A 57,013-nucleotide genomic window follows, 5' to 3' on the forward strand; every position below is an offset into this window, starting at 1 on the left:
CGGCCACGGCCTCGATGTACTCAAGGTCGGTGTGCTTGCCGAAACCGTAGTTGAAGCTCGAGCCCTGCAGGCCGTCGCCATGGGCGACTTCGATCGAATCCACCCGGGCCTGGTCCAGCGCGCGGGCAATGTCCTGTACGTTCTCCAGTGAGTACTGGTGGCGAATGGCGTGGCTGCCGTCACGCAGGGTGACGTCGGAGATGTAGATTTTCTTACCGTTCATGGGCGAGCTCCTCAGCCGTTGAGCATCGACAGTGCCATGCGCTCGGCGGTGGCCAAGGCAGCGGAGGTCATGATGTCGAGGTTGCCGGCATAGGCTGGCAGGTAGTGGGCGGCGCCTTCGACCTCAAGGAACACCGAAGTCTTCAGGCCGCAGAAGCGCCCGTGGCCGGGAATGTTCAGCGGTGCGTCTTCGGGGATCACGTCGAACTGCACCTTTTGCTTGAGGCGATAGCCCGGCACATAGGCCTGCACGGCGGCGGCCATCTCCTCGATGGAGGCTTCGACCTTGGCCTGATCGGCGGCTTCAGAGAGGACAAATACCGTGTCACGCATCATCAGCGGCGGCTCGGCCGGGTTCATGACGATGATCGCCTTGCCTTTGGCCGCACCACCGATCACCTCGATGGCCTTGCTGGTGGTTTCGGTGAACTCGTCGATGTTGGCGCGGGTGCCGGGGCCGGCCGATTTGCTCGCGATCGAGGCAATGATCTCGGCGTAATGCACCTTGGCCACGCGCGATACCGCGGCGACCATGGGGATGGTCGCCTGGCCGCCGCAGGTGACCATGTTGACGTTGAGCTGGGCGAGGTTCTGCTCCAGGTTGACCACCGGCACGCAGTACGGGCCGATGGCTGCCGGGGTCAGGTCGATCAAACGGATACCCGGTTTGATCGAACGCAGGAACGCATCGTTTTTAACGTGGGCGCCGGCGCTGGTGGCATCGAAGACGAAGTCGATGTCGGCAAACGCTGGCAGACGGGTCAGGCCTTCTACGCCTTCGTGGGTCGTGGCCACGCCCATCCGTGCAGCGCGTGCCAGGCCATCGGACGCCGGGTCGATACCCACCATCGCCGACATTTCCAGGTGCTGCGCGTTACGCAGGATCTTGATCATCAGGTCGGTGCCGATGTTGCCGGAACCGATGATGGCAACCTTGAGTTTCTTGCTCATGGGGGCTCCTGTTAATCGCGGTTGGCAAAGGCGGCGCTGACGCTGCCCAGGCCCTGGATGTGGGCGGTGAAATGATCACCCGGATTAGCCGCAACCATCGGGCCGAGCGCCCCGGTGAGCACGATGTCGCCGGCGCGCAGCGGCTCGCCGAGGCGGGCCATGGTATCGGCGAGCCAGACGGCAGCGTTCAACGGGTTGCCCAGGCAAGCCGCACCGGCGCCAACCGACACCGGCTCTCCACGCAGGGACATGCTCATGCCGCAGTTCACGAGGTCCAGCTGATCCAGCTTCACTGGGCGGGTGCCAAGCACGAAAAGGCCGGACGACGCGTTGTCGGCAATGGTGTCGACCAGGCGGATGTCCCAGTTGGCGATGCGGCTGCCGACCACCTCGATCGCTGGCAGGGCGAAGGCGGTGGCGCGGAGCAGGTCGGCCACCGTGTGGCGCTCGTGGGGCAGGTCATGCTCCAGCACCAGAGCGATCTCTGCCTCGACCTTGGGCTGGGCGCAGTCTGCCCAGGCGATCGGCTGCCCATCGCCGCGGGCCATGTCGGCAAGCAGCAGGCCGAAATCCGGTTGGTCGACACCCAGCTGGGCTTGCACCGCCGGACTGGTAAGGCCGATCTTGCGGCCCACCGGGCGGCGCCCGGCAGCCACTGCGAGCTGGTTGTTGTGGCGCTGCACGGCGTAGGCCAGGGCCATCGCCTGGGCATTCGGCTCGTCGGCCTGGGCGGCGGCGATCAGATCACGCACCGGTGGGCAGGGTTGGCCGCTCAGCTGCGCCTGGTGCAGGCGTTCAGCGGCTGTGAGGAGGGCAGCATGCATGGAAGTACTCCTGCTTAGGCGTTGACGCAGACAGTGGTGGATTCCGAGTAGAAGTCCAGGGAATGGCGGCCACCCTCGCGGCCCATACCGGAGAGCCGTGCGCCGCCGAAGGGCGTGCGCAGATCACGCAGGAACCAGGTGTTGACCCAGACCATGCCGACGCGCAGTTGGCGCGACGTCTTGTGAGCGCGCTTCAGGTTGGTGGTCCAGATGGCAGCGGCCAGGCCGTAGGCAGAGTCGTTGACGCGGCGAATCACTTCATCGTCGCGGTCGAACGGGGCGACATGGCAGACCGGACCGAAGACTTCCTCACGCACGCAGCGGGCATCATCGGACAGCCCGGTCCAGATGGTCGGCTGCACGAAGGCGCCATTGTCGCGGGCGTCGCCGAACGTCGGCACACCACCGCCGCTGACCACGGTGGCACCCTCGCGGCGGGCCAGCTCGAAGTATCCGAGGACCTTGTCGCGGTGTTTGTGGGAGATCAGCGAGCCCATATTCACGCCGTCTTCATCCGGGTAGCCGATCTTCAGTTTCTCGGCACCTGCCTTGAGTGCGGCAACGAAGCGATCGTAGATCGGCCGCTCGACGTAGACCCGCTCCGAGCACAGGCACACCTGGCCGGAGTTGGTGAAGCTCGAGCGCAGCACACCAGCCACCGCTGCGTCGAAGTCACAGTCGGCGAACACCACGGCGGCGTTTTTGCCACCCAGCTCGAAGGACACTTCGCGCACGCCTTCGGCGGCCGCCTTCATGATGGTGGCGCCGGTGCGCGACTCGCCGGTGAAGGTGATGGCATCCACGTCCGGATGGCGGGTAAGGAATTCGCCGGCCGAGTTCGGCCCGAAGCCATGTACCAGGTTGAATACGCCTGCGGGCACGCCGGCTTCCAGCATCACCTCGGCCAGCAGGGTGGCGGAGGACGGCGAGTCTTCCGAGGGCTTGACCACCACCGAGTTGCCGCAGGCCAGGGCGGGTGCAACCTTCCAGGTGAGCAGCAACATCGGCAGGTTCCACGGCGAGATGATCGCCACCACGCCGTGGGGCTTGCGCACCGTGTAGCTGAACACGTCGCTGCCATCGCCGGTGCGCATCTCATAGTACTCGCCGCCGGCCTGGCGGATCTGCTCGGCAAAGGTGCGGAAGTTGTGCACGCCGCGGGCAATGTCCAGGGTCCGCGCCTGCTGTACCGGGCGGCCGGTATCGGCTACCTCGGCGGCGACGAAGTCTTCGAAGCGCTGCTCGATGCAATCTGCGATGCGCACCAGCACGTCGGCACGCTGGCTGGCGCTGTAGCTGGCCCAAGGGCCCTCCTGGGCCGCCTTGGCAGCGGCCACCGCGCGATCCACCAGTGCCGCGTCGGCCTCGCAGACCTGGCCCAGAATGCGGCCGTCGATGGGGGACACATTGTCAAAGGTCTTGGGGGTGGTAACGAACTCGCCATTTACGAAATGGCGCAGCAGGGACAGGGGGGCGGACACGGCAACCTCCGATTCTTGGATTTCGGAGGAGTCTATGTGTTCTACCTATAAGCGAGTAATCAAAGGTTTGCCATCCTCTATTAGCACCTGGAATAGCTGTGATCAGGCCGTCAGGTCGCCATGTTGCTCTTGGCTGGCTTGTTCCAGGCACTCGCGGAACAGCCGCGCCGCGGGTCCCAGTTCACGATTGCCTGCGTGGAAGTAACCGATGTCGCCGAACTGCAGGTGGCTGCCCAGATCCAGGGTGCGCAGCAGCCCGGCACCAATGAACTGGCGAGCCGCTTCCAGGGGCATTACCGCGACGGTCTGCTGGTCCTGCATCAGGCTCAAGTTGGTGAGGATCGATAGCGACTCGACCACGTTGCTCGGCGCCTCCAGTCCGGCTTCGTCGAACAGCCGGTCGACGGTGCGACGCAGCAGTGAGTCGCGGGTCGGCAAGACCCAGGGGTAATCGAGCAGTGCAGCCAGGCTGACCGGGACCTGGCCGGTCAGGGGATGCTGTGCACCGGTGACCACCGCCAGCTCCTCGCCGTAGAGCACCACCGCCTCAAGCTGCGACGATTCGTGGTGCCAGCGCCAGTCGTCCGGCACCCGGCCGACGACCAGATCGACCTCGCCCACCGCCAGGGCCGGGAACAACTGGTCCATCTGCCCGACCCGCAGTGACACCAGCACTTTCGGAGCACGCTGCTTGAGCAGTTGCAGGGCATGCGGCAGCAGCGAGCTGGATGCCGAGATCAGGGTACCCACCAGGACATGCCCCGAGGTGCCTTCCTGGTAGGCATTGACCTCGTCGGTCAGGGAGCGCAACTCGGCCAGCAGCGATTTGCTGCGGCGCGCCATCAGCGCACCCAAAGGGGTGGCGCTGACGCCCCGGTTGCCGCGAACCAGCAGCGGCGCGCCGAAGTACGACTCCAGCTCGTGGATGATCTTGGTCACCGCAGGCTGGGTCAGTCCCAGTGCCTGGGCCGCGCGCAGCAGCGAGCCACTCTGCAGCACCTGATCGAAGACTACCAGTTGGTAGAACTTGAGTTTGCGGGCGACAGATAGATGAGTGAACTGCATGAGTGACCTTCGGGTGACTGGCCTATTGCCAGGAGTATCGCACAACTGCATTGCACGGATTGCAGCGCTGGCGGCGATCGGTCCCTACCCGGAGAAGGCGCGCCTGACCATGTCGTCCTCTGTGCAGGAGTTTCTGCCTGGAACTTGAGATCTAGCGCAGCTGCTTTGGTAGCAAGCATGAAAAAGCCGCGCAGTGCGCGGCTTTGGAGTTGGTGGGCCCACACGGACTTGAACCGTGGACCAAAGGATTATGAGTCCTCTGCTCTAACCAACTGAGCTATAGGCCCCAGTGGTCGCGGATTATAACGAGGGTTTCCGGGCTGTGCTATCCGAAAGATCTGAAACTGCTATACGAAGAAACGTTGCAGCGAATTCTTCGGCGGGCAGTGGCAGGCTGACGATGTAGCCCTGGATCTGCTCGCAGCCCTCGGCGGCCAGGAACCGTTGCTGGGCCTGGTTCTCCACGCCTTCGGCAATGATCGTCAACTGCATGCTGCGCCCCAGGGCAATGATCGCACGGGCAATAGCGGCATCGTGGGGGTCGTCCGGCAGGCCGCGGATGAACGACTGATCGATCTTGAGGATATCCAGCGGCAGGCGTTTGAGGTAACTCAGTGAGGAGTAGCCTGTGCCGAAGTCATCGATGGCCAGTTGCACGCCCAGGTGTTTGAGCTGGTGGAGGATGGCCAGTGCTTCTTCGGCCTGGCTCATGATGAAGTTCTCGGTGATTTCCAGTTGCAGGTCGCCGGCCCTGAGCTGATGGGTCTTGAGCAACTGCTCGATGCGTTTGATCAGGCTGGGCTGGCGCAGTTGGGCTCCCGCCAGGTTGACCGACAGCGGCCCGAACGCCAGGTAGTCCCTTTTCCAGCTCTGCATCTGGCGGCAGGCCTGCTCCAGCACCCAGTCACCCAGTTGCAGGATCATGCCGTTTTCTTCAGCCAACGAGATGAAGTGCTCTGGTGGCACCTCGCCAAGCACCGGGTGCGTCCAGCGGATAAGCGCTTCGGCGCCGACCAGGCTTTGAGTTTTCAGGCTGAACTTGGGCTGGTAGCTCAGGCTCAGTTCGTTGCGTTCTATGGCCCGGCGCAGTTCATGTTCCAGCGCAATGCGCTCGCTGGCCTGGGCGGTGAGGTCGCGGGTGTAGCATTCGACGCGGTTACGGCCTTTGGCCTTGGATCGGTACATCGCCGCGTCGGCATTACGGATCAGCGAGGCGACATCGGTGCCGTCCTGTGGATAAAGGCTGGTGCCTATACTGGCGCTGGTGAAGAACTCGTGTTCGCCTGCCTGGAACGGCGCACTGAAGCAGGCCAGCAGTTTGTTGGCGATATGGCTGGCATCGCTGGGTTGGTGCAGGCCGGGCAAGAGGATGATGAACTCGTCACCGCCCAGGCGTGCCACGGTATCGATGTCGCGCACCTGCTCCTTCAGGCGCTGGGCGATGCCTTTGAGCAACAGGTCGCCGACCGGATGACCGAGGCTGTCGTTGATGTGTTTGAAACGGTCCAGGTCCAGGAACAGCACAGCGCCTTGCCGTTTTGAGGTCTGAGCGCAGTTAAGCGCGGCTTGCAGGCGATTTTCAAACAGTGTGCGGTTGGGCAGGCCGGTGAGCGGGTCGTGGTGCGCCTGATAATCGAGTTTTGCCTGTGCGTGCTTGAGGCTGGAAATATCGGCGAACACCGCGACAAAGTGGGTGACAACCCGCTCACTGTTGCGCACGGCGCTGATGGTGAGCCAGCTGGGGTAGAGCTCGCCGTTCTTGCGCCTGTTCTGAATTTCGCCCTGCCAGTGTCCCTCGGCAGTCAGCTGGTGCCACATGGCCGCGTAGAACGCGCTGTCGTGCTGACCCGAGGCCAGTAAACGCGGCGTCTGCCTCAGGGCTTCGAATTCGCTGTAGCCGGTGATTTCGCTGAAGGCCCGGTTGACCGCGCTGATGCGTTGCTCGGTGTCGGTGATCAGCACGCCTTCCGCAGTGTTCTCGAACACAGTGGCGGCCAGTTGCAACTTCTCCTGCATCAAGTGGCGTTCGGTGATGTCGCGAGCGATGGTCAGCATGCAGCCGACACCGGCAATCGGCAGCGGCCTGGCAGACAATTCGCACAGACGAATCTGACCGTCTCGGCGACGGATATGGCAGGTGAAGTCTTTGACAAAGCCGTCTCTTTGCAGAATTTCAAGCAGCCGACGGCGTTCGTTCAGGTCCACCCACATACCCAGGTCCAGGGAGGTATGGTCCAGGGAGGTGTGGCTGTCGAAGCCGGTCAGGCGGCAGAAGCCTTCGTTGACTTCCAGCAGCAAGCCGTCGCTCTGGCGCGACAGCAGCAGGCCGTCGGGTGAGGCGTGGAAGGCTTTGGCAAACTTTTCTTCCGACGTTTGCAGTTGTTCCTGGGTCTGCTTCAGCTGGGTGATGTCGCGCACGGCAACAACCAGCGCCGGTGTGCTGTCGAGCTCGAATGTCTCGGCCGAGATCAAGCCGGTGAACTGTTGGCCATTACTGCGCCGGAACAGGGTTTCCATGTTGCGGATGCTGCCGGACTGCAGGCGCCGCAACAGCTCTGGATCAGCGCCTTCGATTCCCCAGATATTCAGTTCGGTCGCGGTGCGCCCGACCACCTGCTCCGAGCTCAGGCCGATCTGTTCTTCGAAGGCCTCGTTGACCTCCAGCAGGCAACCGTCGCTAAGACGGGCGATGAAGAGAATGTCGGGGCATTGCTGGAACACCGAGGCAAACTTTTGTTCCGAGAGCCGCAGGGCATCTTCGGCATTCTTGGTTTCGCTGATATCGATCATCAACCCGCGCATTACCGGCTTGTGCCCTTGCTCGATCAGGCTGACGATGTCGCGCACCCACAGGCAGCGGCCATCCGCGCAGATTACCCGGTACTCAAGGCTGTGGTCGCGCCCGGCAGCAGTTTCGCTGTCACAGAACGCGTGGGCCCAGAGTGCATCGTCGGGGTGAATGATGCTGCGCCAGAAGCCCGGCCGCAGCCACTGGCTCAAGGGATAGCCGAGGAGGTCTTCGGCATGCGGCGACACATAGCTGTAGGTGAAGTCGTTGGCGTCGGCTTCCCAGGCGATTGCCGAAAGGCTCTCGACCAGGCCGCGGTAATGGTATTCGCTGCTGCGCAGTTCTTGTTCGAGGGCGATGCGTCGGGAGATCTCTGAACTCAAGCGCCTGTTGATGCGGATTACCGCTGCCAGTATCGCCACCAGCAGCAGAATGCCGGGCAGGCCATAGAGCAACAGGTCATGCCAGAGGTTGCGATGATCCAGAACCTTGCCGACCCAACGCTCCTGAATGTCGTTGACCTCGCTGGGGCTCATGTCGGTCATGACCTTGTCGATGATGCCGGCAAGGATCTTCTGGTCCCGTGGCACCGCCATGGCCAACTGATAGCGGTAGGACGTCTCACCGCTGACATACAAGCCTTCCAGCTTGAGCTGGCGCAGGCTCCAGACACTCGACGCCAGGTCACCGACTACTGCGTCGACCTCATCGGTGGCCAGTGCCTGCAGTGCTGAGCTGACATTTGGCAGGGCGACCAGGTTCAGGTCCGGGTGGTGCGTGCGCAGCAGTTCATGGGGCGCATAGTTTTCGACCACGGCGATCTTCAGGCCATAGAGGTCCTTGAGGGTGCGCGGTTGTGCGCCGCCTTCATGGGCCAGAATGACAATCGGGAAGTCCAGGTACGGGCGCGTAAAGGCCAGGTAGGCCTGGCGCTCCGGTGTCGACATGATGCCGGGAAGCAGATCCAGTTTGTTTTCCTGGGCCTGCGCCAGCACGGCAGTCCAGCTGGATGGCTCGACCGGCTTGAACGCCACTCCCAGTCGTTCCTGAAGAAGGGCAATGTAGTCGGCAGCCAATCCCTGGTAGCGGCCATCCGGATCACGGTATTCAAACGGTGGCCAGGACGCATCAACGCCCAGGCGCAGCTGCGGATGAGCGCTGAGCCAGGCTTGTTCTTCGTTGGTCAGGGTCAAGGCGCCGGCCGTTGCACTCCAGAACAGCTGAAGCAGCAACAGAAGGGCCGGCATTTTGGGCATAACGGCCTCGTCACACAGGTAAACTGATTCGAGTGTAGACGGGCATTTCGGCGGCGGGGAGGAGTGTTAGGTCTTAAAGTGTCTGATCGCACAAAAGAAAAACCCCGGCCTGGGCCGGGGTTTGTCATCACTCGTCGAGGAAGGAACGCAGGTGCTCGCTTCGCGTCGGGTGGCGCAGCTTGCGCAGCGCCTTGGCTTCAATCTGACGGATCCGCTCACGGGTCACGTCGAACTGTTTGCCGACCTCTTCGAGGGTGTGATCGGTGTTCATGTCGATACCGAAACGCATGCGCAGCACTTTGGCTTCGCGAGCGGTCAGACCGGAGAGCACGTCACGGGTCGCTTCCTTGAGGCTTTCAACCGTGGCGACATCGATTGGCGACTGCATGGTCGAGTCTTCGATGAAGTCACCCAGGTGCGAGTCTTCGTCGTCACCGATCGGGGTTTCCATGGAGATCGGCTCTTTGGCGATCTTCAATACCTTGCGGATCTTGTCCTCAGGCATTTCCATGCGTTCACCCAGCTCTTCCGGGGTCGGTTCGCGACCCATTTCCTGCAACATCTGCCGGGAAATACGGTTGAGCTTGTTGATCGTCTCGATCATGTGCACCGGAATACGGATGGTGCGAGCCTGGTCGGCGATCGAACGGGTGATCGCCTGACGAATCCACCAGGTGGCATAGGTCGAGAACTTGTAACCACGACGGTATTCGAACTTGTCCACCGCCTTCATCAGGCCGATGTTGCCTTCCTGGATCAGGTCGAGGAACTGCAGGCCGCGGTTGGTGTACTTTTTGGCGATGGAGATCACGAGACGCAGGTTGGCCTCGACCATCTCTTTCTTCGCCCGACGAGCCTTGGCTTCACCGATCGACATGCGACGGTTGATGTCCTTGATCTCGGCGATGGTCAGACCGGTTTCGGTCTCCAGGTCGATCAGCTTTTGCTGGCAAGCGACGATGGCGTCGTTTTTCTCGCCCAGTGCTGCGGCCCACTTGGTGCTGCGCTTGGAAAGATCGCCGCTCCAGGTCTGGTCGGTCTCGTTGCTCGGGAACAGGCGCAGGAAGTCGGCACGTGGCATGCGTGCGTCACGGACACACAGTTGCATGATCGCGCGTTCTTGCTGACGCAGACGGTCCAGGGCACCACGAACGCGTTCGACCAGCACTTCGAACTGCTTGGGCACCAGCTTGATCGGCATGAACAGCTCGGCCAGCTCAAGCATCGCCTTGAGGCTGTCCTTGTGCTGACGACCGTTCTTCTTCAGTACCTTGAGGGTAGCGTTCAGTTGTTCCTGAACGGCACCGAAGCGCTGACGGGCAACTTCAGGATCGGGACCGCTTTCGGTCTCTTCCTCTTCCTCGTCACCTTCCTTCTCTTCGTCCTCGTCCTCATCCTCGGCCTTGGCCGGGGCTTTCGGGTCGATGGGCGGCGGTACTTCTGCCGGCGGGGCAATGCCGTCGTCCGGGTCGATGTAACCGCTGAGAACGTCCGACAGGCGGCCGCCTTCGGCGGTTACACGATCGTATTCGCTGAGGATGTAGTCGACAGTACCCGGGAAGTGGGCAATAGCACCCATGACTTCGCGAATACCTTCTTCGATACGCTTGGCGATTTCGATTTCGCCTTCACGGGTCAGCAGTTCGACGGTACCCATTTCACGCATGTACATGCGCACCGGGTCTGTCGTGCGACCAATATCGGTTTCCACAGCCGCCAACGCAGCAGCGGCTTCTTCAGCTGCTGCTTCGTCGGTGTCGGCTTCGGCCAACAAAAGGGCATCCGCATCCGGAGCACTCTCGAATACGTTGATCCCCATGTCGTTGATCATGCGGATGATGTCTTCCACCTGCTCCGGATCTGAAATATCCTCTGGCAGGTGGTCGTTGACCTCCGCGTAAGTCAGGTAGCCCTGCTCACGACCGCGGGTGATCAACTCTTTGATGCGAGACTGCTGTTGCGCTTTTCCGGACATAACACCCTATCCACTGAAGGTCTTGGCGGGCAAAAAACAAGCCGAGGATTATACCCGAGCTAGGACCTCACGCGCCAGTTGAGGTCGGGGTTTGTGCGGGAACATTACGGCTCAGCAGGTCGCGCAGCTGGTTTTTTTCCTCTGCGCTCAACTCACTTTGACGTGCTTTTCTGAGCAAATGTTCCAGGGTTCGCTCGCGTTGGCGGGCGGACAAGCTAGTTATGGTGTCGAAAAACTGTTGTTCAAGGTTATCGGCATCGATCAGCCATTCCTTTTCTGCCAATGCACGCAATAGGCGACCTTGTTCGGTACCGTGCCAGCGTGCAATCAGTTGTAGTGAGCGTAGCTCAGGATTCTTTTGCAGGGCCTCGAGCAGCGCCACCAGCAACTGGGCGTAGACGTGTTCTTCGGCGGCAAAGTGCCCGGCATCCTCGACTTTTTTCGCCAGTTGCGGGTGGTGCAGCAGGGTGCGCAGAGCGCTCAAGGTCGGGGGTTCGACCGAAGTCGGTACCCGCGGCGGTGGGTCCTGCTGCTGACCGTTGCGGCTCCAGGGTTTGCCCTTCTTGTCCCAGGGTTTGCCTTCCCATTTCTTCTTGCCGCCCTTGTTCGGCGTCCACGCTTGCTGCGCCGGTGCGAAGTCGGGTTGCTGGAAGTCGCCGTAGTCCGGCGTGTAGTCGGGGATGGCGTCGTAATCGATCCCGGGGTCATAGCTGGGCGGTGCTTCGACAGGCGCGCTGTGGCTCAGTTGTTCGACTTGCTGGTTGTCGAGCCCGGTAATTTCTTTGAGGCGATTGCGCATCAGGGCGCGCAAGTTGGCGCCCGGCACTTTTTCGATCAACGGTGCTGCCAGGGTGGCCATGTGGGCCTTGCCCTCGAGCGAGCGCGGGTCGGCTTCTTCGGTCAGCTGCTGGAAAAAGTAGTCGGCCAGAGGCTGGGCATGCTGGTTAATGCGGGCGCGGAAGGCGTCAGTGCCTTCGGCGCGGATCAAGGTATCCGGGTCTTCGCCTTCGGGCAAAAACAGAAAGCGTGCCTTGCGCCCGTCCTGCAGGCTCGACAGGGCGGCCTCCAGTGCGCGCCAGGCGGCGTTGCGGCCGGCCTGGTCGCCGTCGAAGCAGAACAGCACGCTGGGTACGACGCGAAACAGTCGTTTGAGGTGCTCTTCGCTGGTGGCCGTGCCCAGGGTTGCTACCGCATTGCGCAGGCCTTGCTGGGCCAGGGCGATGACGTCCATGTAGCCTTCAACCACGATGATTTCATCGAGGTTGCGGTTGAATTTGCGTGCCTCGTACAGCCCGTACAACTCCTGGCCCTTGTGGAAAACCGGGGTTTCCGGGGAGTTCAGGTACTTGGGTTTGTCGTCGCCCAGCACGCGACCGCCGAAGGCAATCACCCGTCCGCGGCTGTCGCGGATCGGAAACATGACCCGGTCACGGAAGCGGTCGTAGCGCTTGCCCGACTCGGCGTTCTCGATCAGCAGGCCGGCGTCGATCATGGCTTTTTGCTGCAGGGTATCGCTGCTCAGGTGTTTGAACAGGTTGTCCCAGCCAGGCGGGGCATAGCCCAGGCCGAAATCGCGAGCGATCTCCCCGGACAGGCCGCGACCTTTGAGGTACTCAACGGCGGAGCGACGTGTCGGGTGGCTCTTGAGGGCCTGGCGGTAAAATTCGGCTGCCGCCTCGAGCAGCGGGTACAGCGGCGAGTCAGTGGGTTGTCGGGGCTTGTGCCCGCGTCCACTCTCCTCGCGGGGTATTTCCATGCCAGCGGCTTTGGCCAGTTCTTCGACGGCCTGGGGAAAATCCAGGTTGTCGTGGTCCATGATGAAGCCGAGGGCGTTGCCCCCTGCGCCACAGCCAAAGCAGTAGTAAAACTGCTTGTCGGGGCTGACGCTGAAGGAAGGCGTTTTTTCCTTGTGGAACGGGCAGCAGGCCGTCAGGTTCTTGCCAGCCTTTTTCAGCTGCACGCGCGAACTCACCACATCGACGATGTCGGTACGGTTGAGGAGGTCGTCAATGAAGCTTTGGGGAATCAGCCCGGCCATGGCACTCTCATCATCAGGCGACAATCAAGTGTAATCGCTAATGCTGCGGGAACGGCTTCGCGTTCGAGCGATGTCGAATGGCGTAACACAAAATTCGGAAAGACGTGCTCGTCTGTAGCCGGTGAGGGCTCGTCAGTAATGACGTGCACAGCTGGCGTTGAGGCCAGTTCTGACGTTTCAGGCAGGTTGTTCGCATTGCAAGGCAATGGAACGCCTCGGGCACAAAGGCCTGAGGATCAAGCAACGACTGCCGGCAGCCCGGCTTTGGGCCGGGCGAGGCAGAAGCTTGCGACGAACGTCTGTATTAGTACAGGCGAACGGCGCGGCGCTGTTCGCGCTGAACTTTCTTGGCGTGACGTTTAACAGCGGCTGCTGCTTTGCGCTTACGCTCAGAAGTCGGCTTCTCGTAAAATTCGCGGCTACGAACTTCAGCCAGAACACCGGCTTTTTCGCAGGAGCGCTTGAAACGACGCAGAGCTACGTCGAAGGGTTCATTCTCTTTAACTTTGACGGCTGGCATCCAGAGCTACCTTCATTCATTACCGGGGGTCAACGAACTCGTGGCAAAACTGTGCACTGGAGAACGTCGGTTTTTAAGGGTTGCGGATGTTAACCCTTAGCCAGCCGGAATGCAAAGCCTCTGATCGAAAACCGCTGGTCGGCACCCGGAGTGGGGACTATCATGCGCGCCTTCGAATTCAGCCTCAACAAGGCGCAGACCCATGCTAGTACTGGGATTGGAAACATCCTGCGACGAAACCGGCGTCGCATTATACGACAGTGAACGCGGCCTTTTGGCCGATGCATTGTTCAGTCAGATCGACCTGCACCGGGCCTATGGCGGCGTGGTGCCGGAGCTTGCGTCGCGTGATCACGTCAAGCGCATGCTGCCGTTGATCCGTCAGGTGCTGGCTGAAGCCGGCTGCGTGGCCACCGAAATTGACGCCATTGCCTATACCGCAGGCCCAGGCCTGGTCGGGGCATTGCTGGTGGGGGCCTCGTGCGCCCAGGCCCTGGCATTTGCCTGGGGCATCCCGGCGTTGGGTGTGCACCATATGGAAGGTCATTTGCTCGCGCCGATGCTCGAAGAGCAGCCGCCCGAGTTCCCGTTCGTCGCCTTGCTGGTGTCCGGCGGCCATACCCAGCTGGTGCGGGTAGACGGTATCGGCCAGTACGAACTGCTGGGCGAGACGCTCGATGATGCCGCTGGCGAAGCGTTCGACAAGACCGCCAAGCTGATGGGGCTGAATTATCCGGGCGGCCCGGAAATCGCCCGCCTTGCCACGCAGGGTGTGCCTGGGCGTTTCGTTTTCCCGCGGCCGATGACTGATCGTCCTGGCCTGGATTTCAGCTTCAGTGGCCTGAAAACCTTTGCCCTCAATACCTGGCAGCAGTGCCAGCAAGCTGGGGACGACGGCGAGCAAACCCGTTGCGACGTGTCGCTGGCCTTCCAGCAGGCGGTGGTGGAAACTCTGACCATCAAGTGCAAGCGCGCCTTGAAGCAAACGGGCCTCAAGCGCCTGGTGATCGCCGGAGGTGTCAGTGCCAACAAGGCGCTGCGCACGTCACTGGAAGACATGCTGGCGAGCATCAAGGGCAATGTCTATTACGCCCGGCCACAGTTCTGCACGGACAATGGCGCAATGATCGCCTATGCCGGTTGCCAGCGCCTTGCCGCCGGGCAGCAGGAAAGCTTGGCAATCAGTGTTCAGGCGCGTTGGCCGATGGAGCAATTGGCGCCGCTGTAATGAGCGCAGTTCACGTTCAGGATTCAGAAATGCCGTTCGCGGCCGGCAAAAAGGTCGCGTAGATTGCCGCGGTGGCGCCAGACGATCAGCACGGTCAGTACGCTGATCGGCAACAGCGCTTCCGGCTCGCGCCAGGCCAGTAATGGCAGGGTCAAGGGCGTGGCAATCAGTGCCGCCAGTGAGCTGGTGCGCGTGAGGTAGAAGGTCAGCAGCCAGGCGCTGATGGCCAGGAGTGCTGCAGGGGGGTAAAGCCCCAGCAGGATGCCGGCAGCGGTGGCGACACCCTTGCCGCCACGAAAACGGAAGTACAGCGGGAACAAGTGGCCAACAACTGCACACACGCCGATCCAGGCCTGTTGTTGCAGGTCGAGGCCGGCAAGATTGGCGATCAGTACGGGCAACACGCCTTTGCACAGGTCGCCAAGCAGGGTCAGGACCGCAAGTTTGCGGCCGGCCAGGCGCAGCATGTTGGTTGCACCGGCATTGCCAGAACCGCTCATGCGCGGGTCCGGGCGACCGTTGAGTCGGCTCAGGACGATGGCAAAGGACAGCGAGCCAAGCAGGTAGGCGAGCAGCGCCAGTAACCAAAACATGCTAACTATTCCGGGCGAGGACGCCCTGATTCTAACGGCGCCCGTCGCCCTTGTCGTGCAGTGGAGAGAAGTGCTTGGACAGAGTGTTCATCGAAGGCCTGGAAGTCGATACCGTTATCGGTGCCTATGACTGGGAGCGTGGAATTCGCCAGTGCCTGCGTCTGGACCTGCGTTTTGCCTGGGACAACCGTCCTGCCGCGGCGGGTGACGATCTTACCCTGGCGCTGGACTACGCCAGCGTGACGGCGCGTATCCAGGCGTTTGCCGAGCAAACCGAGTTCCAACTGGTGGAAACCTTTGCCGAGCGCTTGGCGGCGGTGTTGATGAGTGAATTCCAGATCCCCTGGCTGCACCTGAAGCTGACCAAGCCGGGTGCGATTCCTGCCGCCAGTGGGGTAGGCGTGGAGATCGAGCGCGGATGTCTCTGAACAGGGTATACCTCGGGCTGGGTAGCAATATCGATCGTGAGCGGCACCTGGCGGCAGGGCTCGATGCTTTGGCCGAGGTGCTGCAGGACATGCGCTGTTCGGCGGTGTTCGAAAGCCAGGCTGTGGGCATCAAGAGCGGACCGTTCTTCAACCTGGTGGTCACTGGCCTGACCGCGTTGCCGCTGATGGAGCTGGATCGCCGGCTCAAGTTCATCGAGGCCGACAACGGCCGCTATGCCCCTGAGCGCAAGGGCTTGCCACTGGACATCGATGTGCTGATGTACAACGACCTGCATGGCAGTTTTGACGGGTTGGTATTGCCTCGGGCAGAAATTCTCAAGAACGCGTTTGTGTTGTGGCCGTTGGCGTTGATCGCGCCGGATCTGCAGCATCCGGGCGCTGGCAAGAGCATGGGGCAATTGTGGGCTGAGGCGCAGATCGGGCAGGTGCTGGCACCCGTACCGTTCGAATGGCACGGGCGGCAGCTGACTGTACTGTGACGCCATCGCTGGCTTGCCAGCGATGAGGTTTACGACGCGGCGCTGTCCTTGTAAGCCTTCAACGCCTTCAGACGCTCGCCTTTGAGCGCCTCACCCAGCGCCTGGCCGGTCAGACCTTGCTGCACCAGGGGCTGCACCTGCACTGCCCGCGCCGCTGCAGCCGCGCCACGCAAATACTCGGCCTGTGGGTAATCGCGCTGCTCCAGGCCCTTGCGGCCCCGGGCGTCCATCTCGCATGCAGCAATAAATTCCTCGAAGCGCTGGGGGCGACGGTACACATCGAAGCTTTGCAGCAATTCCAGTAAGGTCGATGCCCGCAGCTCCAGTGCCCGGTGGCAGTGGGTGTGGTATTCACCCACCAGCAGGGCCAGTTCCTGACAGTCGCGGGGTGCCTTGAAGCGTTGGTTGACCGTTTTGATCAGCTTGAGTCCACGCTGTTCGTGAGCAATGTGCCGCGGCCAGTCTTCCTCGGGCGTAAGGCCCTTGCCCAAGTCGTGCAGCAGGCAGGCCCAGCGCACACTCAGCGGTTGTTGGTGCAGGGCGGCCTGTTCGAGCACGGCGAGTGTATGCAGGCCGCTGTCGATTTCCGGGTGATGGGCTGCAGGCTGAGGCACGCCGAACAGTGCGTCCAGTTCAGGCAGCAGCTCCTTGAGGGCGCCGCAGTCGCGCAGCACCTGGATAAACACCTGGGGGTAATCCTCCATGAGCGCCCGGGCGATTTCTTTCCAGCTGCGTTCGGCGGTGAGGGCCTGCAGCTCGCCAGACTCACTCAGTTGGCGCATCAGCTCGATGGTTTGTGGAGCGACTGAGAAGCCCAGCCCTGCATAGCGGGCGGCAAAGCGGGCGACACGCAGCACGCGCAAGGGATCTTCGGCGAACGCCGGAGATACATGGCGTAAAATGCGGTCTTTGAGGTCTTTCTGTCCTTGGTAGGGATCGCTGACGTTGCCCTGATCATCCTCGGCCATGGCATTGATGGTCAGGTCGCGCCGGATCAGGTCTTCTTCAAGGGTAACCTCGGGGCTGGCGTGAAAAGTGAAGCCGCCATAGCCACGCCCGCTCTTGCGTTCGGTGCGCGCCAGCGCATACTCCTCGCCACTTTTGGGGTGGAGGAATACCGGAAAGTCGCTGCCCACCGGTCGGTAGCCCAATGCCAGCATTTGCTCTGCCGTGGCGCCGACCACGACCCAGTCGATATCGCTGACCGGCTGACCGAGCAGGCGATCACGTACGGCGCCGCCGACTTTGTAGATCTGCATGTAAACCCTCCATTGATGCCCACAGGATACCCTGTCTGGCAGCAACGGAGGATCGGCTTACAGGTGCACGACGGCCAGGTCCAGGCGTCCGTACTCGGCGTCCCCGTGCTCGCCCTTGGGCGGTACATGGTGGGTTTTCATGATTTGCTCGCCTTGTACGGTTTCCAGGTGGATATCGAAGCCCCAGAGGCGGTGCAGGTGCTTGAGAACCTCCTCGGTAGAGTCGCCCAAGGGTTTGCGGTCATGTTGCTGGTGGCGCAGGGTCAGCGAGCGGTCGCCACGGCGATCAATGCTCCAGATCTGCACGTTGGGCTCACGATTGCCGAGGTTGTACTGTGCAGCCAGGGTTTCGCGGATGATCCGGTAGCCGCTTTCATCGTGGATGGCAGGCACCAGCAGGTCATCGCGCTGATCATCATCGAGGATGCTGAACAGCTTGAGATCACGGATAACCGTGGGTGACAGGTACTGCAGGATGAAGCTTTCGTCCTTGAAGCTGCTCATGGCGAATTTGATGGTCGACAGCCAGTCGCTGCCGGCAATGTCAGGGAACCAGCGACGGTCTTCTTCGGTGGGGTTCTCGCACATGCGCCGGATGTCCCGGTACATGGCAAAGCCCAGGGCGTAAGGGTTGATGCCGCTGTAGTAGGGGCTGTCGAAGCCTGGCTGGAACACCACGCTGGTGTGCGACTGCAAAAACTCCATCATGAAGCCGTCAGTGACGAGTCCCTCGTCATAAAGGTCGTTCATCAGGGTGTAATGCCAGAACGTGGCCCAGCCTTCGTTCATCACCTGGGTCTGGCGCTGCGGGTAGAAGTACTGGGCGATCTTGCGCACGATGCGCACAATCTCGCGCTGCCAGGGTTCGAGCAGGGGAGCATGCTTCTCGATGAAGTAGAGAATGTTTTCCTGTGGTTCGGCCGGGAAGCGCGCATTATCGCGCTCGCTGTTCTTGTCGGCGCCTTTGGGTATGGTGCGCCACAGGTCGTTGATCTGTTTCTGCAGGTGCTCTTCGCGTTCTTTCTGCCGGCGCCGCTCTTCTTCGGCAGAGATCGGGTAGGGGCGCTTGTAGCGGTCTACGCCGTAGTTCATCAAGGCATGGCAGGAGTCCAGCAGGTCTTCCACGGCATCAATGCCGTGGCGCTCCTCGCACTGGGTGATGTACTGCTTGGCAAACACCAGGTAATCGATAATCGAGCTGGCGTCAGTCCAGGTGCGGAACAGGTAGTTGCCCTTGAAGAAGCTATTGTGGCCATAGCAGGCATGCGCAACCACCAGTGCCTGCATGCAGATGGTGTTTTCTTCCATCAGGTAGGCGATGCAGGGATCGGAGTTGATCACGATCTCGTAGGCCAGCCCCATCTGGCCGCGGCTGTAGGACTTCTCGGTGCTGAGAAAATGTTTGCCGTAGGACCAATGGTGGTAGCCCAGCGGCATGCCGACGGAGGCATAGGCATCCATCATCTGCTCGGCGGTGATCACCTCGATCTGGTTGGGGTAAGTGTCCAGGGCATAGCGCTCGGCCAGGCGGCTGATTTCCCGGTCGTAGGCCTGGATCAGTTCGAATGTCCATTCGGACCCGGTGGAAATAGGGTGGCGCTTCTGCTCTCTAGCGGTCATGTCACTAACCTGCGCTGGAAGAGTTCACGGAAGACCGGATAAATATCGCCGGCCGACACCAGCTGTTGCTGGGCGAACGTATCGGCAAAGGCTTCGCCGATGCGTTCATACTCGAACCACAATGCCTGATGTTCGCGTGGGGTGATCTCAACGTAAGTGTAGTACTGGACGAACGGCATGATCTGCTTGGTCAGGATCTCGCGGCAGATCGGTGAGTCGTCGTTCCAGTTGTCGCCGTCCGAAGCCTGAGCTGCGTAGATGTTCCATTCGCTGGCCTGATAGCGCTCGGCCATGATCTCCTGCATCAGTTTCAAGGCGCTGGAGACGATGGTGCCGCCGGTTTCCCGGGAGTAGAAGAACTCTTCCTCGTCTACTTCGCGGGCACTGGTGTGGTGGCGGATGAACACGACCTCGATCTTGTCGTAGTTACGCTTGAGGAACAGGTACAGAAGAATGAAGAAGCGTTTGGCGATGTCCTTGGTGGCCTGGGTCATGGACCCGGAAACGTCCATCAGGCAGAACATCACCGCCTTGGAGCTGGGGTTGGGTTGTTTGACCAGCAGGTTGTATTTGAGGTCGAAGGTGTCAAGGAAAGGCACGCGGTGGATGCGTGCGCTCAGTCGCTCTATTTCTGCTTCGATTTCCTGAATATCGCCGAAGTTATCTGGTTCTTCACGTTTCAGGCGTGCGAGTTCTTCCTGTGCCTCGCGCAGTTTTGCGCGGCTGCTGCCGGACAGGGCAATGCGCCGTGCATGAGCCGAGCGCAAGGTGCGGATGATATTGATCCGTGACGGGTTGCCTTCGTTACTGATGCCCGCGCGGACGGTTTTGAAGGTGTCTGTGCCGGCCAGGTGGCGTTTCACCAGGTTGGGCAGTTCGAGGTCTTCGAACATGAATTCGAGAAACTCTTCCTGGGTAATCTGGAAGACGAACTCGTCCATGCCTTCACCAGAATTACCGGCCTTGCCGCGCCCGCCACCACCGCCTCCGCCCTGGGGGCGGGCGATGTGCTCGCCGGCGGTAAACTCCTTGTTGCCTGGGTGTACAACGGTTTGCTTGCCGCCTCGGCCATGGTGAAGCACCGGCTCGTCGATGTCGCGACCGGGAATGCTGATTTGCTCGCCATGCTCCATGTCGGTGATGGAGCGGCGACTCACGGCCTCCTCGACGGCCTTCTTGATGTGGTCACGGTAACGCCGCAAAAAGCGCTGGCGGTTGACCGTGCTCTTGTTCTTGCCGTTCAGGCGTCGGTCGATCACATAGCTCATAGGCCCCTCCGGGGAGCTGAAGACTCAAGCTTCAAGCCGCAAGCCGGGCCGGGTGGGTTGCTATTACCCGGCGTCGAGCTTGCGGCTTGCCACTTACAGCTCGGTCACTGCGATTTCCTGACCCGCAGGTACCATTCCGAGAGCAGCCGAACTTGCTTGTCTGTGTAGCCGCGTTCCACCATTCGGGTAACGAAGTCGTTGTGCTTCTGTTGGTCCTCTTTGCTGGCTTTGGCGTTGAAGCTGATGACCGGCAGCAGGTCTTCGGTGTTGGAGAACATTTTCTTCTCGATCACCACCCGCAGTTTTTCGTAGCTGAGCCAGGTCGGGTTCTTGCCGTTGTTGTTGGCGCGGGCACGCAACACGAAGTTGACGATCTCGTTGCGGAAATCCTTCGGATTGCTGATGCCTGCCGGCTTCTCGATCTTTTCCAGCTCTTCGTTGAGCGCGATACGGTTGAGGATCTCACCGGTTTCCGGGTCGCGGTACTCCTGGTCCTGAATCCAGAAGTCGGCGTACAGCACATAGCGGTCGAATATGTTCTGGCCATATTCGCTGTAGGACTCCAGGTAAGCAGTCTGGATTTCCTTGCCGATGAACTCGATGTAACGCGGCGCCAGGTATTCCTTCAGGTAGCGCAGGTAGCGTTCGCGTACTTCCGCCGGGAATTGCTCCTGTTCGATTTGCTGTTCCAGCACATACAGCAGGTGCACGGGGTTAGCGGCGATCTCGTGCGGGTCGAAGTTGAAGACTTTCGACAGGATCTTGAAGGCAAACCGGGTCGAAAGACCGTTCATGCCTTCATCGACACCCGCCGCATCGCGGTACTCCTGGATCGACTTGGCCTTGGGGTCGGTGTCTTTGAGGTTTTCGCCGTCGTAGACCCGCATTTTCGAGTAGATGTTCGAGTTTTCCGGCTCTTTGAGACGCGACAATACGGTGAACTGGGCTAGCATCTTCAGGGTGTCAGGCGCGCAATGGGCCTTGGCCAGGGAGCTGTTGAACAGGAGCTTGTCGTAGATCTTGATTTCATCGCTGACGCGCAGGCAGTACGGCACCTTGACGATGTAGATCCGGTCGATGAACGCCTCGTTGTTCTTGTTGTTGCGGAAGCTGTGCCATTCCGATTCGTTGGAGTGGGCCAACAGGATCCCGGAATAGGGGATCGCGCCCAGGCCTTCGGTGCTGTTGTAGTTACCTTCTTGAGTGGCGGTCAGCAGCGGGTGCAGTACCTTGATGGGCGCCTTGAACATCTCGACGAATTCCATCAGGCCCTGGTTGGCCCGGCACAGGGCGCCGGAATAGCTGTAGGCGTCTGCGTCGTTCTGTGGGTACTCCTCAAGTTTGCGGATGTCGACCTTACCGACCAGGGCAGAAATATCCTGGTTGTTTTCATCACCCGGCTCAGTCTTGGCCACGGCAATCTGATTGAGGATCGACGGGTAAAGCTTGACCACTTTGAACTGGCTGATGTCGCCCCCGAACTCGGCCAGTCGCTTGGTCGCCCAAGGCGACATGATGGTGTTCAGATAGCGCCGCGGAATGCCGAAGTCTTCTTCAAGGATGGCACCGTCCTCCGTGGCATTGAACAGCCCCAGGGGCGACTCGAAGACGGGGGAACCCTTGATGGCATAGAAGGGGACCTTCTCCATCAGTTGCTTCAGTTTTTCGGCCAGCGAGGATTTACCGCCCCCCACAGGGCCGAGTAGATAGAGGATCTGTTTCTTCTCTTCCAGCCCTTGGGCGGCATGGCGGAAATAGGAGACGATCTGGTCGATGCACTCCTCCATGCCGTGAAAGTCTTCGAAGGCTGGGTAGCGGCGGATCACCTTGTTGGAGAAGATTCGCGATAGCCTTGAGTTGTTCGAGGTGTCGACCAGTTCTGGTTCACCGATGGCCATCAACAGGCGTTCGGCCGCCGACGCGTAAGCACTGCGATCGCTTTTGCAGAGCTCCAGATACTCTTGCAGCGATAGTTCTTCCTGACGGGTGGACTCGAAACGTTGCTGGAAGTGGCTAAAAATACTCATGACGTCACCTCGCTCGATACGTGGAGCCGACGCCGGATCAGTCAGCTGATGCTGGCATGCAATCGACGAATGCCGATTGCTGTTTACCCCCCAGAACACCTATAAATCGCTACCGATGACCCGCACGCCGGTGTACCGGCTCTCCCCTTTTTGGATGGCCTGGGGTTAAGGATAGTTGGTTCTCGGCGAGGTCAAGGGCGGTTGGATGAATTGTTCCCCCCGACCGTTCGTCAGGTCGGGCGCAAGCCCGCTCAGGACGCGGGCTGCAGGAATATTAAAAAATTATTCAGCGGAGCCTTGAGCGGTTTCTGCCGGGTAGGTGCCGCGCCACAGCTCAAAGCCGCCGTCGAGGCTGTAGACATCGGAAAAGCCCTGGCTGACCAGGTAGGCCGCTGCACTCTGGCTGGAGTTGCCGTGGTAGCAGACCACCACTGTCGGGGCATCAAGGTCGGCGCCACGGATGAAGTCGGCGACCGAGTGATTGTCCAGGTGCCGGGAGCCGGTGATATGGCCAAGGGCATAGGTTTGCGGGTCGCGAATATCGACCACGACCGCACCTTGCTCGCGCAGCGCCTGGGCCTGCTCGGGAGGGATGCGTTTGAATTCGCTCATGGGGGCGGTTTCCTTCAGGACTGATCGTTCATTCTAGCCGGTTGATGGGCTGCAGGTGCAGGGCGAGGCGTGCCTAGCTCGGTGCAGTCGCAGCGATGGAATTCACCACTGTCGACGTTGTACAGGGTCATCGCGCCACCCCATACGCAGCCGGTATCGAGGGCCACGACGTTGGGCTCGCTGCAGCGGCCCTCCAGGGCGGCCCAGTGGCCAAAGATGATCTTCACGTGGCGTGAGCGGCGGTCTTTGTGCGCGAACCAGGGTTTGTAGCCTGGTGGCGCGGTGTCGGCGCCTTCCTTGCCTTTCAGGTCCAGTTTGCCTTCACTGGTGCAGAAGCGCATGCGTGTGAAGTAGTTGGTGATGACCCGCAGGCGTGCCGCGCCGCGCAAGTCCTTGTTCCATTTGTTCGGCTCATTGCCGTACATGCCGTCCAGGTATGGCTTGAGGCGACTGTCGTCGCGTAACGCGTCTTCGACTTCCGCCGCCAGGTCCAAGGCTTTGCCCAAGGTCCATTGCGGGGGGATGCCGGCATGCACGAGCACCACGCCGCGCTGCTCATCGTAATGCAGCAGCTTTTGCCGGCGCAGCCAGTCGAGCAGGTCGCTGGCGTCTGGGGCGTCGATGATTTCGCGTAGCGTGTCGCTTTTTTTCAGGCGCTCGATGTTATTCCATGCCGCGAGCAGGTGCAGGTCGTGGTTGCCCAGTACACAGACCAGCGAGTCGCGAATGGAATACAGGTAGCGCAGTGTTTCCAGGGATTCGGGGCCGCGGTTGACCAGATCGCCCACCAGCCACAGGCGATCGACAGCCGGGTTGAAATTGACCCGTTCAAGCAGGCATTTGAGGGGTTGCAGGCAGCCTTGCAGGTCGCCGACGGCATACACTGCCATCAGTGCAGGGCCCCGGGTACGGCAAGGCGGAACGGGGCGATGATGGCGTCGAAGTGCTTACCGTCTTCAGCGAACATCTGGTAGGTACCCTGCATGGTGCCAACCTGGGTAGTGATGACGGCACCGCTACTGTAAGTGTGGCTTTTGCCTGGATCAATCAGGGGCTGCTGACCGATCACGCCGGCGCCACGCACTTCTTCGACCTGGCCATCACCGTTGGTGATCAGCCAGTGGCGTGACATGAGCTTGGCAGGCACCAGCCCGTTATTCTGCACGGTCACGGTGTAGGCAAAGGCGAAACGGTCGTTTTCAGGATCGGATTGGTCTTTAAGAAAGCGGGTCACGACGCTGACGTCGATCTGGTAGCGGGGATCTGACATGCAAGGGGCCTTGGAAACAGACGCTGATACGGCGATTGCCTCCAGTCTAGGCCATTGGTGGGGGTGCCGGCCAGTCATGCGCACATGACTGGCCGGCGACCTGCTGTCAGTGGCTGCCTTGTTGCTCGGCCAGCTTGTCGGCCAGGCGTACGAAGGCAGCGAGGTCCAGTTGCTCAGGACGCAGGCTGCCGTCGACACCGGCGGCTTCGATGGCATCGCTGCTGAGCAGGGCCTTCAAGGTATTGCGCAGGGTTTTGCGGCGCTGGTTGAAGGCTTCACGCACGATGCGCTCGAGCAGGCGATGATCTTTGGCCGGGTGCGGCAGGGTTTCGTGAGGCACCAGGCGCACGATGGCGGAGTCAACTTTTGGCGGCGGGTTGAACGCGCCCGGGCCAACGTTAAACAGATGCTCCACCCGGCAGTGGTACTGGACCATGATCGATAGCCGGCCCCAGTCACCACCGCCCGGGCCTGCAGCCAGGCGCTCGACCACTTCCTTTTGCAGCATGAAGTGCATGTCGCGGATCAGCTCGGCATTGCTCAGCAGGTGAAAAATCAGCGGCGTGGAGATGTTGTACGGCAGGTTGCCGACCACGCGCAGGCTGCGGGGCGCTGCGCCCAGGCTGGCGAAGTCGAACTTCAGAGCGTCGCCCTGGTGCAGGCTGAAATTGTCACGGCCGGCAAATTGCTGGTTGAGGATCGGTACCAGGTCTTTGTCCAGCTCGACGACGTCCAGCTGTGCGCCGCTGGCCAGCAAGCCTTCGGTCAGGGCGCCTTGGCCCGGGCCGATTTCCAGCAAGCGGTCTGCGGACTTGGCGTTGATCGAGCGCAGGATGCGGTCGATGACGCCGGCGTCGTGCAGGAAGTTCTGACCAAAGCGCTTACGCGCCTTGTGTTGGTAGTGCTCACTCATATTCGGGTCTCGGCCATCTGGTAGGCAGTTTCCAGGGCGACTTGCAGGCTGCCGGTGTCGATCTTGCCGCTGCCGGCCAGGTCCAGGGCGGTGCCATGGTCAACCGAAGTGCGGATGATCGGCAGGCCCAGCGTCACGTTTACTGCAGCGCCAAAGCCTTTGTACTTGAGTACGGGCAGGCCCTGGTCGTGGTACATCGCCAGCACTGCATCGCAGTGCTCCAGATATTTTGGGGTAAACAGGGTATCGGCGGGCAACGGGCCGCGAAGGTCCATGCCTTCGCTGCGCAGGCGCGCCAATGTGGGTTCAATGATGTCGATTTCTTCACTGCCAAGGTGGCCGCCTTCGCCGGCATGCGGGTTCAGACCGCAAACCAGGATCCGCGGGCTGGCAATGCCGAATTTTTGCTGAAGGTCCGCGTGCAGGATGCGCGTGACACGTTCCAGGCGTTCCGCAGTAATGGCGTCTGCAACATCACGCAAGGGCAGGTGAGTGGTCACCAGGGCGACCCGCAGGCCACGGGTTGCCAGCATCATTACCACTTGAGCGGTGTGGGTGAGGTCGGCCAGGAACTCGGTGTGACCGGAAAAGGCAATGCCGCTCTCGTTGATCACGCCTTTGTGCACGGGCGCGGTAATCATCCCGGCAAAAAGCCCGTCCAGGCAGCCTTGGCCGGCACGGGTCAGGGTTTCCAGAACGAAGGCGGCGTTGGCCTTGTCGAGCTGCCCGGCCAGTACCGGGTTCTGCAGTGGCGTGTCCCAGACGTACAGACTGCCTGCCGGGGCGGGCTGATCCGGCAGTGCGTCAGGCTGGACCGGGACCAGGCTGACCGTCACACCCAGTTGCGTGGCCCGCTCGGCGAGCAGGTCACGGCTGGTGATGGCGATCAGAGGGTGTGGCTGGGCTTGCGCGGCGAGCAGCAGGCACAGGTCAGGACCTATGCCGGCCGGTTCGCCGGGTGTGAGGGCGAAGCGCTGAGGTTTCACTGGGAGGCCTGATCGGCGCCAGGAAGCTTGATTTCAACGTAGGCTTCGTCACGGATCTGGCGCAGCCAGGTCTGCAGCTCTTCGTCGTATTTGCGGTTACGCAGTACGTTCATCGCTTGTTGCTCGCGAGCCTGTTCGGTGCTGTCGGTGGCGCGACGGCCGAGGACTTCAAGCACGTGCCAGCCGTACTGTGTCTTGAACGGCCTGGTCACCTGACCCTGTTGGGCAGTGGCCATCTCTTCGCGGAACTCTGGCACCAGTGCGTTCGGGTCGATCCAGTTCAGGTCGCCGCCGTTGAGGGCCGAACCCGGGTCTTCCGAGTAGCTTTTTGCCAGCTGGGCGAAGTCTTCACCATTCTGGATACGCTCGTAGAGTTTTTCCGCCAGTGCCTTGGTAGCCTCTTCACTGCGGATTTCGCTTGGCTTGATCAGGATGTGGCGAACGTGGACTTCGTCACGCACCATGGCCTGGCCACCGCGTTTTTCCTGGAGCTTGAGGATGATGAAGCCGCCAGGGGTACGAATCGGCTCGGTGACATCACCTACCGCCATGGAGCTGAGCAGGCGGTCGAACGGTGGTGGCAGCTGAGCGGCTTTACGCCAGCCCATCTCGCCGCCTTCCAGAGCGGTTTCGCTCGCCGAACGGGCGATAGCCAGTTGAGCGAAGTCAGCGCCTTGCTTGAGTTGCTGGTAGATATCGCCAGCTTGCCTTGCAGCGGCCTGGATGGTCGCCGCGTCTGCCCGCTCCGGCGTCGGAACGAGGATGTTGGCCAGGCGGAACTCTTCAGACAGCTGCATCTTGCCCATGTCCGAGGCGAGGAAGTTCTTCACTTCCTGCTCCGACACTTGAATACGCTCTGCCACGCGGCGCTGGCGTACACGGCTGATGATCATTTCGCGACGGACCTGCTCGCGGGCATCATCGTAGGACAGGCCGTCATGGGCCAGGGCGGCGCGGAACTGTTCCAGGCTCATGCCGTTGCGCTGGGCAATGGTGCCGATGGCCTGGTTCAGTTCTTCGTCGGTGATGCGAATACCGGAGCGATCGCCGATCTGCAGTTGCAGGTTTTCGACGATCAGGCGCTCCAGCACCTGCTGGTCCAGCACGCTGGCGGGCGGCGCAGAGCCGCCGCGCTTGGCGATGGTCTGCTGGACTTCGCGCACGCGCTGGTCGAGTTGGCTTTTCATGACCACGTCGTTATCGACAATGGCCACAACGCTATCGAGCTGCTGAACGGCGGCATGTGCCGCACCGCTCAGCAATACAGCGCCCAGCAACAGCGGGCGCAGACAATCAGTAAGCTTGGTCTTCACGTGTACGATAACCTTGAATGCCCTGGTCGAGGAACGACTCGACCTTATTGCCCACTACGCCGCCGAGGCCTTTCAGCACAATCTGCAGGAAGACGCCGTGGTCGCCTTTTTCGTTTTGCGGGGTTGCCTGGCTGAAATCGTCGTAATCGATCCAGTAACGGTTGATCAGACGCAGTTTCCAGCAGCAGTTGTCGTACTCGAAACCACCGAAGGCTTCCAGGGTACGGTTGCGGTTGTAGTCGTGCTGCCAGCGGGCGATCGCGGTCCATTGTGGAACGATTGGCCACATGACCGAGAAGTCATGCTGCTGGATCTTGTAGTAATCCTTCACGTAGTTGGGGCTGCCCGGAGTGCCATAGTCGCCACCACCTACCTGCCACTGGCCGGTAGTGCTGTTGTAGGAAACCGTGTCATTGCGGTACCGGTAACCAAGGTTCACGACCTTGTTCACGTTGTCTTCAGGCTGGTAGTGGAACATCGCGCTGCCCGAGCGGGTGCTGCGGCTGTCCGGATCCCAGTTGAAGTCGGAGTCGAAGCGCCAGTCGCGGTTGAAGCGGTAGCCGTACTCCAGTGCATAAGGAGAAACGTCTGACTGGGCGTCGTCGCGGGTCTTCCAGTCAATGCCTGGAAGTTGAACCTTGCGGTCCCGGAAGTACAGCGCCTGGCCGATACTGAAGCGTTGACGCTCGAAGCCGTTATCTTCGATCCAGCGGTTGGTTACACCCAGCGACAGTTTGTTTTCGTCGCCGATGCGGTCAACACCGGTGAAGCGATTATCGCGGAACAACGAGCTGTAGCTGAATGTGCTTTCACTGGAGTCGAAGATCGGAATGTCTTTCTGATCTTCATACGGCACATAGAGGTAGAACAGGCGTGGTTCCAGGGTCTGGCGGTAGTTTTTGCCGAACCATTGGGTATTGCGGTCGAAATACAAACCGCTATCTACGCTGAAAATTGGCACATTACGGTTCTGGGAACTGTTGAAGTCACCCTGAAGATCCTTTGTCGCCTGACTTGCAATCGACAGATCGTTCTTGCCCTTGCTGTCCAGGTCAAGATCGTAATGAGTCGTCATGTACTTGAGCGAAGGCGTCAGATAACCGTAGGTGGCTGTCATCGGCAGGCTGATTTTTGGTGCCGCGTTCAGGCGAGTGCCGTTAGAGCGGGCTACACCAAAGATGTTCTCATCAAGCCTTCTGCCCGGAATCCCGGTGCTGTTATCGGGAAGACCGTCCTCGTTAAGGACGAAGTCGTCCTTCAGGTCGCGATCAAACCGAACTGCCTCGGTCTCGTAGCTGAAATCGAAACCGCCCGGGTGATACGGCAGCATTCCGTTGAAGGTAACCTGAGGCAACCGGTCATACGGGGTGACTTGCGAGATGGTGGCGAGCTCCAGTGCCTGCACGTTCAGTCGCGCAGTGTAGCTGTCGCCGCGGTAAGTCAGAGCACCCTGCTGGTTGATGAAGTCCTGGCTCTCAACGCCGATCTGGTCCGACTCCAGGTCCTGGAAGTAGAACGGGTCGCTGATGTCGGTGTAGTCGACCTCGGCCATCAGACGCTCGTCAAGACCGCCCTTGTGCTGCCAGTTGACCATCCAGCGCTGTTCTTTGTAGTCGGTCTGCTCTTTGCGATCGTCATTCTTGTCGTTCAGGTAAGCACCACCGAACTGACCTTCACTGGACTTGGTCAGGTAGCGGAATTCGCCTTCCATCAACAGGCCGCGCTTGGTCATGTAGCGTGGATACAACGTGGCATCGTAGTTCGGCGCCAGGTTGAAGTAGTACGGCGTGACCAGCATGAAGCCGGTATCGCTGCTGGTGCTGAATGACGGTGGCAGGAAACCGGACTGGCGGCGGTCGTCGATCGGGAAGTAGATGTACGGTGTGTAGAACACCGGAATATCTTTGACCCGCAGGGTGACGTTGGTCGCGGTACCGAAGCCGGTGGCCGGGTTCAGGGTGATGTTGTTGCCCTTGAGCTGCCAGGCGTTGCTGTTCGGCTCACAGGTGGTGTAGGTACCGTCCTTGAGGCGAATGATGGCGTTTTCAGCACGTTTGGCGTACAGCGCGTTACCGCGAATGCGCGACTTGTGCATCACGTATTCGGCGTTGTCGACCTTGGCCTCACCGGTGTCGAGCTGGATGTCGGCATGATCGCCCACGACCAGCGAGCCGTTGTCGCGGATCTTGACGTTGCCGCTGAGCTCACCACGGTTTTCGGCCTGGTACAGGTTGGCCTCGTCGGCTTCAACCTGCATGCTGCCCTGGCGCATGACCACGTCACCGGCGAGGCTGGCGATCTGCTGCTCTTGCTGGTAACGGGATACCTTGGCGCCGATGAAGGTCGGAGCTTCGTCCTTGGGCGTGGTGTCGTCCATGCCCGGACGGGCCGGCTCGATATAGGCACCGGCACAATAGGGGCCGGTTTCTGCGAGCTGGGCAGGGGTGAGCTGATCACGCGGAACCCAGTCCAGATGACTGTAGTCGGCACTGCGGGACTTCAGGCCGCGGCCTTTACTCTCGGTGACGAGCATCTGACCCTGGCCGGCCTCGGCAGCGGCTTCACCTGCCTGCCCACCGGTTTCACCGGTCGAGCTGGCGGCTGCACCTTCGTGCACCGGGCGTGGCGGAAGCGCGGCGGTGTTGGCTTTGGGCTTGCAGTCCCAGCCTCCGGCAGCGGACACTTGGCAGTCGAATTGCTCTGCGGCGACCACGTACGAGGTGGCCAGAGGTTGCAGCGCCAGCAGACCGCCGGTGACCAGCAACGGGAATTTTTTACGAAACGCGGGGGATTTCAATGCCATCTTATTAGTCCGGGCTTCCTGCGTGCCATCTGCCCGCGTGTGGGGCCGCACGCCTCTCGATGGTCTGAAAAAGATGCTGGATAATAAAGCATGACCCGCTTGACGGCTAGGGCCGTCGGAGACCCTTGTAATGCCTGATCACGATGTACGCCTGCAACACCTCACTGTCTGGCTCGAAGAACAACTGACGAATCTGTTTCAGAAGCAGGGCTGGGGCGCCGTTCCAGCGGGCACCCTGACGGCTGCCAGCAGCGATGCGAGCTTTCGCCGCTACTTCCGCTGGCAGGCCGAAGGTCGCAGTTTTATTGTGATGGATGCCCCGCCACCGCAGGAAAACTGTCGTCCTTTTGTTGATATCGCCCACCTGCTGGCCCGTGCAAATGCCAATGTTCCGGTCATTCACGCCGAGGACCTGGAGCGCGGCTTCCTGCTGCTCAGCGACCTGGGCACCCAGACTTACCTCGATGTGATCAACGCCGACAATGCCGATGCATTGTTCAACGATGCCATCGAGGCGTTGCTGGCATTCCAGCAGTTGCCGATGGACGCTCCGTTGCCCAGCTATGACGTGGCGTTGCTGCGCCGTGAGCTGGAGCTGTTCCCGGAGTGGTATGTAGGCCGCGAGCTGGGTATTGGCTTCACCGACGCGCAACTGGCTGTCTGGCAGCGCATCAGCTCCCTGCTGATCGACAGCGCCCTGGCGCAACCCAAGGTGCTGGTGCATCGCGACTATATGCCGCGCAACCTGATGCAAAGCGTCCCGAATCCGGGCGTGCTGGACTTTCAGGATGCCGTTTACGGGCCGGTCACCTATGACGTTACCTGCCTGTTCAAGGATGCGTTCCTGAGCTGGCCACAAGCCCGGGTAGAAGGCTGGCTGAAAGATTACTGGCAGCGTGCGAAGGCCAAGGGCATTCCGGTGCAGGCGGATTTCGAAGACTTCTACCGCGCCAGCGACCTGATGGGGGTGCAGCGTCACCTCAAGGTCATCGGTATTTTCGCGCGCATCTGCCATCGCGATGGCAAGCCGCGTTACCTGAGCGACGTACCGCGCTTTTTCGCCTATATAGATGAAGTGATCGCTCGCCGCCCTGAACTGTCCGAGCTGGATGAGCTGATCGAGAGCCTGGTAGCAACGGGCGGAGCACGTCCATGAAAGCCATGATTCTTGCTGCAGGCAAAGGGGAGCGGATGCGTCCGCTGACCTTGCATACGCCCAAGCCGCTACTGCCGGTGGCGGGCGTGCCGCTGATCGAGTACCACCTGCGCGCCCTGGTGGTGGCAGGTATCAAGGATGTGGTGATCAACCATGCCTGGCTGGGTGAGCAAATTGAAGCACACCTGGGCAGCGGTGCCGGTTGGGGATTGAACATCAGCTACTCGCCGGAGGGCGAGCCGCTGGAGACCGGTGGCGGTATCTACAAAGCCCTGCCTTTGCTCGGTAATGAGCCGTTTGTTCTGGTCAACGGTGATGTCTGGACCGACTACGACTTCAGCCGTTTGCCGCAACAGCCAGCCGGCCTCGCCCATCTGGTGCTGGTCGATAATCCGGGTCACCACGGCAAAGGCGATTTCTGCTTGCAGCAAGGTTTGGTCAGTGATGGCCAGGACGGTGCTCTCACCCTGACCTACAGCGGTATCGCCGTTATCGACCCCCGGTTGTTCAACGGCTGCAGTGCGGGCGCCTTCAAACTGGCGCCGCTGCTGCGCGATGCCATGGCTGCAGGGCAGGTCACGGGCGAGCACTTTGCAGGTCTTTGGGTTGATGTCGGCACCCAGGAACGCCTGGCCGAGGTCGAGCAATTGATCAAAGGGCAGCGTTGATATGTTGTGGCCGAGCACAGTGATTGGTGCCGGGGCCGGTTTCGCTATTGCCAGCATTCCGGGGGCATTGCTGGGGGCGTTACTGGGGCAGGCGATGGATCGCCGTTTGCAGCTGCACAGCTGGGCTCACCTGCGTGAACGGCTGGGTGGGCGCCCGGCATTGCGCGACGATGAAGTGCTGTTCGTGCTGCTGGGCCGACTGGCCAAGTGTGACGGCCGCGTGGCCGATGGCCACATTCAACAGGCGCGGCAGGAGATGCAACGCCTGGAGATGAACGAGCCCGCACGGCGACGGGCAATCGCGGCATTCAATCGCGGCAAGGCTGGCAAGGATCGTCTGGGTGTGTATCTGCGCCGTGTACGGCAACAGCCCCATGCCGCCGAAGGGATGTTGCGGGCCTGTTGGCGCATGGTCTGGGCGGATGGCCGGGCAGGCCGCCGCGAGCGGGAGTTGCTGCTCGATTGGGGGCAGCAGTTGGGCTGGTCGACGTCCAGGGTTCAGGCATTGGCATTGGAGTACGAGCCTCGCCGCCACAATCTGACAAGTGCCACTCTGGGTTACCAGGATGCCTTGCACTTGCTGGGCGTCGAGGCGCACGCCGAACCGGGTCAGATCAAGCAGGCCTACCGGCGGCTGCTGAGCCGCCATCATCCCGACAAGCTGGTCGGCAGCGGTGCAAGCCCGTCCCAGGTACGTGAAGCGACGGAGCGTACCCGGGAGCTGCACCAGGCCTACTCGATCGTCCGCAAGCGTCAGGGCTTCTAGTCGACGTTTTCCGGGCTGATCCAGCCGCGTACGCGGCGGAACAGTTGCTCTTGTTCCGCAGCGGCGTTGCCCGGAAGGGTGATCAACCCGACCTGGCGATAATCAGTGTCCTTGAGTCGCTTGCTGGCCTGTAGGCGTTGTTCCGCAGATTTGCCGGACTGTACCTGGTTTTTGTAGAAGAAGTCGGCGGTGGGCACTTTCAGCGAAGGCATCAGCGCCTCCAGATGTTGCCCGGCTTGCGCAGGTGTCTGCGCGGCAACCATCACCAGCTTTTGTACCTGTGCAGGTTGCCGTTCGCTCAGGTAACGAGTAGCCCAGTAAGCGCCGGTGCCATTACCCAGCAAGACAATACTGCGGGCATTGTGTTGCTGGGCGTAGGCCACTGCGGCATCCAGGCGGGCAAAAATTCGCTCTGCATCGGTTTTGTCTTCAGCTTCCGAAGCCTGCTCCGGGTTGGAGCCATCGCTGGCCTCACCGTCGCTGATCGTTGCTTTTTCGACACTGGCATTGGCGTCGTCAGGAGTGCTTTTGGCCGGAGCACTTTGACCTGTGGCTGCCGGCTCACTGGGCGACAGTGGGGTTTCGACGCGTGCTTGCGGGCTGTCGCTAAGCAGATCCGGTAGGCTCAGACTCAGGCTATGCCAGCCGACATCCGGGAATTTACGGCGCAAAGGGCCGACCGTCTTTGGCCAATCCGCGGTTTCGCCGGCTCCGGCCAGAATGATCAGGGCACCGGCCGGTTCGCTGTTGTTGGCCGGCTTCCACAGGGCGAGAAAGCTTTCATTACCCGCTTGCAGCATCTGTTGTTCGGCTTGAGGTACTTGCCGCTCCAAGGCCTTGGCGTCTTCCTGGCTGCGCTCGGCCAGAGGCTGGCGCTGGACGACGGCTGACGGTGCACTGGCAGGCGCTACTGCTGTTTCGCCGGCGGCTGCGTGTGCGCTACAAGGTAATATCAATGAAAGGCAGAACGCCGGAAGCGTCGTGCGATAGAGTGCGAACATGGATTGATCCAGGCCAGAGTAATACCGGCAGCCTAATAGTATTTGTCCGGGACGGCCACGCGAGTGACCCTCCTTTTGATGATGAGCGTTTAGATGAAATCTGTGCGTTGCCTGTTGGTTATCGGCTGTTTCTGCTGGTCCTTGATCGCTGGGGGGGCGCCTGCAGCAGTGCCGGCCACCGTGGTGCTGGATCCGGCGCAGCAGCAATGGCTGGAACAGCATCGCAGCCTGCGGGTCGGGCTGGTGCTGCAGGCACCGTTTGCCCAGTTCGACCGTCGCCTGCAGCAGCTGTACGGAGTTAACGTCGAGCTGATGAACTGGCTGGGGCGCTCCCTGGGGCTGGACCTGACCTGGCGTAATTTTCCTGATCAGGCCGCGCTGGAGCGGGCGCTGGTGGCCGGTGAGGTCGACCTCGCTCCCGGGCTTACCCAGACACCGGCTGGTTTGCGCCTGTGGCTGTTCACCGATCCTTATATGCGTGTGCCACAGTTGATCGTCGGTTTGCGCAGCGGCGCCGTGGCGGTCGATCTGGAAAAGCTCACCGAGGCTGAGCGCGTGGCTGTACGCATGCCCAGCGCCGTGGCTGACTATTTGCGTGGTACCTACTCAAACCTCAATCTGCAAGGCGTTCCGCAGGAGCGTCAGGCATTGCAGTTGGTGCTCAGCGAGCAAGCACGCTTTGCCGTGGTGGATGAGGCTCAGCTGAGCCGCTTGTCGCGCGAAAACGAGTTCAGCGACCTGGCTGTGGTCGGAGATATCGGTTTACCGCAGCTGTTGCGCGTAGCCTCACGCCGCGACTGGCCGCAACTGGCGGAGATACTCGAACGTGGCCTGCAGGCGATCCCGGCCAAGGATCTGGAGCAATTGCATCAGCGCTGGCTGGAACCCAAGTACCCGCGCCTTAGCGAGTCCCCGGGTTTCTGGCAGAACCTGGCCTTGCTGTTGGCAGCCTTGTTGTTCGCCAGTGCGGCCATCGTGGTCTGGCAGCGGCGCCAGTTGCATCAGCTGGAGCACAGCCTGCTGGCGGCGAGGGAGAGTCTCAACCAGCGCCAGGCTCGCGAAGAGGCGTTGCGCTTGAGTCAGTTCTCGATTGACCAGAGCACGGTGGGCATCCTCTGGGTCAACTGGGACAGCCATGTGCGCTATGCCAATCGTGCGGCGGAAAGCATGTTGGGATACGCAGAAGGGGCGGTGATCGACCGGCCACTGATCGATTTCGAGCCCAACTTGCATATGGATCGCTGGCTTGAGCTGTGGAAGAGCGCCCGGGGCAGTAACGATACGGCCCAGCATTTCGAAACACAGTGCCTGCGCGCCGATGGCAGTTTGCTGCCGGTGGACGTGTCATTGAGTTTTTTACGTTTTCGCGATGCCGAGTACCTGGTGGTGTTTCTCACCGATGTCACCGAGCGTCGTCGCGCACTGGCAGCGTTGCGCGAAAGCGAGGCACGGCTCAAGGGTATCGCCGGTAACGTTCCGGGCCTGGTGTTCCGTCTGGAGCGCAATCCGGCGGCAGGCGATCTGGAGTTTCCCTATATCAGCGAGGGGAGCGAAGCCCTGGTTGGCTATACGCCGGCGGCGTTGCAACACCCGGACATGGGCTTGCGCAATCTGGTCCATCCAGACGACCGGGCGAACTACCACAGCGTTCAGGACCTGGCCTTGGCCACCGACCGTGACTGGTCCTGGCAGGGGCGTATCCTGACCCGTGAGGGTGAGCAGCGCTGGGCCGATATAAAAGCCAGTACCCGTAGCCTGGGCGACGGCCGTGTGGTGTGGGACGGAGTGGTCTGGGACATCACCCAGAGCAAGCGGGCGGAACTGGAACTGGCTCGTTCCCAGGAGCAGCTGCGGGAATTGTCGGCACACCTTGAAAGTGTGCGTGAAGAAGAAAAGGCGCGTATCGCCCGCGAAGTGCATGACGAGCTGGGACAGATGCTGACCGTGCTCAAACTTGAAACCTCAATGTGTGAGCTGGCTTACGCAGACCTGGACCCCGGCCTGAATGAGCGTCTGGCCAGCATGAAACGCCTGATTGCCCAGCTTTTCCAGCTGGTTCGCGACGTTGCCACAGCCTTGCGTCCGCCGATCCTCGATGCAGGTATCGCCTCGGCGATCGAGTGGCAGGCGCGGCGATTCGAGGCGCGTACGCAGATACCTTGCCTGGTCCAGGTACCGGAAAACCTGCCACCGTTGAGCGATGCCAAGGCGATCGGGCTGTTCCGCATCCTGCAGGAGGCACTGACCAATGTCATGCGTCATGCCCAGGCGCATACTGTGCAGATCAGTTTGAGTCTGGACGGCAGTACCTTGCGCCTTACGGTGATCGACGACGGCATCGGTTTTGCCGTGGATGAAAACCGCCCGGCGTCTTTCGGCCTGGTCGGGATGCGTGAGCGTGTGCTGATGCTGGGCGGGCAAATGACCCTGGAGAGCGAGCCGGGCGAGGGCACCAGCCTGAGCGTAGGTATTCCCCTGAAACAGGAGCGGTAATGTGATTCGAGTTCTGGTTGCCGAAGACCACACCATCGTTCGCGAAGGCATCAAGCAACTGATTGGGCTGGCCAAGGACATGCAAGTAGCGGGCGAGGCCGGTAACGGCGAGCAACTGCTCGACGCATTGCGCCATACCGACTGCGAAGTGGTATTGCTGGATATCTCCATGCCCGGGGTCAATGGCCTTGAGGCCATTCCACGGATTCGTGCCTTGAGCAATCCGCCAGCGATCCTGGTGCTGTCGATGCACGACGAGGCGCAAATGGCCGCGCGGGCGCTGAAGGTGGGGGCTGCCGGCTATGCGACCAAGGACAGTGATCCTGCGTTGCTGCTGACGGCGATCCGGCGGGTCGCCGGCGGCGGTCGCTACATTGATCCCGATCTGGCTGACCGGATGGTCTTTGAGGTTGGTTTGACTGACGCCCGCCCATTGCATTCGCTGCTGTCCGAGCGTGAGTTTTCGGTGTTCGAGCGCCTGGCCCAGGGCGCCAATGTCAACGACATTGCACAGCAGCTGGCGCTGAGCAACAAGACTATCAGCACCCACAAAGCGCGTTTGATGCAGAAGCTCAATGTGAACTCGCTGGCGGAGTTGGTGAAGTACGCCATGGAGCACAAATTGCTCTGAATGTTCTGTTTACGACATCGCGGGGCTGTGGGAGCGAGCTTGCCTCGCGATGTCGTACCCAAAAACGCCATCCTTGTAGGGCAATCCCTACCCCAAGCCTTCCATCCTGCTGATACCAATCTCTCTCCGCCCCCGATTTGCGTCGATCGGCACCTTCACTAGGCTGTAAACACGGCAGTCATCCAACAAGAAGGTACAGGTATGAGTGAGGTGAATTCGAGCGCTGCAGCCGGCGAAGTGCTGGTCAGCTTCCGCGGTGTGCAGAAGAGCTATGACGGCGAGTCGCTGATCGTCAAAGACCTCAACCTGGATATTCGCAAAGGCGAATTCCTGACCTTGCTCGGCCCGTCCGGCTCCGGCAAGACCACCAGCCTGATGATGCTGGCCGGCTTCGAGACGCCGACTGCCGGCGAAATCCAGCTGGCCGGGCGCTCGATCAACAACGTGCCGCCGCACAAGCGCGATATCGGCATGGTGTTCCAGAACTATGCGCTGTTCCCGCACATGACCGTGGCCGAGAACCTGGCCTTTCCGTTGAGTGTGCGCAACCTGAGCAAGACCGACATCAGCGAGCGGGTCAAGCGCGTGCTGAACATGGTGCAGCTCGAGGCCTTCGCCAAGCGCTACCCCGGTCAACTGTCCGGCGGCCAGCAGCAGCGTGTGGCACTGGCGCGGGCGCTGGTGTTCGAGCCGCAGCTGGTGCTGATGGACGAACCGCTCGGCGCCCTCGACAAGCAACTGCGTGAACACATGCAGATGGAGATCAAGCACCTGCACCAGCGTCTGGGTGTCACGGTGGTGTATGTCACCCACGACCAGGGCGAAGCGCTGACCATGTCGGACCGGGTAGCGGTCTTCCATCAGGGCGAAATCCAGCAGATTGCAGACCCGCGCACCCTATATGAAGAACCGAAGAATACCTTCGTGGCCAACTTCATCGGCGAAAACAACCGCATCAATGGCCGTCTGATCAGTCAGGACGGTGAGCGCTGCCTGGTGCAGCTGCCTCGCGGTGAGAAGGTCGAGGCACTGGCAGTCAATGTCGGTGAAAGTGGCGAACCGGTCACCCTGTCGATCCGTCCGGAGCGCGTACGTCTGAACGGTCACAGCGAAAGCTGTGTAAACCGCTTCTCCGGGCGGGTGGCTGAATTCATCTATCTGGGCGACCACGTACGGGTTCGCCTGGAAGTCTGCGGCAAGGCCGATTTCTTCGTGAAGCAGCCGATTGCCGAACTCGACCCGGCCCTGGCCGTGGGCGATGTGGTACCGCTTGGCTGGGAGGTGGAGCACGCGCGCGCGCTCGACCCGATCCTGGAAGCCAATTGAAGGTTTGCTTCACCAACCCTGTACTGTGGAGAGAATAATAATGCTCAAGCACTTGAAGTTGACCGCTCTGACTCTGGGGCTGTTTGCGGCGGGCCAGGCCATGGCGGCGGCTGATCTGACCGTGATTTCCTTTGGCGGTGCCAACAAGGCCGCCCAGACCAAAGCGTTCTACGAACCATGGGAAAAGGCAGGCAACGGCAAAATCGTAGCGGGCGAATACAACGGCGAAATGGCCAAGGTCAAAGCCATGGTCGACACCAAGAGCGTGTCCTGGAACCTGGTTGAAGTTGAGTCGCCTGAGCTGGCCCGTGGTTGTGACGAAGGCATGTTCGAAGAGCTGGACCCTGCGCTGTTCGGCAATGAGGGCGACTATGTCCCGGGCGCCATCCAGCCGTGTGGCGTAGGCTTCTTCGTATGGTCCACAGTGATGGCCTATAACGCCGACAAGCTCAAAACCGCGCCGACCAGCTGGGCTGACTTCTGGGACACCAAGCAGTTCCCGGGCAAGCGCGGCCTGCGCAAGGGCGCCAAGTACACCCTGGAGTTCGCCCTGATGGCCGACGGTGTCGCACCGAAGGACGTCTACAAGGTGCTCGGCACCAAAGAAGGCCAGGATCGCGCGTTCAAGAAACTCGACGAACTCAAGCCAAGCATCCAGTGGTGGGAAGCCGGCGCCCAGCCGCCGCAGTACCTGGCCTCGGGTGACGTGGTCATGAGCTCGGCCTACAACGGCCGGATCGCTGCGGTACAGAAAGAGAGCAACCTGAAAGTCGTGTGGAACGGCGGTATCTACGACTTTGACGCCTGGGCCATTCCGAAGGGCGCGAAGAACGTCGAAGAGGCGAAGAAGTTCATTGCCTATTCGGTCAAACCCGAACAACAGAAAACCTACTCGGAAAACATCGCTTACGGTCCGGCCAATGCCAAAGCCGTGGATCTGCTGTCCGCCGAGGTCAAGAAAGACATGCCGACCACCCCGGAAAACATTGCCAACCAGGTGCAAATCGATGTGGCCTTCTGGGCCGATAACAGCGAGCAACTGGAGCAACGCTTCAACGCCTGGGCTGCCAAGTAAGGTCGGCTGATGGAGCGTCGGCACGCTGCCGACGCTTCTTGTTCTCAAGATTTCGGAGTTCGCTATGGCCATCGCAGTGCCCCTGAATGAAGGCGCCGGTTCTACACTCAAGCAGCGCCTGGCGCGTGCCGAACGGGTCAACCGCTGGAAGGCGCAAGCCCTGATTGCGCCATTGGCGTTGTTCCTGCTGCTGGTTTTCCTGGTGCCTATCGCCGCGTTGCTCTACAAGAGTGTCGGCAACCCCGAGGTTGTCACGGGCTTGCCGCAAACCGTTGTGGCGGTCACGCAGTGGGACGGCAAGGGCCTGCCCGGTGAACCGGTGTACAAGGCATTGAGTGAAGACCTTGGCCAGGCGCGCAAGAACCAGACGCTGGGTGACACCTCCAAACGCCTGAACATGGAGCTGGCTGGCTACCGCAGCCTGTTGGCAAAAACCGCCCGAGCCCTGCCATTCAAGGCCGAGCCGGCTTCTTATAAGGAAGCCCTGCAGGAACTGGATGAGCGCTGGGGTGATCCGGCCTACTGGCAGGCCATCCGCCGTAATACCAGTAGCGTCACACCGTTTTACCTGCTGGCAGCGCTGGATCATCGTATCGATGACCTCGGTGAGCTGGCCAAGGCTACCCCGGACCAGGCTATTTACCTGGATATCTTCACCCGCACGCTGTGGATGGGCTTCGTCATCACCGCCATCTGTCTGGTGCTGGCTTATCCGTTGGCGTACCTGTTGGCCAACCTGCCGACCCGGCAGAGCAACCTGCTGATGATTCTGGTGCTGCTGCCGTTCTGGACGTCGATCCTGGTGCGGGTCGCGGCCTGGATCGTGTTGCTGCAGTCAGGCGGGCTGATCAACAGTGCGCTGATGGCCTTGGGCATTATCGACAAACCACTGGAGCTGGTGTTCAACCGTACCGGTGTGTACATCTCCATGGTCCACATTCTGCTGCCGTTCATGATCCTGCCGATCTACAGCGTGATGAAGGGCATCTCGCCGACTTATATGCGTGCGGCGATCTCGCTTGGTTGTCACCCATTCGCCAGCTTCTGGCGGGTGTATTTCCCGCAAACCTACGCTGGCGTGGGGGCGGGCTGCCTGCTGGTGTTCATCCTGGCCATCGGTTACTACATCACCCCGGCTTTGCTGGGCAGCCCGAACGACCAGATGGTCAGCTACTTCGTAGCGTTCTATACCAACACCAGCATCAACTGGGGCATGGCCACCGCATTGGGCGGGTTGCTGCTGCTGGCTACCGTGTTGCTGTACCTGATCTATAGCTGGCTGGTCGGCGCCAGCCGCCTGCGCCTGAGCTGAGGAGTGCTGTCATGCTGAGCCCTTACATGTCGCCCGTCGAACGGGTCTGGTTCTACAGCTTGCGCATCCTCTGCGGGCTGATCCTGTTGTTCCTGGTGTTGCCGGTGCTGGTGATCATTCCGTTGTCGTTCAACTCCGGCAGCTTTCTGGTGTACCCGCTGCAAGGTTTTTCGCTGCAGTGGTACCACGACTTCTTTGCTTCGGCCGAGTGGATGCGGGCACTGAAGAACAGCATCATCGTCGCCCCGGCTGCCACCGTGCTGGCGATGATTTTCGGCACCCTGGCCTCGATCGGCCTGACCCGCGGCGACTTCCCCGGCAAGTCGCTGATCATGGCCCTGGTGATTTCGCCGATGGTGGTGCCGGTGGTCATTATCGGTGTGGCCAGTTACCTGTTCTTTGCGCCGCTGGGCCTTGGTAACAGCTTCATCTCTCTGATTCTGGTGCATGCGGTACTGGGCGTACCGTTCGTCATCATCACCGTGTCGGCGACCTTGCAGGGCTTTAACCACAACCTGGTGCGTGCGGCTGCCAGCCTGGGTGCTTCGCCACTGACGACCTTTCGTCGGGTGACCCTGCCGCTGATTGCCCCGGGGGTGATTTCCGGTGCCTTGTTTGCCTTCGCCACGTCGTTCGACGAAGTGGTGGTGACACTCTTCCTCGCCGGCCCCGAGCAAGCGACCCTGCCACGGCAGATGTTCAGCGGTATCCGTGAAAACCTCAGCCCGACCATAGCCGCTGCGGCAACCTTGTTGATCGCGTTCTCGGTGGTGCTGTTGCTGACCCTGGAATGGTTGCGCGGGCGCAGCGAGAAGCTGCGTACCCAGCAGCCGGCCTGATGGCCAGACGACTGCAGGGGCTCCGGTAGGCTTTTGATACCGGTCAGCCCCTGATCGCTTGCCTGAGGTACAATGCGCACCACCGTGATTCTGCCAACAGGTGCGCCATGCAGCCCTACGCTATTGCCCCCTCGATTCTTTCTGCCGATTTCGCTCGCTTGGGCGAAGAAGTCGATAATGTGCTGGCCGCCGGTGCCGACATTGTTCACTTCGACGTGATGGACAACCATTACGTGCCGAACCTGACCATCGGCCCGATGGTGTGTACCGCACTTCGCAAGTACGGCATCACCGCCCCGATCGACGTGCACCTGATGGTCAGCCCGGTCGACCGTATCATCGGTGACTTCATCGAAGCGGGCGCCAGCTACATTACCTTCCATCCGGAAGCCACCCTGCACATCGATCGTTCACTACAGTTGATCCGTGACGGCGGCTGCAAGGCCGGCCTGGTGTTCAACCCGGCAACGCCGCTCGATGCCCTCAAGTACGTGATGGACAAGGTCGACATGATCCTGTTGATGAGCGTCAACCCAGGGTTCGGTGGTCAAAAATTCATTCCAGGTACCCTCGACAAGCTGCGTGAAGCCCGCGCGCTGATCGACGCCAGTGGTCGTGACATCCGCCTGGAAATCGATGGTGGGGTGAATGTGAACAACATCCGCGAAATTGCTGCCGCTGGTGCAGACACCTTCGTTGCAGGCTCGGCAATCTTCAACACGCCGAACTACGAGGAAGTCATTGCCAAGATGCATGCCGAACTGGCCCTGGCCCGCCCATGAGTGGCTTCGAGCAGCTGTTTCCCGGTGCATTGCCCAAGCTGGTGATGTTCGACCTGGACGGTACCCTGATCGATTCGGTGCCGGACCTGGCCGCCGCCGTGGATCACATGCTGCTCGAAATGGGGCGTCAGCCCGCAGGCCTTGAGGCGGTGCGCCACTGGGTCGGCAATGGTGCCCCGGTGCTCGTGCGCCGGGCGCTGGCAGGTGGTCTTGAGCATGCCGGCGTTGATGAGGATGAAGCCGAAAAGGGTTTGGCGCTGTTCATGCAGGCCTATGCCGACAACCATCAGCTGACTGTGGTCTACCCCGGTGTGCGTGACACGCTCAAGTGGCTGTACAAGCAGGGTGTCGAGATGGCGCTGATTACCAACAAGCCGGAGCGCTTTGTTGGCCCTCTGCTCGACCAGATGAAGATCGGTCGTTATTTTCGCTGGATCATCGGCGGTGACACGCTGCCGCAGAAAAAGCCCGATCCTGCAGCGCTTTTGTTTGTCATGAAGATGGCCAGCGTGCCGGCCGAACAGGCTTTGTTCGTCGGCGATTCGCGCAGTGACGTGCTGGCGGCCAAAGCTGCCGGGGTCAAGTGCGTGGGCCTTTCCTACGGCTACAACCACGGTCGACCGATCAGCGAAGAAGGGCCGTGCCTGGTGATCGACGATCTGCGTGCGTTGTTGCCTGGTTGCTTAGATACGGCCACTGGGATAACGTTGGCGGACGTTCAATCCCCCTCAGATCGAGATTCCATCGTGGCGGTTACCGGCAAACTCTGGATGAAAGTCATCAAGGCCCTGGCCCGTTGGCGTTGGCGCGCCTGACTTTTCTCTGCCGGCGGTTGCCGGCCTGTTTGCCTGTTTGAAACCAATTTGCTGCTTGCCACGAGGCTATCATGACCCGCGAAGAATTCCTGCGCCTGGCCGCTGCCGGCTACAACCGCATTCCCCTGGCCTGCGAGACCCTGGCCGACTTCGACACGCCGCTGTCGATCTACCTGAAACTGGCCGACCAGGCCAACTCCTACCTGCTCGAGTCGGTGCAGGGCGGGGAGAAGTGGGGGCGTTACTCGATCATCGGCCTGCCGTGCCGCACCGTATTGCGTGTGCACGATCACCAGGTACGGATCACCCACGACGGTGAGCTGATCGAACAACATGAAGTGGAAGACCCACTGGCCTTCGTCGAAGCGTTCAAAGAGCGCTATCAGGTGCCGACCATTGCCGGCTTGCCGCGCTTCAACGGTGGCCTGGTCGGCTACTTTGGCTATGACTGCGTGCGCTATGTCGAGAAGCGTCTGGGCAAGTGCCCGAACCCGGATCCGCTGGGTGTACCGGACATCTTGCTGATGGTCTCCGATGCCGTGGTGGTGTTCGACAACCTGGCCGGCAAGATGCATGCGATCGTGCTGGCCGACCCGGGCCAGGAAAACGCCTACGAGAACGGTCTGGCGCGCCTCGACGAGCTGCTCGAACAACTGCGTCAGCCGATTACGCCACGTCGCGGTCTCGAGTTGGGCGGCCCGCAAGCGGCCGAGCCTACGTTCCGCTCCAGCTTCACCCAAAGCGACTACGAGCGTGCGGTCGATACCATCAAGGAATACATCCTGGCTGGCGACTGCATGCAGGTAGTGCCGTCGCAGCGCATGTCCATCGACTTCAAGGCCGCGCCGATCGACCTGTACCGGGCGCTGCGCTGCTTCAACCCGACGCCGTACATGTACTTCTTCAACTTCGGCGACTTCCATGTCGTCGGCAGTTCGCCGGAAGTGCTGGTTCGGGTCGAGGACAACATGGTCACCGTACGCCCGATCGCCGGTACCCGTCCGCGAGGCGCCAACGAAGAGGCTGATCGTGCGCTGGAAGAAGACCTGCTATCCGATGACAAGGAAATCGCCGAGCACCTGATGCTCATCGACCTGGGACGCAACGATGCTGGTCGGGTCTCGGAGACGGGCTCGGTCAAGGTCACCGAGAAAATGGTGATCGAGCGCTATTCCAACGTCATGCACATCGTTTCCAACGTCACCGGTGAGCTGAAGCAGGGCCTCAGCGCCATGGACGCGCTGCGTGCGATCCTGCCGGCTGGCACTTTGTCTGGCGCACCGAAGATCCGCGCCATGGAAATCATCGACGAGCTGGAACCGGTCAAGCGCGGCGTCTACGGCGGCGCGGTGGGGTACTTTGCCTGGAACGGCAACATGGACACCGCGATTGCCATCCGTACGGCGGTGATCAAAGACGGCGAGCTGCATGTGCAGGCTGGTGGCGGCATTGTTGCCGACTCGGTGCCGGCACTTGAGTGGGAAGAGACCATCAACAAGCGCCGCGCGATGTTCCGCGCCGTGGCGCTGGCCGAGCAGACCCCGCGCAGCTGAGCCTGGCCCATGGCGCCCGCTTGGGGCGGGCGCCTTTTCCCTCCTCTAGAAGTCCAGGCTCAATGCCAGGTTGATCCCTTGTTGGGTCAGCTCGTCACTCTTGCGCCAGTTATAACTGCCGCGCAGGGCCAGCCCTGGTGCCAGTGTCTGGCTCAAGCCCAGAGTTGCCCGGTTCAGATTGCTTTGCGGGGTGTAGCCGGTCAGGGTGAAGTCGTTACCGGGCAGGCTGTTGAGGTGCATGCTCAGGTCCTGGCGGTCGTCTTCGAACTCGTGTTCGTGAGCCGCTTCGGCGAACAACAGGGTGTCAGGCGCAGCTTGGTATTTGCCCTGCAGGCCCAGGCCCAGGCGTCGCGATTCACGGTCCTGGTCATCAAAGCTCAAGGCCGTGGCGCGGGTGCCCTTTTCCGCATAGCCATCGACTTTCACCCGCGCATAGTCGGCGCTGACAAAGGGCGACAGGCTCCATTGGCTGCCGGGTGCTGCCAGGTCGTATCCCAGGCGCGCAGCAAACGCCCACAGCTCGCCATCGGTATCACCTTTCTCACTGCGATCGTTCACGCCCAGGGCGAAGGTGCGCTTCAGGTCGCTGTAGTCCAGGTGGCCGCCGGTCAATGCGGCGTCCGCCCACCACTGATTCTGCTGAAACTGCACGAAAGCGGTGGCCAGGTAGCTGTCGAGCTTGTAATCGGAGTCTTGTTCGCCAGCTTCGAGCTTTTGCTGGTAAACGCCGGTGGCGACACCAACACGCCAGGCATCATCCAGACGATAACTGCCGCCTAGTGTCAGGTTGTAGCCATGGCCGTCGGCGCTGGCCGAGCTGCGTTGGCTGTCGATATCCAGGTCTTGCCCACCGGCAGCAACGATGGCCTGCCATTGTCCGACCGGTTGCCAGCGGCCTTGCCACTGGTTGCGCAGTTCATCCTGGTGGGCGCGCAGGCTGGCGTGGGCCATTTCTGGTAGCAGTGTCAGTTCCCTGGGGGCGGAGAGGATCGAGAACGCGTAGTCGGCGATCAGGTCCTGCCCGGCGCTGGTGGGATGAACCGAATCGTTGAACAGCAGTTTGCTCGGGTCGGGCGTGGCGCTGTTGATGCCGTAGGTTGCATTCTGCACGCAGCCGTTGCCGCTAAAGCAGGTGCCCACCAGGTTCTGCCCGGTAGCCAGGCCGAACTGCGCCGGGGTAGCCAGGGCTTCCTGCAGCAGCAAGGGCACATTGAGCGGTATGACTTGCGCATCGATCTGGCGCAACTGGCCGATCAGTTGCTGGTTGAAAATGCTGCTTAGCTGCGAGGCCGGGCCTTGCTGCGGCGTGCCGTTTATCGCCGGAGTCAGGCCAAGGTCGGGCAACAACCAGACCATGATGTACTGTGCGCCGCCCTGCTGCAGGGCCTGGGCGCTGGTGGCCAGGCGGTTGGCGGCAGCAGCGGCGGTGGCCGGGCTGGTGATTTGCCCCTGTAGGAAGTCATTGCCGCCACCGGTGAGGTAATAAAGCGCGTTGGGGTCGGCGCGCAGGCCTCCAGCCAGATAGCCCGGACGCTCGCGCAGTACAGTGCCGGCGCCAGGGTTGCCGGGTGGAATGACGACGTCCGAGGTACCAGTGATCGAGTCGAGAATCTGGTCGGTGCGGTAGCCGCCCACCGCCCAGTTGTTTCCGTCAGGGCGTCCGAGTGCGGCATTGACCGGTGAGGTCGATGCGCCCAGGTCAGCCGGGGCAACCCCCAGTTTCGCCCCCAGCAACATCGGCGAAACCGCGCCGAAGGCTTCGCCATTGCCGTAGGTTGGCCCCACCCGGTTGGTAAAGCGCTGACCAGAGCCCGCCGGGCCGTTGCTGTCGGGGAACTGCCCGGCATCGGCAAGGCTGTCGCCGAAGACGATCAAGGTCGAGTACGGTGAGGGGGCTGCATGGGCGCTGGCGCAGGCCAGGGTCAGAAGGGAGAGAGCACAGGGCAACAGAATGCGCGCTTTCAACATCGCAAAGATCCTTTTTCGTTGTTGTTATCGGATAAAGCATTTAGACGTTAGCAAAACATTCCGCGCGTCTTCCATCGCTAAAGCGTTTCGGCATGCCTCGGTCATATTGCGTGGACCGCGCCGGTAGGCTACTGTGCGGGAACGTATGAATGAGACCTACCCCGTGTTGATCGTCAGCAAACTCTTGATGCGCGTTATCAAGGCCCACGCCCGTTGGCGTTGGCGCGCCTGACTTTATCTCCTGCCGGTTTTCCCGGCCCAGTTCCGCTTTGCCTTTTCAAACCGCTGTAGCTGTCACTGCATTCGGCCATCACCGTCGCACACAGCGCGGTCCGCGTACGTCAATTACGCGCAAGGCATGTCATTAAAGTCAGTAGATGCAAGAGGTTGAACCCAGATGTTACTGATGATCGACAACTACGATTCCTTCACCTACAACGTCGTGCAATACCTCGGCGAGCTGGGTGCAGAGGTCAAGGTCATTCGCAACGACGAACTGACCATCGCCCAGATCGAAGCCCTGAACCCCGAGCGTATCGTGGTTTCCCCAGGTCCGTGCACGCCAACCGAAGCCGGTGTGTCCATCGAGGCCATTCTGCACTTTGCCGGCAAGCTGCCAATTCTCGGCGTTTGCCTGGGCCACCAGTCCATCGGCCAGGCGTTTGGCGGTGATGTGGTGCGTGCGCGCCAGGTCATGCACGGCAAGACCAGCCCGGTCTTCCATAAGGACCAAGGCGTGTTCGCCGGCCTCAACAACCCGCTCACTGTGACTCGCTACCACTCGCTGGTGGTCAAGCGCGAAACCTTGCCCGAGTGCCTGGAGCTGACTGCCTGGACGGCCCTTGAGGACGGCTCGGTCGACGAGATCATGGGCCTGCGCCACAAGACACTGAACATCGAAGGGGTGCAGTTCCACCCAGAATCGATCCTCACCGAGCAGGGCCACGAGCTGTTCGCCAACTTCCTCAAGCAAACCGGCGGCCGCCGTTAAGGATTGATCATGGATATCAAAAGCGCGCTCAGCCGCATCGTCGGCCACCTGGACTTGAGCACCGAGGAAATGCGCGATGTGATGCGCGAAATCATGACCGGCCAATGCAGTGAGGCGCAGATCGGCGCGTTCATGATGGGCATGCGCATGAAGAGCGAAAGCATCGATGAAATCGTCGGTGCGGTGTCGGTGATGCGCGAGTTGGCCGACAAGGTCGAACTCAACACCCTCGACAACGTGGTTGATGTGGTGGGTACCGGTGGTGACGGCGCCAACATTTTCAACGTTTCTACCGCCTCGGCGTTTGTTGTTGCCGCCGCAGGCTGCACTGTTGCCAAGCACGGTAACCGTGCGGTTTCGGGTAAAAGCGGTAGTGCAGACCTGCTTGAAGCGGCCGGCATCTACCTGAACCTGACGCCGGTGCAGGTCGCTCGTTGTATCGACAGCGTCGGCATAGGCTTCATGTTTGCCCAGACGCACCACAAGGCAATGAAACACGCTGCCGGTCCTCGTCGCGACCTGGGGCTGCGGACCCTGTTCAACATGCTCGGCCCGCTTACGAATCCGGCCGGTGTCAAACACCAGGTGGTGGGTGTGTTCACCCAGGCCCTGTGCCGGCCCCTGGCCGAAGTGCTGCAGCGTCTGGGCAGCAAGCATGTGCTGGTGGTGCACTCCAAGGATGGTCTGGACGAGTTCAGCCTGGCGGCGCCAACCTTTGTTGCCGAGCTTAAGAATGATCAGATCACCGAGTATTGGGTCGAGCCGGAAGACCTCGGCATGAAGAGCCAGAGCTTGCATGGTCTGGCTGTCGAGAGCCCGGCCAAATCGCTGGAGCTGATTCGCGATGCTCTGGGTCGACGCAAGACCGAGTATGGCCAGAAAGCAGCAGAGATGATCGTGCTCAACGCCGGTGCTGCGTTGTACGCTGCTGACCATGCGATGACCCTCAAGCAAGGTGTCGAGCTTGCCCACGACGCACTGCACACCGGCCTAGCCCGGGAAAAACTCGAAGAACTGGGCGCTTTCACCGCCGTATTCAAGCAGGAGAATGAAGGATGAGTGTGCCGACAGTTCTGGAAAACATTCTGGCACGCAAGGTCGAGGAAGTTGCCGAACGCAGTGCCCGGGTCAGCCTGGCCGAGCTTGAGCGTCTGGCTGCCGCTGCCGATGCGCCGCGTGGCTTCGCCAATGCCCTGATCGAGCAAGCCAAGCGCAAGCAGCCTGCCGTAATCGCCGAAATCAAGAAGGCGTCGCCGAGCAAAGGCGTGATCCGTGAGAACTTCGTGCCGGCCGACATTGCTGTCAGCTATGAGAAGGGCGGCGCGACCTGCCTGTCGGTACTGACCGACATCGACTACTTCCAGGGCGCCGATGCCTACCTGCAGCAAGCCCGTGCTGCCTGCAAGTTGCCGGTGATCCGCAAGGACTTCATGATCGATCCCTACCAGATCGTTGAAGCCCGTGCACTGGGCGCAGATTGTGTACTGCTGATTGTCTCGGCGTTGGACGATGTGAAGATGGCCGAGTTGGCTGCCACGGCGAAAGGCGTGGGTCTGGATGTGCTGGTCGAAGTCCATGACGGCGATGAGCTGGAGCGAGCGCTGACAATCCTCGACACCCCGCTGGTCGGCGTCAACAACCGCAACCTGCATACGTTCGAAGTCAGCCTGGAAACCACGCTTGATCTGCTGCCACGCATCCCTCGGGATCGCCTGGCCATCACCGAGAGTGGCATCCTCAACCGTGCTGATGTCGAGCTGATGGAAATCAATGAGGTTTATTCGTTCCTGGTCGGTGAAGCGTTCATGCGCGCCGAGCACCCCGGGCTTGAGTTGCAGCGCCTGTTCTTCCCTGAGCGCGTTGTGCAGAATCTGGTGCCTGGGCTGGACTGATCTGACTCTGAAGCCGGCGATGCCGGCTTTTTTGTACCCATAAGGTTATTGCGATGACTGATCAATTAATGGAAGTGACTGTCGAGGCTGGCCTGCAAGCCGAACAAGAGTTGTTGGCGGCCGTGTGCAAGGGCGAAAAGAGCCACGGCGTTTTGTTCTGGCGTCCGACCGATCACGCCTTGGTCATGCCGCGGCGCATGAGCCGTCTGGATGGTTTCGAAGGCGCTTGCGCCGAATTGGCCATCGCCGGCTGGCCGGTGCTGTTGCGCGAAACCGGTGGTGAACCCGTGCCGCAGTCACCAGCGGTTATCAACATTGCGCTGATCTACGTGGCACCTCGCAGCGAAGGCGATCACGGCCGTATCGAAAATGCTTATGAACGACTGTGCCTGCCACTGTGCGACGTGTTGCGCGAGTGGGGGGGGCAGGCCTCGGTGGGCGAAATCGAAGGCGCGTTTTGCGACGGCCGCTACAACGTCAACCTGAATGGCCGCAAGCTGGTTGGCACGGCGCAGCGCTGGCGCCAGGGGCTGGCCGGCAAACGCCCGGTAGTGCTGGTGCACGGTGCGCTGTTGCTGGAGAACGAGCGCGAGTCGATGGTTGCGGCGGTCAATCGCTTCAATGAATGTTGCGAGATCGAGCAACGCTGCCAGGCCGATAGTCATATCGCCCTGCACGAAGTGGTGCCCGAGGCGCCGTTGCTCGAGCGCCTTGGTCAGGCCTATGCCGATGTCATCAATGGTATCGCCCGCGATTAGCGGGTGCCGAATACCACCATGGTTTTGCCTTTGACATGAACCAGGCTGCGTTCTTCAAGATCCTTGAGTACGCGGCCGACCATTTCCCGTGAACAGCCAACAATACGACCGATCTCCTGGCGCGTAATCTTGATCTGCATGCCATCGGGGTGCGTCATGGCGTCGGGTTGTTTGCACAGCTCCAGCAAGCAGCGCGCAACGCGACCGGTGACATCAAAAAACGCCAGGTCGCCGACTTTGCGTGTGGTGTTGCGCAGGCGCTGGGCCATCTGGCTGCCCAGGGCATAAAGAATGTCCGGGTCCAGGCGTGCCAGCTCACGGAACTTTTCGTAGCTGATTTCTGCTACTTCACATTCGCTCTTTGCCCGTACCCAGGCACTGCGTTGATGCTCCTGCCCGACCGGCTCGAACAGCCCCAGCTCGCCAAAAAAATCGCCGTTGTTGAGGTAGGCAATGATCATTTCATGGCCATTATCGTCTTCGATCAGGATCGTCACCGAGCCTTTTACGATAAAGGACAAAGTCTCGGCCTTGTCGCCGGCGCAGATAATATTGCTCTTGGCCGCGTAGCGACGACGCTGGCAATGCGCGAGCAACTTGTCGATATTCTTGATCTTGGCTGAAAGGGCTGATGCAACCATGGCTGAGTTCCGGTAAAAGGCGACGCTTTAACACTTTTATAGGTAGTCTGGCGTGAAGCGCCAGCGATTTGGCGTCAGCTTATCAGACACCTGTACATATATCGGCAGATTTACTCGCACGCTTGAGCTTTTCCACCGGGCCTTCTGGGTCTAAGCTGGCAGCCTTTTTCAAAGCAAGGGAGTCCGGAAGATGAAGGCGCGTATCCAGTGGGCAGGTGAAGCCATGTTTCTGGGCGAATCGGGCAGTGGCCATGTCGTGGTCATGGACGGTCCTCCCGAGGCCGGCGGCCGTAACCTGGGCGTGCGGCCCATGGAAATGCTGCTGCTGGGTCTGGGTGGCTGCAGCAACTTCGATGTAGTCAGCATCCTGAAAAAATCCCGCCAGGCAGTGGAAAGCTGCGAAGCCTTCCTTGAGGCTGAGCGCGCCAGCGAGGACCCGAAAGTGTTTACCAAGATTCACCTGAACTTCGTCGTCAAGGGCCGCGGGCTCAAGGATGCGCAGGTCAAGCGTGCTGTGGAGCTGTCAGCAGAGAAATACTGCTCGGCATCGATCATGCTCGGACGGGCGGGTGTTGAAATCACCCACAGCTATGAGATCGTCGAACTCGGTTGAAAAAAAGGGGCCTTCAAGGCCCCTTTTTCATGCAGGTAATGCCAGGTTTTCAACGGCGAAGCCCTGGTAGCCACTGCAACAGGCAATCAGGCAGCTGCGCACGCAAGCGTGCGCTCAGTGCTTCGCGATGCTTCTGGTACACGACGCCCAGGCCAATTACGCCCAGACCGATCACGGTCAGCACCAGCGGAAACAGCAGCGAATCGGCAAACACCTCGTACGACAGGTAACCCAGGTACGCTGCCACGCCCAGGGCACCGAAGACCATGAACAGCGGCCTGCGCAGTAGTACCGCCACTCCCATCAGGCCCAGGTTGATCAGGCAATAGAGGGCCTTGTTCAGTTCGCTGTCGCTCTCCATCAGGCTCAGCCCCAGCCAGAAAGCCAGCAGCCCGGCCAGGTAACCCCAAAAGGCATAATCCTGTTCGGTGCGACCATCAACCAGCAGAAACACCACAAGCATTGCCAGACCGAACCACAGCGACACGGTAAGGCGCTGGTCCCAGTTGAAGGTATCGCCGTAGAACCATTCGCTCAGGTCCATGGACATGAACCACAGCGCCCCGGCAATTGGCATGACGATGAAAGGGAAGGGGATCAGGCGCAGCATCAGCAAGCCGGCAACCACGGTGACGGCTTCCATCAGCAACCAGCCGCCCTGCACATACGTGTAGTAGTTGTGATACTTGCTTTGGCTGTCGTCCAGCGGCCAGAAACCGGTAAGCCGCTCCACGGCAAATACCGCCAGCGGCACGATGCTGACGGCAACGGCGCCGAACATTCCTGCAGGGATAAGTTGGCCACGGCGCTGCATCAGCAGGCCGGCGAGAGTAAGGCCGACGATATACATCAAGGCGATCAACAGCAGTGCGCTGTCACCAATGCGCATCCAGGCTTCGCTGAGCAACCAGCCCATAGCCCCTATGATCAGCAAGGCGCCGAAGTAAAAGGCAACGTGGGCCAGCTGGAAGCTGGCCCGGGTTGTCGGCTGGCGCTTGAGAAACTCAAGCAGGGCCTGATCCTGGCCCGGGTTCAGAACGCCGGCGCTGACGGCGCGGGCCAGGTCCTTGGCATCGAAGCGTTCTGTCATGGCGTGTCCTAGATTCGGTAGGTGCTCTTGGTCATGACCTTGGCCATCAGGCTCATGCCAAAGCGCACGGGTGCAGGGAAGCGGAAGCCGCCAGCCTCCAGGGCTGAGTCGGCATGTTGCTCTTCATCGACGCGCATCTGTTCGAGAATGGCTCGCGACTTTTCGTCTTCAGCCGGGATTTGTTCCAGGTGCTCATCCAGGTGTTTGCATACCTGATGCTCAGTGGCGGCAACGAAGCCGAGGCTGACCTTGTCGCTGACCATACCGGCCAGTGCGCCGATGCCGAATGACATTCCGTAGAACAGCGGATTGAGCACGCTTGGGTGGCTGCCCAACTGACGAATGCGTTGTTCACACCAGGCCAGGTGGTCGATTTCTTCCTCGGCGGCATGCTCCATGGCCTTGCGTACCTGGGGCAGCTTGGCCGTCAGTGCCTGGCCCTGATACAGCGCCTGGGCGCAGACTTCACCGGTATGGTTGATACGCATCAGCCCGGCCACGTGGCGGGTCTGCGAGTCGTCCAGGGTGACATCCGGCTGAATGATAGCCGGCGAGGGGCGGGAAGGTTGGCCGCTGAAGGGGAGCAAGGTGCGCATCGCTGTATCGGCTTGCAGCAACAAGCGGTCGAGCGGCGAGTAGTGACGTTCGGTAGCCATCGGGCACCTCCGCAAGAATGTGCCCGACAGTTTACCGCAATCAGGGTGATCGGGCTTGCCCTGGATCAGCCCGGCGGCCAGTGCATCTGACGCTGACCCAGTACGTGCATGTGAATATGGTAGACCGTCTGGCCACCCAGTTCATTGCAGTTCATCACCACGCGGAAACCGTCTTCACAGCCCAGTTCCTTGGCCAGACGCTGAGCAGTGAACAGGATGTGTCCAGCCAGGCCCTTGTCGTCTTCGGTCAGGTCATTGAGCGTGCGGATCGGCTTTTTCGGAATGACCAGAAAATGCACCGGCGCCTGTGGGGCGATATCGTGGAAGGCCAGTACCTGGTCGTCCTCGTAGATGATCTTGGCCGGGATTTCCCGGTTGATGATCTTGGTGAACAGAGTTTCCACTGCGGTTGCTCCATGAGAGGGATCGGGCCTGAGTGTACTCAGGCTGGGTGGCTGCGCCCAGTCCCCCCGCGTTTAGCGCGGGCAATAGGCCTGATTGATGGCGCCCGCCAGCTTGCGCGCCATCCAGCGTGCAAGCAGCCTCGGGCTGAAGGCCAGCCAGCGGTTGCGCCGCCCCGGGATGATCAGCGCCCGGTTCTTGTCCAGGGCACGGACGGTATACAGGGCGACTTCTTCCGGGCTCAGGCTGCGCTGGCCTTTTTCCAGGCGAGGAATGCGCCGAAGTGGCGAGCGAACCGGGCCGGGGCAAAGTACGGACACTTTTATCCCCGTGCGCTTGAGCTCCTCGCGCAGGCCTTCGGAGAAATGCAGCACATAAGCCTTGCTGGCGGCGTAGCTGGTCATCCACGGGCCGGGCGCGAAGGCGGCAAGCGAGGCGACATTGAGGATCTGCCCGCCGCCCTGCACGGCCATGGCATTGCCAAGGGCGTGGCACAAGCGCGTTAACGCGAGGATGTTGACCTCGATAAGGTCTTGCTCGTCGGCCCACTCCTGGGCCAGAAAGGGGCCGTAAGAGCGGATGCCGGCGCAGTTCACCAACAGATCGATCTGACGTTCGCTTTCTTCGAGCTCGAGCAGGAACCCCGACAGCCGTAGCGGCTCGCCGAGGTCGCAGGCACGAAACAGTACCTCGACGCCAAAGCGCTGGGTCAACTCGATGGCGATGGGTTCCAGCGCATCACGTTGGCGGGCTACCAGGATCAGGTTGCGTCCACGGCGTGCCAGTGCTTCGGCCAGTGCCAGGCCCAAACCGCTGGAGGCACCGGTGATCATGGCGTAACGGGACATGCAACTCTCCAGTCGAGGTAAAAGTGTTCAGTTTACAGGAGTCACGTAGGCCGGCGCTGGCTCAGCTGGTACGCCGAGGCTTGCGCCTGACGGTACTCGGCCTCCAGACGCGCGATTAGTTGCTCGGTCGAGCACACCGCATCGATGGCACCAACGCCTTGTCCAGCGGACCAGACCGTTTTCCAGGCCTTGGCCTCGTCGTGAATGGGTTTGAGCTTGGTTTCGACATTGCCGCGCAGGGCTGCCATGTCGAAGCCGGCGTTTTCCAGGCTCTGGCGCATGAAGCTTGCAGGCACACCGGAAACCGCGGCGGTGTGGATGATATCGGCTGCCTTGGCGTCCAGCACCATTTCTTTGTAGCCATCGGGCGCACGGCTCTCGTCGGTGGCGATGAAGCGGGTGCCGAGGTAGGCAAGGTCTGCGCCCAGTAACTGCGCAGCGAGGATCTCGTGTCCTCGATTCAGGCAGCCGGCCAGCAGCAGGGTCTTGTCGAAGAACTGACGGATCTCGGCGATCAGCGCAAACGGGCTCCAGGTACCGGCATGCCCGCCAGCACCAGCAGCAACGGCGATCAGGCCATCCACACCCGCTTGCGCAGCCTTTTCTGCGTGACGGCGGGTTGTCACATCGTGGAACACCAGCCCGCCGTAACTGTGCACGGTGTCGACCAGCTCTTTCACCGCGCCAAGGCTGGTGATCACGATCGGCACTTTATGTTCGACGCAGATCGCCAGGTCAGCCTCAAGGCGCGGGTTGCTCGGGTGAACAATCAGGTTGACCGCGTAGGGTGCCGGGTTGGTCAGCTGAGCGAGACCGGCTTCTATCTCTTCCAGCCAGGCCTTGAACCCGGCACTGTCGCGCTGGTTCAGGGCCGGGAAACTGCCCACCACACCGTTGGCGCAGCACGCCAGGACCAACTGCGGGTTGGAGATCAGAAACATGGGCGCCGCAACCACCGGCAGACGCAAACGTTGTTCGAGCAGGGCAGGCAAGGACATGGCAGGTTTCCCGAGGTGCAGTGGTGTTTGAGGTTAGAACGGTTTGACCACCACCAGAATTACGATGGCGAGGAGGATCAGAACCGGTACTTCATTGAACCAGCGATAGAAGACGTGGCTGCGGGTATTTTCGCCGCGGGCGAAACGTTTGAGCTGGGCGCCACACATGTGGTGGTAGCCGGTCAGCAATACAATCAGGGTGAGTTTCGCGTGCATCCAGCCCTGGCTAAGAAAGCCTGGTGTCAGGCTCAGCAGCCAGATGCCGAAGACAAATGTCGCAATCATGGCGGGCCCCATGATGCCGCGATACAACTTGCGCTCCATGGTCACGAAGCGCTCCTGGCTGATGCTGTCCTGACTTTGCGCGTGGTAGACAAACAGACGGGGCAGGTAGAACAGCCCGGCAAACCAGCAGACCACGCTGACGATGTGCAGCGCTTTGATCCAGAGAAAAAGCATCGAGTTGAGTTCCTTCAGGGTTCACGGTCGTCAGATAGTAGAGGCTAGGCGCGTGGCGGGCCATCTCAACAGTTGTGGGCGTGTTTCAGGGCCCCTATTATCGTGGCCTTTCCTGTTGGTTCGTTGATAAGGGGCACGCGTTATGGTCAAGGTCGGTATCGTTGGCGGCACGGGTTATACCGGGGTCGAACTGCTGCGTCTGTTGGCACAGCATCCACAGGCGGAAGTGGCGGTGATTACCTCACGCTCCGAAGCCGGTCTGGCGGTGGCTGACATGTACCCGAACCTGCGCGGCCACTACGACGGCCTGGCGTTCAGCGTGCCGGACGTAAAAACCCTGGCGGCTTGCGACGTGGTGTTCTTCGCTACGCCGCATGGCGTCGCTCATGCCCTGGCAGGTGAGTTGCTGGCGGCAGGCACCAAGGTCATCGACCTGTCCGCTGACTTCCGTTTGCAAGACGCCGACGAGTGGGCCAAGTGGTACGGGCAGCCTCACGGTGCACCGGAGCTGCTCAAAGATGCCGTCTATGGCTTGCCGGAAGTCAATCGTGAGCAAATTCGCCAGGCGCGTCTGATCGCCGTACCGGGCTGTTACCCGACCGCAACCCAACTGGGTTTCCTGCCGCTGCTGGAGGCCGGCATTGCTGATGCTTCGCGCCTGATCGCCGACTGCAAGTCGGGTGTCAGCGGTGCCGGACGCGGTGCTTCTGTTGGTTCGCTGTTCTGCGAAGCCGGCGAGAGCATGAAGGCCTACGCCGTTAAAGGGCATCGCCATCTACCGGAAATTACCCAGGGCCTGCGCCGCGCTGCCGGTGGTGACGTCGGCTTGACCTTCGTACCGCACCTGACGCCCATGATCCGCGGCATCCATTCGACCTTGTACGCGACGGTTGCCGACACCTCGGTTGACCTGCAGGCGCTGTTCGAGAAGCGTTATGCGGATGAGCCGTTCGTCGACGTGATGCCGGCTGGCAGCCATCCGGAAACCCGCAGTGTGCGCGGTGCCAACGTTTGCCGTATTGCCGTGCATCGGCCGCAGGATGGCGACCTTGTCGTCGTCTTGTCGGTGATCGACAATCTGGTCAAAGGTGCGTCTGGCCAGGCGGTGCAGAACCTCAACATCCTTTTCGGCCTGGATGAGCGCATGGGGCTTTCGCATGCCGGCCTGCTGCCCTAAGCGCAGCGGTTGAAACGGACCCGCCTGGTGCGGGTCTTTTTGTTTCTGGACGAATCACCGAGACGAAAGCCGCACAATTGTTGACCGATTTTCTCGGAGAAGCGGATAATGCGCGTCATCACGCATTATGGCGGCATAGCGCCGGGAGATAGTCAGCATGAGC

The 57,013-nt window shown here is 60.9% G+C and carries 51 protein-coding genes, 1 tRNA gene and 1 pseudogene (1 of these 53 cut by a window edge); 22 read left to right on the forward strand and 31 right to left on the reverse strand.

Features of this window, described 5'->3' with window-relative positions:
* From DM813_RS10945 to rpsU, 10 genes and pseudogenes are all read right to left on the reverse strand, one after another.
* Positions 1–223 (reverse strand): annotated as a pseudogene (locus DM813_RS10945) (4-hydroxy-2-oxovalerate aldolase); the annotation flags it as partial.
* An 11-nt stretch (positions 224–234) separates the two neighbouring features.
* Complete coding sequence (locus DM813_RS10950; protein ID WP_128323421.1) at positions 235–1,173, reverse strand: acetaldehyde dehydrogenase (acetylating); 939 nt, start codon at positions 1,171–1,173, stop codon at positions 235–237.
* Between the two features lie 11 nt (positions 1,174–1,184).
* Positions 1,185–1,997 (reverse strand): 2-keto-4-pentenoate hydratase, encoded by an 813-nt coding sequence (gene mhpD / locus DM813_RS10955; RefSeq protein WP_128323422.1) that lies wholly within the window; start codon positions 1,995–1,997, stop codon positions 1,185–1,187.
* A 14-nt stretch (positions 1,998–2,011) separates the two neighbouring features.
* A complete protein-coding gene (locus DM813_RS10960) occupies positions 2,012–3,466 on the reverse strand; it encodes a 2-hydroxymuconic semialdehyde dehydrogenase (protein WP_206617373.1) in 1,455 nt (484 codons plus the stop codon).
* Positions 3,467–3,580: 114 nt separating this feature from the next.
* Positions 3,581–4,543 (reverse strand): LysR substrate-binding domain-containing protein, encoded by a 963-nt coding sequence (locus DM813_RS10965; RefSeq protein ID WP_128323424.1) that lies wholly within the window; start codon positions 4,541–4,543, stop codon positions 3,581–3,583.
* Positions 4,544–4,753: 210 nt separating this feature from the next.
* Positions 4,754–4,830, reverse strand: a tRNA-Ile gene (locus tag DM813_RS10970).
* Between the two features lie 13 nt (positions 4,831–4,843).
* Positions 4,844–8,587: a bifunctional diguanylate cyclase/phosphodiesterase gene (locus DM813_RS10975; protein WP_128323425.1), complete on the reverse strand. Its 3,744-nt coding sequence runs from the start codon at positions 8,585–8,587 to the stop codon at positions 4,844–4,846.
* A gap of 127 nt (positions 8,588–8,714) precedes the next feature.
* Positions 8,715–10,562 (reverse strand): RNA polymerase sigma factor RpoD, encoded by a 1,848-nt coding sequence (gene rpoD / locus DM813_RS10980; protein WP_128323426.1) that lies wholly within the window; start codon positions 10,560–10,562, stop codon positions 8,715–8,717.
* A 67-nt stretch (positions 10,563–10,629) separates the two neighbouring features.
* The gene (gene dnaG, locus DM813_RS10985) at positions 10,630–12,600 is read right to left on the reverse strand and encodes a DNA primase (protein ID WP_128323427.1); all 1,971 of its coding nucleotides are present in this window, start codon (positions 12,598–12,600) and stop codon (positions 10,630–10,632) included.
* A 304-nt stretch (positions 12,601–12,904) separates the two neighbouring features.
* Positions 12,905–13,120, reverse strand: a complete 216-nt coding sequence (gene rpsU, locus DM813_RS10990) for a 30S ribosomal protein S21 (RefSeq protein ID WP_002551877.1) — start codon at positions 13,118–13,120, stop codon at positions 12,905–12,907.
* A gap of 202 nt (positions 13,121–13,322) precedes the next feature.
* On the opposite strand from rpsU, the gene tsaD reads away from it, so the two are divergent.
* Positions 13,323–14,348: a tRNA (adenosine(37)-N6)-threonylcarbamoyltransferase complex transferase subunit TsaD gene (gene tsaD / locus DM813_RS10995; protein ID WP_128323428.1), complete on the forward strand. Its 1,026-nt coding sequence runs from the start codon at positions 13,323–13,325 to the stop codon at positions 14,346–14,348.
* A 23-nt stretch (positions 14,349–14,371) separates the two neighbouring features.
* Here the strand turns inward: tsaD and plsY are convergent, their stop codons facing one another.
* A complete protein-coding gene (gene plsY / locus DM813_RS11000) occupies positions 14,372–14,941 on the reverse strand; it encodes a glycerol-3-phosphate 1-O-acyltransferase PlsY (protein WP_128323429.1) in 570 nt (189 codons plus the stop codon).
* 74 nt (positions 14,942–15,015) lie between these two features.
* Here plsY and folB point away from each other — a divergent pair, with 74 nt between their 5' ends.
* Together folB and folK are read left to right on the forward strand one after the other, a co-directional pair.
* The gene (folB, locus tag DM813_RS11005; protein ID WP_128323430.1) at positions 15,016–15,369 is read left to right on the forward strand and encodes a dihydroneopterin aldolase; all 354 of its coding nucleotides are present in this window, start codon (positions 15,016–15,018) and stop codon (positions 15,367–15,369) included.
* A complete protein-coding gene (gene folK / locus DM813_RS11010) occupies positions 15,360–15,869 on the forward strand; it encodes a 2-amino-4-hydroxy-6-hydroxymethyldihydropteridine diphosphokinase (protein ID WP_128323431.1) in 510 nt (169 codons plus the stop codon). Before folB ends, folK begins: the two co-directional genes overlap by 10 nt.
* 29 nt (positions 15,870–15,898) lie before the next feature.
* Here the strand turns inward: folK and DM813_RS11015 are convergent, their stop codons facing one another.
* From DM813_RS11015 to DM813_RS11065, 11 genes are all read right to left on the reverse strand, one after another.
* Positions 15,899–17,128 (reverse strand): multifunctional CCA addition/repair protein, encoded by a 1,230-nt coding sequence (locus tag DM813_RS11015; protein ID WP_128323432.1) that lies wholly within the window; start codon positions 17,126–17,128, stop codon positions 15,899–15,901.
* Positions 17,129–17,185: 57 nt separating this feature from the next.
* The gene (locus DM813_RS11020; RefSeq protein ID WP_128323433.1) at positions 17,186–18,748 is read right to left on the reverse strand and encodes a SpoVR family protein; all 1,563 of its coding nucleotides are present in this window, start codon (positions 18,746–18,748) and stop codon (positions 17,186–17,188) included.
* Positions 18,745–20,016, reverse strand: a complete 1,272-nt coding sequence (locus tag DM813_RS11025) for a YeaH/YhbH family protein (RefSeq protein ID WP_028942156.1) — start codon at positions 20,014–20,016, stop codon at positions 18,745–18,747. Before DM813_RS11025 ends, DM813_RS11020 begins: the two co-directional genes overlap by 4 nt.
* 104 nt (positions 20,017–20,120) lie before the next feature.
* A complete protein-coding gene (locus DM813_RS11030) occupies positions 20,121–22,043 on the reverse strand; it encodes a PrkA family serine protein kinase (RefSeq protein WP_028942155.1) in 1,923 nt (640 codons plus the stop codon).
* Positions 22,044–22,325: 282 nt separating this feature from the next.
* The gene (gene glpE / locus DM813_RS11035; RefSeq protein WP_128323434.1) at positions 22,326–22,655 is read right to left on the reverse strand and encodes a thiosulfate sulfurtransferase GlpE; all 330 of its coding nucleotides are present in this window, start codon (positions 22,653–22,655) and stop codon (positions 22,326–22,328) included.
* A 14-nt stretch (positions 22,656–22,669) separates the two neighbouring features.
* Positions 22,670–23,545, reverse strand: coding sequence for a symmetrical bis(5'-nucleosyl)-tetraphosphatase (locus DM813_RS11040; protein WP_128323435.1), 876 nt, complete (start codon positions 23,543–23,545; stop codon positions 22,670–22,672).
* Positions 23,545–23,925: a Co2+/Mg2+ efflux protein ApaG gene (apaG, locus tag DM813_RS11045; protein ID WP_128323436.1), complete on the reverse strand. Its 381-nt coding sequence runs from the start codon at positions 23,923–23,925 to the stop codon at positions 23,545–23,547. Before apaG ends, DM813_RS11040 begins: the two co-directional genes overlap by 1 nt.
* 106 nt (positions 23,926–24,031) lie before the next feature.
* A complete protein-coding gene (rsmA, locus tag DM813_RS11050) occupies positions 24,032–24,838 on the reverse strand; it encodes a 16S rRNA (adenine(1518)-N(6)/adenine(1519)-N(6))-dimethyltransferase RsmA (protein ID WP_128323437.1) in 807 nt (268 codons plus the stop codon).
* The gene (gene pdxA / locus DM813_RS11055) at positions 24,835–25,824 is read right to left on the reverse strand and encodes a 4-hydroxythreonine-4-phosphate dehydrogenase PdxA (RefSeq protein WP_128323438.1); all 990 of its coding nucleotides are present in this window, start codon (positions 25,822–25,824) and stop codon (positions 24,835–24,837) included. Before pdxA ends, rsmA begins: the two co-directional genes overlap by 4 nt.
* Positions 25,821–27,137: a peptidylprolyl isomerase SurA gene (gene surA / locus DM813_RS11060; protein ID WP_128323439.1), complete on the reverse strand. Its 1,317-nt coding sequence runs from the start codon at positions 27,135–27,137 to the stop codon at positions 25,821–25,823. The genes pdxA and surA overlap by 4 nt, the downstream gene beginning before the upstream one ends.
* A complete protein-coding gene (locus DM813_RS11065; protein ID WP_128323440.1) occupies positions 27,118–29,940 on the reverse strand; it encodes an LPS-assembly protein LptD in 2,823 nt (940 codons plus the stop codon). Before DM813_RS11065 ends, surA begins: the two co-directional genes overlap by 20 nt.
* Before the next feature lie 130 nt (positions 29,941–30,070).
* Between DM813_RS11065 and DM813_RS11070 the strand changes: the two genes are divergently transcribed.
* The 3 genes from DM813_RS11070 to DM813_RS11080 are packed head-to-tail and all read left to right on the forward strand — an operon-like array spanning position 30,071 to position 32,530.
* Positions 30,071–31,096: an aminoglycoside phosphotransferase family protein gene (locus DM813_RS11070; protein ID WP_128323441.1), complete on the forward strand. Its 1,026-nt coding sequence runs from the start codon at positions 30,071–30,073 to the stop codon at positions 31,094–31,096.
* Positions 31,093–31,764 (forward strand): N-acetylmuramate alpha-1-phosphate uridylyltransferase MurU, encoded by a 672-nt coding sequence (gene murU, locus DM813_RS11075; protein WP_128323442.1) that lies wholly within the window; start codon positions 31,093–31,095, stop codon positions 31,762–31,764. Before DM813_RS11070 ends, murU begins: the two co-directional genes overlap by 4 nt.
* A gap of 1 nt (position 31,765) precedes the next feature.
* A complete protein-coding gene (locus tag DM813_RS11080) occupies positions 31,766–32,530 on the forward strand; it encodes a TerB family tellurite resistance protein (protein WP_128323443.1) in 765 nt (254 codons plus the stop codon).
* Here the strand turns inward: DM813_RS11080 and DM813_RS11085 are convergent.
* Positions 32,527–33,531, reverse strand: a complete 1,005-nt coding sequence (locus tag DM813_RS11085) for an alpha/beta hydrolase family protein (RefSeq protein WP_128323444.1) — start codon at positions 33,529–33,531, stop codon at positions 32,527–32,529. The genes DM813_RS11080 and DM813_RS11085 overlap by 4 nt on opposite strands.
* A 93-nt stretch (positions 33,532–33,624) precedes the next feature.
* Between DM813_RS11085 and DM813_RS11090 the strand changes: the two genes are divergently transcribed.
* The 9 genes from DM813_RS11090 to trpE all read left to right on the forward strand — a co-directional run bounded on the left by DM813_RS11090 (position 33,625) and on the right by trpE (position 44,357).
* Positions 33,625–36,024 (forward strand): PAS domain-containing sensor histidine kinase, encoded by a 2,400-nt coding sequence (locus DM813_RS11090; protein ID WP_128323445.1) that lies wholly within the window; start codon positions 33,625–33,627, stop codon positions 36,022–36,024.
* A 1-nt stretch (position 36,025) separates the two neighbouring features.
* Positions 36,026–36,655 carry a response regulator gene (locus DM813_RS11095; RefSeq protein ID WP_128323446.1) on the forward strand — a complete coding sequence of 210 codons (630 nt, stop codon included), beginning with the start codon at positions 36,026–36,028 and terminating at the stop codon, positions 36,653–36,655.
* 201 nt (positions 36,656–36,856) lie between these two features.
* On the forward strand, positions 36,857–37,981 hold the full coding sequence (locus DM813_RS11100; RefSeq protein WP_128323447.1) for an ABC transporter ATP-binding protein: 1,125 nt from the start codon (positions 36,857–36,859) through the stop codon (positions 37,979–37,981).
* 40 nt (positions 37,982–38,021) lie between these two features.
* Positions 38,022–39,056, forward strand: a complete 1,035-nt coding sequence (locus DM813_RS11105) for an ABC transporter substrate-binding protein (RefSeq protein WP_128323448.1) — start codon at positions 38,022–38,024, stop codon at positions 39,054–39,056.
* Between the two features lie 64 nt (positions 39,057–39,120).
* Positions 39,121–40,368 (forward strand): ABC transporter permease, encoded by a 1,248-nt coding sequence (locus DM813_RS11110; RefSeq protein ID WP_128323449.1) that lies wholly within the window; start codon positions 39,121–39,123, stop codon positions 40,366–40,368.
* An 11-nt stretch (positions 40,369–40,379) separates the two neighbouring features.
* Positions 40,380–41,207, forward strand: coding sequence for an ABC transporter permease (locus DM813_RS11115; protein ID WP_128323450.1), 828 nt, complete (start codon positions 40,380–40,382; stop codon positions 41,205–41,207).
* A gap of 107 nt (positions 41,208–41,314) precedes the next feature.
* A complete protein-coding gene (rpe, locus tag DM813_RS11120; RefSeq protein ID WP_128323451.1) occupies positions 41,315–41,989 on the forward strand; it encodes a ribulose-phosphate 3-epimerase in 675 nt (224 codons plus the stop codon).
* A complete protein-coding gene (locus DM813_RS11125) occupies positions 41,986–42,804 on the forward strand; it encodes a phosphoglycolate phosphatase (RefSeq protein ID WP_128323452.1) in 819 nt (272 codons plus the stop codon). The genes rpe and DM813_RS11125 overlap by 4 nt, the downstream gene beginning before the upstream one ends.
* A gap of 71 nt (positions 42,805–42,875) precedes the next feature.
* Positions 42,876–44,357: an anthranilate synthase component I gene (gene trpE, locus DM813_RS11130; RefSeq protein ID WP_128323453.1), complete on the forward strand. Its 1,482-nt coding sequence runs from the start codon at positions 42,876–42,878 to the stop codon at positions 44,355–44,357.
* A 45-nt stretch (positions 44,358–44,402) separates the two neighbouring features.
* Here the strand turns inward: trpE and estP are convergent, their stop codons facing one another.
* Positions 44,403–46,322: an esterase EstP gene (gene estP / locus DM813_RS11135; RefSeq protein WP_431311952.1), complete on the reverse strand. Its 1,920-nt coding sequence runs from the start codon at positions 46,320–46,322 to the stop codon at positions 44,403–44,405.
* A 400-nt stretch (positions 46,323–46,722) separates the two neighbouring features.
* On the opposite strand from estP, the gene DM813_RS11140 reads away from it, so the two are divergent.
* Genes DM813_RS11140 through DM813_RS11155 form a run of 4 tightly spaced genes read left to right on the forward strand, consistent with a single transcriptional unit; the run spans position 46,723 to position 49,966 of the window.
* A complete protein-coding gene (locus tag DM813_RS11140) occupies positions 46,723–47,316 on the forward strand; it encodes an aminodeoxychorismate/anthranilate synthase component II (protein WP_128323455.1) in 594 nt (197 codons plus the stop codon).
* A gap of 9 nt (positions 47,317–47,325) precedes the next feature.
* Positions 47,326–48,375 (forward strand): anthranilate phosphoribosyltransferase, encoded by a 1,050-nt coding sequence (gene trpD / locus DM813_RS11145; RefSeq protein WP_128323456.1) that lies wholly within the window; start codon positions 47,326–47,328, stop codon positions 48,373–48,375.
* On the forward strand, positions 48,372–49,208 hold the full coding sequence (gene trpC / locus DM813_RS11150; RefSeq protein ID WP_128323457.1) for an indole-3-glycerol phosphate synthase TrpC: 837 nt from the start codon (positions 48,372–48,374) through the stop codon (positions 49,206–49,208). The genes trpD and trpC overlap by 4 nt, the downstream gene beginning before the upstream one ends.
* A gap of 53 nt (positions 49,209–49,261) precedes the next feature.
* Complete coding sequence (locus tag DM813_RS11155) at positions 49,262–49,966, forward strand: lipoate--protein ligase family protein (RefSeq protein WP_128323458.1); 705 nt, start codon at positions 49,262–49,264, stop codon at positions 49,964–49,966.
* On the opposite strand, the gene crp is transcribed toward DM813_RS11155, so the two are convergent.
* Positions 49,963–50,607: a cAMP-activated global transcriptional regulator CRP gene (crp, locus tag DM813_RS11160; protein ID WP_128323459.1), complete on the reverse strand. Its 645-nt coding sequence runs from the start codon at positions 50,605–50,607 to the stop codon at positions 49,963–49,965. The genes DM813_RS11155 and crp overlap by 4 nt on opposite strands.
* Positions 50,608–50,797: 190 nt before the next feature.
* Between crp and DM813_RS11165 the strand changes: the two genes are divergently transcribed.
* Positions 50,798–51,220, forward strand: coding sequence for an OsmC family protein (locus DM813_RS11165; RefSeq protein ID WP_038616192.1), 423 nt, complete (start codon positions 50,798–50,800; stop codon positions 51,218–51,220).
* Positions 51,221–51,269: 49 nt separating this feature from the next.
* On the opposite strand, the gene DM813_RS11170 is transcribed toward DM813_RS11165, so the two are convergent.
* From DM813_RS11170 to hemJ, 6 genes are all read right to left on the reverse strand, one after another.
* Positions 51,270–52,310: a DUF2157 domain-containing protein gene (locus DM813_RS11170; protein ID WP_128323460.1), complete on the reverse strand. Its 1,041-nt coding sequence runs from the start codon at positions 52,308–52,310 to the stop codon at positions 51,270–51,272.
* A gap of 8 nt (positions 52,311–52,318) precedes the next feature.
* The gene (gene coq7, locus DM813_RS11175) at positions 52,319–52,966 is read right to left on the reverse strand and encodes a 2-polyprenyl-3-methyl-6-methoxy-1,4-benzoquinone monooxygenase (protein WP_128323461.1); all 648 of its coding nucleotides are present in this window, start codon (positions 52,964–52,966) and stop codon (positions 52,319–52,321) included.
* A 65-nt stretch (positions 52,967–53,031) separates the two neighbouring features.
* On the reverse strand, positions 53,032–53,370 hold the full coding sequence (locus DM813_RS11180) for a histidine triad nucleotide-binding protein (RefSeq protein ID WP_038606110.1): 339 nt from the start codon (positions 53,368–53,370) through the stop codon (positions 53,032–53,034).
* A 72-nt stretch (positions 53,371–53,442) separates the two neighbouring features.
* A complete protein-coding gene (locus tag DM813_RS11185; RefSeq protein WP_128323462.1) occupies positions 53,443–54,216 on the reverse strand; it encodes an SDR family NAD(P)-dependent oxidoreductase in 774 nt (257 codons plus the stop codon).
* Positions 54,217–54,257: 41 nt separating this feature from the next.
* Positions 54,258–55,214: an NAD(P)H-dependent flavin oxidoreductase gene (locus DM813_RS11190; RefSeq protein ID WP_128323463.1), complete on the reverse strand. Its 957-nt coding sequence runs from the start codon at positions 55,212–55,214 to the stop codon at positions 54,258–54,260.
* A 33-nt stretch (positions 55,215–55,247) separates the two neighbouring features.
* Positions 55,248–55,673 carry a protoporphyrinogen oxidase HemJ gene (gene hemJ / locus DM813_RS11195; RefSeq protein ID WP_128323464.1) on the reverse strand — a complete coding sequence of 142 codons (426 nt, stop codon included), beginning with the start codon at positions 55,671–55,673 and terminating at the stop codon, positions 55,248–55,250.
* A 142-nt stretch (positions 55,674–55,815) separates the two neighbouring features.
* Between hemJ and argC the strand changes: the two genes are divergently transcribed.
* Positions 55,816–56,850, forward strand: coding sequence for an N-acetyl-gamma-glutamyl-phosphate reductase (gene argC / locus DM813_RS11200; protein ID WP_128323465.1), 1,035 nt, complete (start codon positions 55,816–55,818; stop codon positions 56,848–56,850).
* A 157-nt stretch (positions 56,851–57,007) separates the two neighbouring features.
* Positions 57,008–57,013, forward strand: partial view of an iron-sulfur cluster insertion protein ErpA gene (erpA, locus tag DM813_RS11205; protein ID WP_010221479.1) — the start only. 345 nt of this gene lie beyond the right edge of the window; the window shows 6 of its 351 coding nt (coding positions 1–6); it begins with the start codon at positions 57,008–57,010; its stop codon lies beyond the right edge, outside the window.

The organism is Pseudomonas alkylphenolica (genome assembly GCF_004025535.1).
GTDB classification, from domain to species: Bacteria; Pseudomonadota; Gammaproteobacteria; order Pseudomonadales; family Pseudomonadaceae; genus Aquipseudomonas; species Aquipseudomonas alkylphenolica_A.

Bases quoted from the DNA above. Each gene is read 5' to 3' on its own strand.
- DM813_RS11165 (WP_038616192.1), top strand. From the start codon at position 50,798: ATGAAGGCGCGTATCCAGTGGGCAGGTGAAGCCATGTTTCTGGGCGAA.
- hemJ (WP_128323464.1), bottom strand. From the start codon at position 55,673: ATGCTTTTTCTCTGGATCAAAGCGCTGCACATCGTCAGCGTGGTCTGC.
- DM813_RS11070 (WP_128323441.1), top strand. From the start codon at position 30,071: ATGCCTGATCACGATGTACGCCTGCAACACCTCACTGTCTGGCTCGAA.
- DM813_RS11125 (WP_128323452.1), top strand. From the start codon at position 41,986: ATGAGTGGCTTCGAGCAGCTGTTTCCCGGTGCATTGCCCAAGCTGGTG.
- DM813_RS11115 (WP_128323450.1), top strand. From the start codon at position 40,380: ATGCTGAGCCCTTACATGTCGCCCGTCGAACGGGTCTGGTTCTACAGC.
- DM813_RS11065 (WP_128323440.1), bottom strand. From the start codon at position 29,940: ATGGCATTGAAATCCCCCGCGTTTCGTAAAAAATTCCCGTTGCTGGTC.
- glpE (WP_128323434.1), bottom strand. From the start codon at position 22,655: ATGAGCGAATTCAAACGCATCCCTCCCGAGCAGGCCCAGGCGCTGCGC.
- DM813_RS11030 (WP_028942155.1), bottom strand. From the start codon at position 22,043: ATGAGTATTTTTAGCCACTTCCAGCAACGTTTCGAGTCCACCCGTCAG.
- DM813_RS11090 (WP_128323445.1), top strand. From the start codon at position 33,625: ATGAAATCTGTGCGTTGCCTGTTGGTTATCGGCTGTTTCTGCTGGTCC.
- apaG (WP_128323436.1), bottom strand. From the start codon at position 23,925: ATGTCAGATCCCCGCTACCAGATCGACGTCAGCGTCGTGACCCGCTTT.
- trpC (WP_128323457.1), top strand. From the start codon at position 48,372: ATGAGTGTGCCGACAGTTCTGGAAAACATTCTGGCACGCAAGGTCGAG.
- murU (WP_128323442.1), top strand. From the start codon at position 31,093: ATGAAAGCCATGATTCTTGCTGCAGGCAAAGGGGAGCGGATGCGTCCG.
- mhpD (WP_128323422.1), bottom strand. From the start codon at position 1,997: ATGCATGCTGCCCTCCTCACAGCCGCTGAACGCCTGCACCAGGCGCAG.
- DM813_RS11155 (WP_128323458.1), top strand. From the start codon at position 49,262: ATGACTGATCAATTAATGGAAGTGACTGTCGAGGCTGGCCTGCAAGCC.
- folK (WP_128323431.1), top strand. From the start codon at position 15,360: ATGTCTCTGAACAGGGTATACCTCGGGCTGGGTAGCAATATCGATCGT.
- coq7 (WP_128323461.1), bottom strand. From the start codon at position 52,966: ATGGCTACCGAACGTCACTACTCGCCGCTCGACCGCTTGTTGCTGCAA.
- DM813_RS11190 (WP_128323463.1), bottom strand. From the start codon at position 55,214: ATGTCCTTGCCTGCCCTGCTCGAACAACGTTTGCGTCTGCCGGTGGTT.
- DM813_RS11185 (WP_128323462.1), bottom strand. From the start codon at position 54,216: ATGTCCCGTTACGCCATGATCACCGGTGCCTCCAGCGGTTTGGGCCTG.
- crp (WP_128323459.1), bottom strand. From the start codon at position 50,607: ATGGTTGCATCAGCCCTTTCAGCCAAGATCAAGAATATCGACAAGTTG.
- rpe (WP_128323451.1), top strand. From the start codon at position 41,315: ATGCAGCCCTACGCTATTGCCCCCTCGATTCTTTCTGCCGATTTCGCT.
- argC (WP_128323465.1), top strand. From the start codon at position 55,816: ATGGTCAAGGTCGGTATCGTTGGCGGCACGGGTTATACCGGGGTCGAA.
- DM813_RS11015 (WP_128323432.1), bottom strand. From the start codon at position 17,128: ATGCAGATCTACAAAGTCGGCGGCGCCGTACGTGATCGCCTGCTCGGT.
- DM813_RS11040 (WP_128323435.1), bottom strand. From the start codon at position 23,545: ATGGCAGTGTATGCCGTCGGCGACCTGCAAGGCTGCCTGCAACCCCTC.
- rsmA (WP_128323437.1), bottom strand. From the start codon at position 24,838: ATGAGTGAGCACTACCAACACAAGGCGCGTAAGCGCTTTGGTCAGAAC.
- DM813_RS11085 (WP_128323444.1), bottom strand. From the start codon at position 33,531: ATGTTCGCACTCTATCGCACGACGCTTCCGGCGTTCTGCCTTTCATTG.
- DM813_RS11020 (WP_128323433.1), bottom strand. From the start codon at position 18,748: ATGACCGCTAGAGAGCAGAAGCGCCACCCTATTTCCACCGGGTCCGAA.
- DM813_RS11080 (WP_128323443.1), top strand. From the start codon at position 31,766: ATGTTGTGGCCGAGCACAGTGATTGGTGCCGGGGCCGGTTTCGCTATT.
- plsY (WP_128323429.1), bottom strand. From the start codon at position 14,941: ATGTTTTGGTTACTGGCGCTGCTCGCCTACCTGCTTGGCTCGCTGTCC.
- dnaG (WP_128323427.1), bottom strand. From the start codon at position 12,600: ATGGCCGGGCTGATTCCCCAAAGCTTCATTGACGACCTCCTCAACCGT.
- tsaD (WP_128323428.1), top strand. From the start codon at position 13,323: ATGCTAGTACTGGGATTGGAAACATCCTGCGACGAAACCGGCGTCGCA.
- DM813_RS11140 (WP_128323455.1), top strand. From the start codon at position 46,723: ATGTTACTGATGATCGACAACTACGATTCCTTCACCTACAACGTCGTG.
- DM813_RS11100 (WP_128323447.1), top strand. From the start codon at position 36,857: ATGAGTGAGGTGAATTCGAGCGCTGCAGCCGGCGAAGTGCTGGTCAGC.
- rpoD (WP_128323426.1), bottom strand. From the start codon at position 10,562: ATGTCCGGAAAAGCGCAACAGCAGTCTCGCATCAAAGAGTTGATCACC.
- DM813_RS11170 (WP_128323460.1), bottom strand. From the start codon at position 52,310: ATGACAGAACGCTTCGATGCCAAGGACCTGGCCCGCGCCGTCAGCGCC.
- DM813_RS11110 (WP_128323449.1), top strand. From the start codon at position 39,121: ATGGCCATCGCAGTGCCCCTGAATGAAGGCGCCGGTTCTACACTCAAG.
- DM813_RS10965 (WP_128323424.1), bottom strand. From the start codon at position 4,543: ATGCAGTTCACTCATCTATCTGTCGCCCGCAAACTCAAGTTCTACCAA.
- rpsU (WP_002551877.1), bottom strand. From the start codon at position 13,120: ATGCCAGCCGTCAAAGTTAAAGAGAATGAACCCTTCGACGTAGCTCTG.
- DM813_RS10975 (WP_128323425.1), bottom strand. From the start codon at position 8,587: ATGCCCAAAATGCCGGCCCTTCTGTTGCTGCTTCAGCTGTTCTGGAGT.
- DM813_RS10950 (WP_128323421.1), bottom strand. From the start codon at position 1,173: ATGAGCAAGAAACTCAAGGTTGCCATCATCGGTTCCGGCAACATCGGC.
- trpE (WP_128323453.1), top strand. From the start codon at position 42,876: ATGACCCGCGAAGAATTCCTGCGCCTGGCCGCTGCCGGCTACAACCGC.
- trpD (WP_128323456.1), top strand. From the start codon at position 47,326: ATGGATATCAAAAGCGCGCTCAGCCGCATCGTCGGCCACCTGGACTTG.
- DM813_RS11025 (WP_028942156.1), bottom strand. From the start codon at position 20,016: ATGAGCTATGTGATCGACCGACGCCTGAACGGCAAGAACAAGAGCACG.
- DM813_RS11105 (WP_128323448.1), top strand. From the start codon at position 38,022: ATGCTCAAGCACTTGAAGTTGACCGCTCTGACTCTGGGGCTGTTTGCG.